Annotated in this window: 51 protein-coding genes (2 of these 51 cut by a window edge); 26 read left to right on the forward strand and 25 right to left on the reverse strand. The window is 65.0% G+C overall.

The features are described 5' to 3' along the window. From prfB to NLM15_RS21010, 5 genes are all read left to right on the forward strand, one after another. Positions 1-158, forward strand: a protein-coding gene (prfB, locus tag NLM15_RS20990) for a peptide chain release factor 2 (protein WP_254119011.1) (it extends 974 nt beyond the left edge of the window). Within the gene, positions 1-158 belong to an annotated coding region that runs on past the window's edge; the region does not span the whole gene. A 2-nt stretch (positions 159-160) separates the two neighbouring features. Then, the gene (locus NLM15_RS20995; RefSeq protein ID WP_254119013.1) at positions 161-1,042 is read left to right on the forward strand and encodes an NAD(P)-dependent oxidoreductase; all 882 of its coding nucleotides are present in this window, start codon (positions 161-163) and stop codon (positions 1,040-1,042) included. Between the two features lie 13 nt (positions 1,043-1,055). Continuing rightward, positions 1,056-1,931, forward strand: a complete 876-nt coding sequence (locus NLM15_RS21000) for a DMT family transporter (protein ID WP_254119015.1) — start codon at positions 1,056-1,058, stop codon at positions 1,929-1,931. A gap of 266 nt (positions 1,932-2,197) precedes the next feature. Next, complete coding sequence (locus NLM15_RS21005) at positions 2,198-3,109, forward strand: DMT family transporter (protein WP_254119017.1); 912 nt, start codon at positions 2,198-2,200, stop codon at positions 3,107-3,109. A gap of 109 nt (positions 3,110-3,218) precedes the next feature. Further along, positions 3,219-4,454, forward strand: a complete 1,236-nt coding sequence (locus NLM15_RS21010) for an ABC transporter substrate-binding protein (protein WP_254119019.1) — start codon at positions 3,219-3,221, stop codon at positions 4,452-4,454. Here NLM15_RS21010 and NLM15_RS21015 read toward each other — a convergent pair whose 3' ends face one another. From NLM15_RS21015 to NLM15_RS21035, 5 genes are read right to left on the reverse strand one after another with little or no spacing between them, the layout of a single operon-like run. Continuing rightward, positions 4,455-5,747: an O-antigen ligase gene (locus NLM15_RS21015; RefSeq protein ID WP_254119021.1), complete on the reverse strand. Its 1,293-nt coding sequence runs from the start codon at positions 5,745-5,747 to the stop codon at positions 4,455-4,457. A gap of 12 nt (positions 5,748-5,759) precedes the next feature. After that, entirely contained in the window at positions 5,760-7,139 is a 1,380-nt protein-coding gene (locus NLM15_RS21020; protein ID WP_254119023.1) for a glycosyltransferase family 1 protein, read from the reverse strand. Then, positions 7,136-7,876: an ABC transporter ATP-binding protein gene (locus tag NLM15_RS21025; RefSeq protein ID WP_254119025.1), complete on the reverse strand. Its 741-nt coding sequence runs from the start codon at positions 7,874-7,876 to the stop codon at positions 7,136-7,138. Before NLM15_RS21025 ends, NLM15_RS21020 begins: the two co-directional genes overlap by 4 nt. 3 nt (positions 7,877-7,879) lie before the next feature. Then, positions 7,880-9,817 carry a glycosyltransferase gene (locus NLM15_RS21030; RefSeq protein ID WP_254119027.1) on the reverse strand — a complete coding sequence of 646 codons (1,938 nt, stop codon included), beginning with the start codon at positions 9,815-9,817 and terminating at the stop codon, positions 7,880-7,882. Between the two features lie 7 nt (positions 9,818-9,824). Next, complete coding sequence (locus tag NLM15_RS21035) at positions 9,825-9,989, reverse strand: hypothetical protein (RefSeq protein WP_254119029.1); 165 nt, start codon at positions 9,987-9,989, stop codon at positions 9,825-9,827. 124 nt (positions 9,990-10,113) lie between these two features. Here NLM15_RS21035 and NLM15_RS21040 point away from each other — a divergent pair, with 124 nt between their 5' ends. Beyond that, positions 10,114-11,013, forward strand: coding sequence for a DUF6502 family protein (locus NLM15_RS21040; RefSeq protein ID WP_254119031.1), 900 nt, complete (start codon positions 10,114-10,116; stop codon positions 11,011-11,013). Then, positions 11,010-12,200, forward strand: a complete 1,191-nt coding sequence (locus NLM15_RS21045; RefSeq protein WP_254119033.1) for a DUF5666 domain-containing protein — start codon at positions 11,010-11,012, stop codon at positions 12,198-12,200. Before NLM15_RS21040 ends, NLM15_RS21045 begins: the two co-directional genes overlap by 4 nt. 34 nt (positions 12,201-12,234) lie before the next feature. Here NLM15_RS21045 and NLM15_RS21050 read toward each other — a convergent pair whose 3' ends face one another. Continuing rightward, entirely contained in the window at positions 12,235-13,605 is a 1,371-nt protein-coding gene (locus NLM15_RS21050) for a M23 family metallopeptidase (protein WP_254119035.1), read from the reverse strand. A gap of 110 nt (positions 13,606-13,715) precedes the next feature. After that, positions 13,716-14,405, reverse strand: coding sequence for a peroxiredoxin (locus NLM15_RS21055; protein WP_254119036.1), 690 nt, complete (start codon positions 14,403-14,405; stop codon positions 13,716-13,718). A 204-nt stretch (positions 14,406-14,609) separates the two neighbouring features. Here NLM15_RS21055 and NLM15_RS21060 point away from each other — a divergent pair, with 204 nt between their 5' ends. Next, positions 14,610-18,422 carry an AsmA-like C-terminal region-containing protein gene (locus tag NLM15_RS21060; RefSeq protein ID WP_254124309.1) on the forward strand — a complete coding sequence of 1,271 codons (3,813 nt, stop codon included), beginning with the start codon at positions 14,610-14,612 and terminating at the stop codon, positions 18,420-18,422. A gap of 29 nt (positions 18,423-18,451) precedes the next feature. On the opposite strand, the gene NLM15_RS21065 is transcribed toward NLM15_RS21060, so the two are convergent. The 6 genes from NLM15_RS21065 to tyrS all read right to left on the reverse strand — a co-directional run bounded on the left by NLM15_RS21065 (position 18,452) and on the right by tyrS (position 26,800). Beyond that, the gene (locus NLM15_RS21065; RefSeq protein ID WP_254119038.1) at positions 18,452-19,516 is read right to left on the reverse strand and encodes an NAD(P)/FAD-dependent oxidoreductase; all 1,065 of its coding nucleotides are present in this window, start codon (positions 19,514-19,516) and stop codon (positions 18,452-18,454) included. 1 nt (position 19,517) lies between these two features. After that, entirely contained in the window at positions 19,518-21,410 is a 1,893-nt protein-coding gene (locus tag NLM15_RS21070; RefSeq protein ID WP_254119040.1) for a LodA/GoxA family CTQ-dependent oxidase, read from the reverse strand. 120 nt (positions 21,411-21,530) lie between these two features. Then, positions 21,531-23,225: a methyl-accepting chemotaxis protein gene (locus NLM15_RS21075; protein ID WP_254119042.1), complete on the reverse strand. Its 1,695-nt coding sequence runs from the start codon at positions 23,223-23,225 to the stop codon at positions 21,531-21,533. Between the two features lie 353 nt (positions 23,226-23,578). Further along, positions 23,579-24,022 carry a DoxX family protein gene (locus NLM15_RS21080; protein ID WP_254119043.1) on the reverse strand — a complete coding sequence of 148 codons (444 nt, stop codon included), beginning with the start codon at positions 24,020-24,022 and terminating at the stop codon, positions 23,579-23,581. Positions 24,023-24,242: 220 nt separating this feature from the next. Next, positions 24,243-25,490, reverse strand: coding sequence for an MFS transporter (locus NLM15_RS21085; RefSeq protein WP_254119045.1), 1,248 nt, complete (start codon positions 25,488-25,490; stop codon positions 24,243-24,245). A gap of 56 nt (positions 25,491-25,546) precedes the next feature. Next, positions 25,547-26,800 (reverse strand): tyrosine--tRNA ligase, encoded by a 1,254-nt coding sequence (gene tyrS / locus NLM15_RS21090; protein WP_254119047.1) that lies wholly within the window; start codon positions 26,798-26,800, stop codon positions 25,547-25,549. A gap of 164 nt (positions 26,801-26,964) precedes the next feature. Here tyrS and NLM15_RS21095 point away from each other — a divergent pair, with 164 nt between their 5' ends. The 3 genes from NLM15_RS21095 (at position 26,965) to NLM15_RS21105 (ending at position 29,176) form a co-directional block, all read left to right on the forward strand. After that, entirely contained in the window at positions 26,965-28,068 is a 1,104-nt protein-coding gene (locus tag NLM15_RS21095; protein ID WP_254119049.1) for an anhydro-N-acetylmuramic acid kinase, read from the forward strand. A 96-nt stretch (positions 28,069-28,164) separates the two neighbouring features. Further along, a complete protein-coding gene (locus NLM15_RS21100; RefSeq protein WP_254119051.1) occupies positions 28,165-28,842 on the forward strand; it encodes a glutathione S-transferase family protein in 678 nt (225 codons plus the stop codon). Between the two features lie 10 nt (positions 28,843-28,852). Next, positions 28,853-29,176 carry a multidrug efflux SMR transporter gene (locus NLM15_RS21105; protein WP_254119052.1) on the forward strand — a complete coding sequence of 108 codons (324 nt, stop codon included), beginning with the start codon at positions 28,853-28,855 and terminating at the stop codon, positions 29,174-29,176. Positions 29,177-29,186: 10 nt separating this feature from the next. Here NLM15_RS21105 and NLM15_RS21110 read toward each other — a convergent pair whose 3' ends face one another. Both NLM15_RS21110 and NLM15_RS21115 read right to left on the reverse strand, forming a co-directional pair. Beyond that, on the reverse strand, positions 29,187-29,834 hold the full coding sequence (locus tag NLM15_RS21110) for an alpha/beta hydrolase (protein WP_024337874.1): 648 nt from the start codon (positions 29,832-29,834) through the stop codon (positions 29,187-29,189). Positions 29,835-30,185: 351 nt separating this feature from the next. Then, entirely contained in the window at positions 30,186-31,139 is a 954-nt protein-coding gene (locus NLM15_RS21115) for a LytTR family DNA-binding domain-containing protein (protein ID WP_254119054.1), read from the reverse strand. Between the two features lie 44 nt (positions 31,140-31,183). Here NLM15_RS21115 and NLM15_RS21120 point away from each other — a divergent pair, with 44 nt between their 5' ends. From NLM15_RS21120 to NLM15_RS21160, 9 genes are all read left to right on the forward strand, one after another. After that, positions 31,184-32,389 carry an acyltransferase family protein gene (locus NLM15_RS21120; protein ID WP_254119055.1) on the forward strand — a complete coding sequence of 402 codons (1,206 nt, stop codon included), beginning with the start codon at positions 31,184-31,186 and terminating at the stop codon, positions 32,387-32,389. Positions 32,390-32,440: 51 nt separating this feature from the next. After that, positions 32,441-33,580, forward strand: coding sequence for a cysteine desulfurase family protein (locus tag NLM15_RS21125; RefSeq protein WP_254119057.1), 1,140 nt, complete (start codon positions 32,441-32,443; stop codon positions 33,578-33,580). 113 nt (positions 33,581-33,693) lie between these two features. Continuing rightward, entirely contained in the window at positions 33,694-35,190 is a 1,497-nt protein-coding gene (sufB, locus tag NLM15_RS21130) for a Fe-S cluster assembly protein SufB (protein ID WP_028144823.1), read from the forward strand. 64 nt (positions 35,191-35,254) lie between these two features. Next, the gene (sufC, locus tag NLM15_RS21135) at positions 35,255-36,007 is read left to right on the forward strand and encodes a Fe-S cluster assembly ATPase SufC (RefSeq protein ID WP_018641709.1); all 753 of its coding nucleotides are present in this window, start codon (positions 35,255-35,257) and stop codon (positions 36,005-36,007) included. An 11-nt stretch (positions 36,008-36,018) separates the two neighbouring features. Continuing rightward, complete coding sequence (gene sufD, locus NLM15_RS21140; RefSeq protein WP_254119059.1) at positions 36,019-37,323, forward strand: Fe-S cluster assembly protein SufD; 1,305 nt, start codon at positions 36,019-36,021, stop codon at positions 37,321-37,323. Further along, positions 37,320-38,567: a cysteine desulfurase gene (locus tag NLM15_RS21145; protein WP_254119060.1), complete on the forward strand. Its 1,248-nt coding sequence runs from the start codon at positions 37,320-37,322 to the stop codon at positions 38,565-38,567. Before sufD ends, NLM15_RS21145 begins: the two co-directional genes overlap by 4 nt. Further along, complete coding sequence (locus NLM15_RS21150; RefSeq protein ID WP_008558582.1) at positions 38,564-38,935, forward strand: SUF system Fe-S cluster assembly protein; 372 nt, start codon at positions 38,564-38,566, stop codon at positions 38,933-38,935. The genes NLM15_RS21145 and NLM15_RS21150 overlap by 4 nt, the downstream gene beginning before the upstream one ends. Positions 38,936-38,984: 49 nt before the next feature. Beyond that, the gene (locus NLM15_RS21155) at positions 38,985-39,383 is read left to right on the forward strand and encodes an iron-sulfur cluster assembly accessory protein (RefSeq protein WP_254119062.1); all 399 of its coding nucleotides are present in this window, start codon (positions 38,985-38,987) and stop codon (positions 39,381-39,383) included. A 203-nt stretch (positions 39,384-39,586) separates the two neighbouring features. Next, the gene (locus NLM15_RS21160) at positions 39,587-40,042 is read left to right on the forward strand and encodes a TfoX/Sxy family protein (RefSeq protein ID WP_254119064.1); all 456 of its coding nucleotides are present in this window, start codon (positions 39,587-39,589) and stop codon (positions 40,040-40,042) included. Between the two features lie 61 nt (positions 40,043-40,103). Here NLM15_RS21160 and fabA read toward each other — a convergent pair whose 3' ends face one another. The 4 genes from fabA to NLM15_RS21180 form a co-directional block, all read right to left on the reverse strand. Next, positions 40,104-40,637 carry a bifunctional 3-hydroxydecanoyl-ACP dehydratase/trans-2-decenoyl-ACP isomerase gene (gene fabA / locus NLM15_RS21165; RefSeq protein WP_254119066.1) on the reverse strand — a complete coding sequence of 178 codons (534 nt, stop codon included), beginning with the start codon at positions 40,635-40,637 and terminating at the stop codon, positions 40,104-40,106. A 194-nt stretch (positions 40,638-40,831) separates the two neighbouring features. Further along, positions 40,832-41,899, reverse strand: coding sequence for a GGDEF domain-containing protein (locus NLM15_RS21170; protein WP_254119068.1), 1,068 nt, complete (start codon positions 41,897-41,899; stop codon positions 40,832-40,834). Between the two features lie 165 nt (positions 41,900-42,064). After that, positions 42,065-43,582: a DEAD/DEAH box helicase gene (locus NLM15_RS21175; protein WP_254119070.1), complete on the reverse strand. Its 1,518-nt coding sequence runs from the start codon at positions 43,580-43,582 to the stop codon at positions 42,065-42,067. Positions 43,583-43,882: 300 nt separating this feature from the next. Continuing rightward, positions 43,883-44,848: a helix-turn-helix transcriptional regulator gene (locus tag NLM15_RS21180; RefSeq protein ID WP_254119072.1), complete on the reverse strand. Its 966-nt coding sequence runs from the start codon at positions 44,846-44,848 to the stop codon at positions 43,883-43,885. 209 nt (positions 44,849-45,057) lie between these two features. Between NLM15_RS21180 and NLM15_RS21185 the strand changes: the two genes are divergently transcribed. Beyond that, on the forward strand, positions 45,058-46,572 hold the full coding sequence (locus NLM15_RS21185) for a caspase family protein (RefSeq protein WP_254119074.1): 1,515 nt from the start codon (positions 45,058-45,060) through the stop codon (positions 46,570-46,572). Positions 46,573-46,627: 55 nt separating this feature from the next. Here NLM15_RS21185 and NLM15_RS21190 read toward each other — a convergent pair whose 3' ends face one another. Further along, positions 46,628-46,915: a hypothetical protein gene (locus NLM15_RS21190; protein ID WP_254124310.1), complete on the reverse strand. Its 288-nt coding sequence runs from the start codon at positions 46,913-46,915 to the stop codon at positions 46,628-46,630. A gap of 121 nt (positions 46,916-47,036) precedes the next feature. On the opposite strand from NLM15_RS21190, the gene NLM15_RS21195 reads away from it, so the two are divergent. Both NLM15_RS21195 and NLM15_RS21200 read left to right on the forward strand, forming a co-directional pair. Continuing rightward, positions 47,037-48,296 (forward strand): FAD-dependent oxidoreductase, encoded by a 1,260-nt coding sequence (locus tag NLM15_RS21195; RefSeq protein WP_254119076.1) that lies wholly within the window; start codon positions 47,037-47,039, stop codon positions 48,294-48,296. 179 nt (positions 48,297-48,475) lie between these two features. Then, the gene (locus tag NLM15_RS21200) at positions 48,476-49,243 is read left to right on the forward strand and encodes an outer membrane protein (RefSeq protein WP_254119077.1); all 768 of its coding nucleotides are present in this window, start codon (positions 48,476-48,478) and stop codon (positions 49,241-49,243) included. Positions 49,244-49,357: 114 nt separating this feature from the next. Here the strand turns inward: NLM15_RS21200 and NLM15_RS21205 are convergent, their stop codons facing one another. Beyond that, the gene (locus NLM15_RS21205) at positions 49,358-50,128 is read right to left on the reverse strand and encodes an SDR family NAD(P)-dependent oxidoreductase (RefSeq protein WP_254119079.1); all 771 of its coding nucleotides are present in this window, start codon (positions 50,126-50,128) and stop codon (positions 49,358-49,360) included. A 21-nt stretch (positions 50,129-50,149) separates the two neighbouring features. Next, positions 50,150-50,335 carry a hypothetical protein gene (locus NLM15_RS21210; protein ID WP_254119080.1) on the reverse strand — a complete coding sequence of 62 codons (186 nt, stop codon included), beginning with the start codon at positions 50,333-50,335 and terminating at the stop codon, positions 50,150-50,152. A gap of 138 nt (positions 50,336-50,473) precedes the next feature. On the opposite strand from NLM15_RS21210, the gene NLM15_RS21215 reads away from it, so the two are divergent. Next, positions 50,474-51,112 (forward strand): hypothetical protein, encoded by a 639-nt coding sequence (locus tag NLM15_RS21215; protein ID WP_254119082.1) that lies wholly within the window; start codon positions 50,474-50,476, stop codon positions 51,110-51,112. A gap of 63 nt (positions 51,113-51,175) precedes the next feature. Here NLM15_RS21215 and NLM15_RS21220 read toward each other — a convergent pair whose 3' ends face one another. Further along, positions 51,176-51,958, reverse strand: coding sequence for an outer membrane protein (locus NLM15_RS21220; protein WP_254119084.1), 783 nt, complete (start codon positions 51,956-51,958; stop codon positions 51,176-51,178). 382 nt (positions 51,959-52,340) lie between these two features. Next, positions 52,341-54,386, reverse strand: a complete 2,046-nt coding sequence (parE, locus tag NLM15_RS21225; protein ID WP_254119086.1) for a DNA topoisomerase IV subunit B — start codon at positions 54,384-54,386, stop codon at positions 52,341-52,343. A 269-nt stretch (positions 54,387-54,655) separates the two neighbouring features. Between parE and NLM15_RS21230 the strand changes: the two genes are divergently transcribed. After that, entirely contained in the window at positions 54,656-55,186 is a 531-nt protein-coding gene (locus tag NLM15_RS21230) for a DedA family protein (protein WP_254119088.1), read from the forward strand. A gap of 39 nt (positions 55,187-55,225) precedes the next feature. Here NLM15_RS21230 and NLM15_RS21235 read toward each other — a convergent pair whose 3' ends face one another. Then, complete coding sequence (locus NLM15_RS21235; protein ID WP_254119089.1) at positions 55,226-56,227, reverse strand: MBL fold metallo-hydrolase; 1,002 nt, start codon at positions 56,225-56,227, stop codon at positions 55,226-55,228. A gap of 391 nt (positions 56,228-56,618) precedes the next feature. Here NLM15_RS21235 and NLM15_RS21240 point away from each other — a divergent pair, with 391 nt between their 5' ends. Further along, positions 56,619-56,898: the 5' portion of an FMN-binding negative transcriptional regulator gene (locus NLM15_RS21240; protein ID WP_254119091.1), read on the forward strand. The gene runs 404 nt beyond the window's last position; only the first 280 of its 684 coding nucleotides appear in the window; its start codon is at positions 56,619-56,621; its stop codon lies beyond the right edge, outside the window.

The raw sequence follows: 56,898 nt of genomic DNA on the forward strand, positions 1-56,898 counted from the left end.
TGCTCCAACCCTACCAGATGGTCAAGGACCTGCGCACGGGCGTGCAGACCTCCGACACGTCAGGCGTGCTCGGCGGCGATCTCGACGACTTCATGGCCGCGACGCTGGCGCAGCGCGCCTTCGGCACCACCGGCGCCGATATCGAGGACGTGGACTGATCATGCCCCGTGTCGCCTTCATCGGATTGGGGCGGATGGGTCACGGCATGGCCGGCCGCTATCTCGATGCCGGCTTCACGGTGACGCTGTGGAATCGAAGCAAGGCGAAGGCCGAAGACCTCATCGCGCGCGGCGCGCATTGGGCGACTTCGCCAGAGGATGCCGCGATCGACGCCGACGCTGTCGTGACCATGGTTGCCGATGACGAGGCTTCGCGCGCGGTCTGGCTCGGTCCCAAGGGCGCGGCCAAGACAGCGAAGGCCGGCACCATCGCGATCGAATGCTCCACCGTCTCCTATGACCATGCGCGCGAGATGGGCCGCGAGCTCAATGCGCGCGGGCTCATCTACATCGATTGCCCCGTGACGGGATTGCCGGATGCGGCTGCAGCCGGAAAGCTGACGCTGCTCGCCGGCGCCGACGCGGCCGATCTCGAACGGGCGCGTCCTTATCTCACGCCGATCGGCTCGACCATCCGTCATTTCGGCGCGGTCGGCTCCGGTACCGTCTACAAGCTCATCAACAATCTGATGGGCGCGATCCAGATCGCCGGGCTCGCCGAGGGCCTCGCCATCGCCGAGCAGGCCGGGCTCGACATGAACCTGGTGCTGGAATCGATCCAGGCGGGCGTCGCCGCAAGCCCGCAGGTGCAGCGTCACTCCAAACGCATGGTCGCCCGCGATTTCAGCGGCGCGACGTTCACGGCAGCGCTGCGGCACAAGGATGCCGCCTACGCCGTGAAGCTGGCCGAGAGCCTGCTCGCCGACAAGCCGCTGGTCTCGCGTGCCGCGGTCGAGTCCTACGCCCAGGCCAAGGCCGCGATGCCTGATGACGATGAAGGCAAGATGATCGAGCTGGTGTCGCGGCCGAAGAAGCCGTCCTAGCCGGGCGCATCACATGGGGCAGCCTCGTTCGGAACGCGGTCTCGGCATTGCCCTCGTCACCGCCGCCGCGGTCGCCTGGAGCACCGCGCCGTTCTTCACCCGGCTCCTTCCATTCGATCCCTGGACCATCCTGTTCTGGCGCGGCCTGTTCGGCGGCAGCCTGATCTCGGTGCTGCTCGTCCTGATGCAGGGGCCGGGCGCGCTGCGGCAACTGGTCGTGCCGGGGCGCGGCGGCTTGCTGGTGGCGTCGTTGTCGGCGGTGGGCATGATCTCGTTCATCCCCGCGCTCCAGATGACCAATGTGATGAACGTCGCGGTGCTGATCGCGACCCAGCCGTTCGTCGCGGCGGCATTGGCGTGGCTGTGGCTCGGCGAGGCCGCAACATGGCGCACGTTGATCGCGAGCCTGGTTGCTTTCGCTGGCGTGGTCATCACCGTCGGCGGCATCAGAGCCGGCGCCGATATCAGCGGTGTGGCCCTGAGCTGCCTCATGGTGATCGCCATCTCTGCCATGACGGTCGTCGTTCGGCGTCATCGCGAGACGTCGATGGTGGCGGCGGCGGCGCTGTCGAACTTCATTGGTAGCCTCGTCAGCTTCCCATTCGCGCATGATATCGCCCATGTCGGCGGCCAGAGTCTTGCGATCCTCGCCATGTTCGGCTGCCTCCAGGTTGCGCTCGGCCTGACCTTCTACATGCTCGGCTCGCGCCTGCTTCCGTCAGGGCAGGCCTCGCTGATCGCGACACTGGAAACGCCGCTGATGGCGTTCTGGATCTGGGTCGCCTTTCGCGAGGTGCCGGCCGTGCATGCGCTCGCTGGCGGCGTGCTGGTGATTGGGGCGGTGGTTGCCGATATCGTCGGCGAGGCACGAAAGCGCGAGGGAAGCTAGCCGTGATCAAGCCCAGGCTCGGAAAGGCGCACTCGATAGAGATGGCACAGCGATACATTGGCCTCGGGTGGACCCTCAAGCATGAGATCTACGAGGAGGGCTATGAAGAGCCGTGCGAATATGTGTTCGAATGGAATGGGCCTGGCGAACCTGTCTATCCAATTGCACCTCTGAAGCCATCGAACTGACTCCCTTTCTCGGAAATCGGGTGGCTGCATTTGCGGCGTCGTACTAGGCGGCAGGTCCGGCTCTCGAGGTAAGAAATCATGCTCCCGAACGACAACCGGATTGATGCGCGAGGCTGGTGGCTGCTCGGCGGGCTCTCTATCCTTTGGGGCGGCTCGTTCTTCTTCAATGGTGCGGCGTTGCGGGAGTTGCCGCCGCTGACGCTTGTGCTGCTTCGGGTCGCGCTCGGTGCCGCGATGCTGCTGCCGTTGCTGCGCCTGCAGGGCATCACCTTTCCCAAGGGCATGGCGGGCTGGACACCGTTCGTCGCGATCGGATTGCTCAACAACGTCATCCCGTTCTCGCTGATCGTGATCGGCCAGACCTTCATTCCGAGCGGACTGGCGTCGATCTTGAACGCGACCACGCCGCTCTTCACGGTGCTCGTGATGGCGGCCGCACGCGAACAGGCCTTGCAGACGCAGCGCGTTGCTGGCGTGGCGCTGGGCCTTGCCGGTGTGATCATCCTGCGGGGATGGGGGATCGAGACGAGGGACGGGCAGGGGTTCGGCATCCTGCTCTGCCTGGGCGGCGCCTTCAGCTATGGTCTCGCGGCGCTGGCGGCGCGTCGGTTGCTGAAGGATTCTCCGCCGCTGGGCACGGCGACTTTTCAGCTGATGGCCTCGACGGTGATGATGGCGGTTGTCGCCGGTACCGTGGAGCAGCCCTGGCATCTTCCAATGCCGGGCCTTACGACATGGCTCGCGGTGCTCGGCCTTGCCGGCCTGTCGACGGCGCTCGCCTATATCGTCTTCTTCCAGATCATCCGCCGCTCGGGCGCGACCAATGTGATGCTGGTGACGCTGCTCAATCCGGTCACCGCCATTCTGCTGGGATGGCTGGTGCTGGGCGAGCCGATCTCCGCGCGCGAGATCGCAGGCGCGGTCGTCATCGGCAGTGCGCTGCTGGTGATCGACGGACGCATTTTGAATCTGTTGCGGCGCAAAGCCTAGGTTCCGCTTTCGCCGTTTCACGCTACGGAAAATCGTCGCGCTTGCCAGCCGCGAGTCTCCTTGCGACACTCTCCACAAAACAAGACTACAAAACACAGGGGAGAGAACGATGCCGGGTCGTCGCGAAAGCCTTGCTGCCCTCGCCATTCTTACTGCCGGCGTGCTCGTCACGACACCGGCTTTGGCGCAGAAGAAATACGATCCCGGCGCCACCGATACCGAAGTCAAGATCGGCAACATCATGCCCTACAGCGGGCCGGCGTCGTCCTATGGCGTGATCGGCAAGACCGAGGCCGCCTATTTCAAGATGATCAACGAGCAGGGCGGGATCAACGGCCGCAAGATCAATTTCATCAGCTATGACGATGCCTATTCGCCGCCGAAGGCGATCGAGCAGGCGCGCAAGCTCGTCGAGAGCGACGAGGTGCTGCTGCTGTTCCAGCCGCTCGGTACGCCCTCGAATTCCGCGATCATGAAATACATGAACGCCAAGAAGGTGCCGCAGCTGTTCGTCGCTTCCGGCGGCACCAAGTTCGGCGACCCCAAGAATTTCCCGTGGACCATGGGCTTCCAGCCGAACTACCAGAGCGAGGGGCGCATCTACGCAAAATACATCCGCGACAAGTTTCCAAACAGCAAGATTGCGGTGCTCTGGCAGAACGACGACGCCGGCAAGGACCAGTTCAAGGGCCTGAAGGACGGGCTCGGCGACAAGGCGAACATGATCATCGCCGACAAATCCTACGAGGTCAGCGATCCCTCGATCGACTCGCAGATCGTGGCGCTGCACGATTCAGGCGCCGACATCTTCTTCTCCTGGGCCGCGCCGAAGGGCTCGGCGCAGGCGATCCGTAAAGTGGGAGAGCTTGGCTGGAAGCCGAAATTCTTCCTTGCAAACACAGCAACGTCGATCGCGTCGGTGTTGAAGCCCGCCGGCCTCGACTATGCCAAGGACATCATCTCGACCGCGTATCTGAAGGACCCGACCGATCCGACCTGGGACAAGGATCCGGCTGTGATCAAATGGCGCGAGTTCATGGACAAATATTACCCCGACGGCGACAAGGCCAACGCCAACAATCTCTATGGCTATGTGCAAGCCGAGGCGATGGCGCAGGTTCTGAAGCAGTGCGGCGACAACCTCACGCGCGAGAATGCGATGAAGCAGGCCACCAGCCTGAAGGATTTCCACACCGACCTCATGCTGCCCGGCATCATGGTCAACACCTCGCCGGACGACTACTTCCCGATCGAGCAGATGCAGCTGATGCGCTTCAACGGCCAGGCCTGGGAGCTGTTCGGCGACGTCATCACCGGTGAGGTCGGCCACGAGCGCAGCCAGTAGTCAGGGCCGGCTGCCGGCCGTGTCTCCTCTTTTGGCCTTCAGCGCCATGCCGCCGGCGACGCCGACGGCCAGCACATACATCCAGCCCTCGTGGAAATCGAACAAATGCGAGTTCAGCAGCGAGCTCGCGATGTTCTGGACGACGGCGGCAAGGCCAATCCACGCCGCGAGACCCTCGCCCAGGAACAGGCGGAGATGGGCGATCCACATCGCGTAGAGCAGGATGACGCCCAACAGGCCCCACTGCATGGCGACATTGAGGGTCTGGTTGTGCGGATTGCTGACGATCTCTGCGTCGAGGCTGCTCCCGCGGGTGGCGGCGCGCTCGAACTGGCGCTTGATCGATCCGGTGCCGTGGCCGATCAGAGGTGCCTCGGTGAAGGCGTGAAGCGCCTTGCGCCAATAGGTCAGCCGCTGCGCCGTCGAGGCGCGACTGATGTTCTCGTGGCCATGACGGTACTCGACGGCGACGTCGGTGATGCGCTGGCGCAGATAGGGCGATGCCGTCCAGGCCAATGCGCTCGCGGCGATCGTGCCCGCGAGCAGGACCAGCGCCGCGCGCCCGCTCAAATGCCTCCAGGCGAAGAGGGCGAGCAGCACCGCGATGCAGAGCAGCGCCGTGCGGGCGGAGGCAACGAACACCATGTTGGTGGCGAAGAGCAGGATCAGTGCCGCGCAGACCGCTGTCGCGGCCACGCGTCCGCCGCGCCAGAAAGTCAGCGCGGGCAGGGCAAGCGCAAAGGCGCAGAGCGTGAATTCCTGGCTCTGGTCGATGTAGTTCTTGACGGGAACGCCGACGGACGCCGTCGCGGTGATCTTCCAGGCGGGATCGAGCAGAACGATCCAGGAGTAGACCGCCAGCAGCGCGCAGGAGGCGAGAAAGGCGAGGAAGACGCGTAAGCCGTGCTCGGATCGGCTGAAATGATAGAGCAGCGCCGGGATCAGCACGAGCTTGGCGACCGGCTTGATCGCATGCAGCCGGTCCGCCCACGCGCCGTCCGACCACAGCACGCCGACCAGCGTGAGTAGCAGGAAGACGAAGGGCAGGGCGAAGGCAGGCCGTGCGAGTTGGCGCGAATAGTCGCGCCAGTCGATGGTCGGGGTCACCACGAGCAGCCAGAGCCCGACCAGGATCGAAGGCGCCGTGGTCGACCAGGGCAGCGACGCCGCGATCAGGGCGGCCAGCACATCGGCGGCCCGGATCAGCGCGGGCGATTTGCCCATGGCTTGCCAACGGGCGCGCAAGGCTTGTGGTCCGGCCGGACCGGGCCATACCGCGGGTTCAGCGCTCATGCGCAGCGATGCCTATTGCGCGGCGGCGAGGCGTTCCCGGGGCCTCTCACGCCCAAGGAAGTCGCGCGCCTGGGTCTCGTAGCCGAAGCGTTCGGCGAGCTCATGCCGTCGCGCGCGGATCCTGCCGCGCCACTCCTCCTGCCGCGTCAGCACGCGGGTAACGGAGGCTGCGATCGCGTCGGTCGAGAACGGGTCGAAATAGTCGGCGAGCTCGCCCGCGACCTCACGAAACACCGTGATGTCAGAGCACAGCACCGGCGTGTTCGCAGCCAGCGCCTCGATGATCGGCACGCCAAAACCTTCCGCAAGGCTCGGCATGATCAGCCCGTGCGCCTCGGCGATCAGGGCCGCCTTCTCGTGCTCGTCGACATAGCCGGCGAAGCGGACGTTTGACGGCAGATTACGCATCCGGCTGATCTCGCCGGCATAGCCGATCACGACGAGATCAGCCTGGGGCACGCCGCGGAAGGCGCGGATGACGGTGGCGACGTTCTTGCGCGGCTCGTTCGAGACGATGACGACAAAGCTCGGCCGCCCCGGACGCCCCGACGGGGCTGGGAGGTGCAGGACATCCGGGGCGTCGAACCGGGTGCGGGGATACACGACCCGCGCCGGCAGGTGCGCAAATTGCGGCAACAGTTCCCTGAACCGCATCATGCTGTAGTTTGAAACGAAGGCGAGCTCGTCGGCCTGCTGCAGGCTGGTGCGAATTCGCGCCAGGAACTGCCGCGTCGCGATGTCGCTGAGCTTGAGGTCGGTGAGCGGCAACAGGTCGTGGACCACGCAGATCACCTTTGCGTCGGGCCTGCGCTTGATCGCCACCCGCGTTGGGGTGTCCACGACGATGACGTCGTAGTCGCGCGCGTCGATCCGCGGCGGCGGCAGCAGGAAGAACGCCGAGGAGTCCTGATAGTTGAAGAATCCGGGCTCGAGCTGAAAGTCGCCGAACAGTTCGAGATGGCTCAGATCCGGCGGAATGTATTCGAGCGCTTCCGTCCGGTTCTCGATCATCCGCGCGTGCAAGCCACGCAGGCCGATGGCGCGCAGGAGGCACAGGATGTTGTCACGCGACAGCAACATGCCGGCTCTGTGGCGGAGCCAGTCGAATTTGCGGCGCGTGCCGCTGAGCGTTACCGGCCCGCTCATGTTGACTTCGTCGAGGAAGCGATAAAGAGCAAGCAGCTCGATATTGCGCGACTGTGCCGCAAACAGCTTTGTGCGTCGCTCGCGCCGGCACAGCTTGCGGTAGCGCTTCGAGGTCTCGACGAGCAGCGTGAGTTCATGGCCCTCCGCGGCGAGCGAACGGACCAATTCCCGGGTAAAGTGGAAGATGCCGCGCTTGTGATTGGGTTGTCCGAGCGACTCGGAGACGAACAGGATGTTCTGTTTCATGCGCGTTTCTCGCGGAGCTCGAAGGCGTGCGTGACCGGCGGCTCGACCGCGATGGTCGAGGCGATGCGGCCGTGATCGAGGTTGATGATGCTGGAGCAGGTGCGCCGCAGCAGCGGCTGGTCGTGCGAGGCGATGATCACGATCGCCGCCTGCGAGACCAGATGTTGCAGCCGCCGCTCGGCCTTCTCCGCAAAATGATCGTCGACGACGCTGAGCCACTCGTCGAGCAGCAGGATGTCGGCCGGGAAGGCGGTGGCGGTCGCGAACAGCACGCGCATCAGCATGCCCGAGGAGAACATCCGCAAGGGCAGCCGCTGCATGCGAGCTTCGAGCTCGGTGAAGGCCCAGATCTCGTCGATCACGCTGCGGGTCGGCTTGCGGCCGCTGATCCGCAGCAGCAGTGCGATGTTGTCCTCGGCGACGAAGTCCAGATTGACCCCGGCGTTCAGGCCGAGCAGGGGCACGACGTTGCCCCTGATCGCGACGTGGCCGCTGCTCGGCGGATAGACGCCGGCGATCAGGCGCAGCAGCGTTGATTTGCCGGAGCCGTTGGGTCCGGCAAGCCCGATACGGGCTCCGGCTTCGGCCTCGATCGAGACATTGTCGACGGCGCGGATGATCCGCATCTCGCCCGGCTCGCGGATGAGATGGCCGAGCAGCCGGCGCTTCAGCGAGAAGTCGTAGGCGCCGTAGAGCGGATAGTCGAGACAGACGTTGCGCAGGCTGATCGAGACCATGGGTCAAATCCAGAATGCGGCTTTGCGCAGGTGGACCAGCGTCAGCACGCTCGCAAAGATCAGCAGCGCCAGCGTGATGAGGACGTAGACGATGCTGGTGGGATCGATATGGCCGCCGGCGAGCGGCTCGCGCCACACCGCGAACAGATGGGTCAGCGGGTTGAGCCGCATCACCGTCGAGCGCTGATTGATCATCTCGGCGGACCAGATCACGGGCGAGGCGAGGAAGGCGAGCATCAGCGTGGATTCGATGATCGGCTTGAGGTCGCGATAGCGCGTTGCCGTCGCGCCGAGGACGAGACTCAAGGCGAAGGTGCAGGCGATGAAGAGCAGGAGGCCGGGCAGCGCCTCGAGCGCGTGAGAGAGGTCGTGCGGCGACAGGATCAGCCACAGCACCAGTGGCACGCAGGCGTTATGCAGCGCGAACAGCGCCTGGCGGAAGGTGCATTGCAGGAGGAAGATCACCGGCGGCAGCGCCCGGTCGCGGATCAGGCTTGCGGAATTCTGGAGCGCCGTGGTCGCATCGAGCACGACGCTGTTGAGGAAAGTCCAGGCCGTCATCGACAGCGCCAGCATCGGCAGGCGCGACAGCATGTCGGCGTTCGAGACGTGGCCGATCACGGAGCCCAGCACCGCGACCACGATCGCCATCTGGAGCGACATCCAGAACGGGCCGAGCAGCGAGCGGACGTAACGGTGCCGCATGTCGGACCATGCCAGGGCCGCCGCGATCCGGACGCTGTCCAGCCAGCCGGTCGCCTGCAGCGGTTCAGCGGCGGTTGCGGGTTCCTTGCTCGACGCGGTGCAGGACGCGGTGACGGCGTCGCGATAGACGGTTTCCATGCCTTCCTTGAAGGCCGTGGCGGAATAGCGCGTGAGGGCGCGCGTCCGGGCCGACAGGCCCATGCGGCGGCGGCGCTCGGGATCGCGGATCAGGGTGTCGATGGCCTCGCCCAGCTTTTCGGCATCGCCGGGCGGCACCGTGATCGCCTCCATGCCGTGACGGGCGATGCGCGGCACCGCCGTATCGAGCGCCGTGTTCACGACGGGGCGGCCGGCGGCCATGGCCTCGAGCTGGACCAGGCCGAAGGTCTCGGCATTGGTCACCGAAGGCATCACGAAGACGTCGGACAGGCACATCAGCTTGATGCGCTCGCTGTCGTTCACCGAACCGAGCAGGCGGACGCGGTCACCGAGGCCGAGCTCGCGGATCAACTGCTCGAGCCGCGGCCGCTCGGTACCTTCGCCGATGATCCAGACCTCGAAATCGTATGCGGCCGCCGCGCGGATCAGCACGTCGAAGCCCTTGTAGGGCACGAGCCGGCCGCAGGCGAGCACGAGCCGGCCGCGATCGTTGACGTGGTGCGGCTCGATCTTCGGCCAGTCGTAGCCCGAAGTATCGATGCCGAACGGTACGACGTGGCACTTGTGTTCGAATTCCCGCAGCAACGGCGTGTTCTCGACCAGCACGTGGTCCGAGACGATGATTGCCGTCGCCCGGCGCAGCGTTCGCCGCATCAAGGGCTCGATGAACCAGCGCAGGCCGGCATGGCTGACGATGTCGGCATGCCAGTGCACCACCAGCGGCCGTTTGGCGCCAAACCCGAAGGCGAAAACGAGGTCGGCGAGCGGGAAGGGGGCGTGGAGCGCGAGCAGATCGTGCTCGGCCATCTTGCGCCACAGCCGCCAGGGATAGGTGGGGGCGGCGGGAAGCGACAAGAGATTGCCGAACGAGCGGACGCGCTCGACCGGCACGTCATCGACGATGATCTCGCGCTCGGCCGATTGCGAGCAGGTCAGCACGGCGGAGGCGAACGTGTCCTTCAGGCTGGCGCAGATGTCGCGGATCACCGTGAGCGTGCCGCCGAACAGGTCGGGATAGTAGATCTTGAAGATGTGCAGCACCGACGGACGGCGCGGGGTTTCGCTGATGTGATGCATGATGGCGTCAGCCTGCGAGAAGAGCTGCGACGAACGGTGCAGCCAGCACCGAGATGAAGATCACGCCGCGCAGCAGCGCCGGCAGCATCGGCTCGATCGTGAGGCCGTGACCCTGCAAGGCAATCGGCACGGCATGCAGTGAGCTGGAATTGCGGACCAAGCGGTCAGCCATGGGTGAGAATCCCTTTACGTCGCCCTCAGTGGCGTCTCGTATATGTGGGAAAATTTACCACGTCAATCGTCAAGTGGGAAAAAGTGGGATTGTGTCCCACGCGCGGCGCCGTTACACTCCGGACATGAATGCCAAGTCCGGGTCCAAAGCAGCGGCTCCGCAGCCGAATGCCGCCGCGAAGCTGCACGCGCCGCTGGCGCGGCTGCTGCGCCCGCTCGTGCGGCTCTGCATCCGCAGCGGCATGACCTTCCCGGCGCTGGCGCAACTGCTTCGCGAGCTCTTCGTCAACGTCGCCGAGCACGATTTCGCGCTGGAGGGGAAAGAGCAGACCGACAGCCGGGTCAGCCTGCTCACCGGCATCCATCGCAAGGAGGTGGCGCGGCTGCGTGGGGCGGGCGCGCCGGTGCACGAGGCGCCCGCCGCGGTGTCGCTGACGAGCGCCGTGATCGCCCGCTGGCTCGCCGCGCCCGAATTCACCGATGCGAAGGGCGAGCCGCTGGCGCTGCCGCGCACGGCCGAAGGCGATGCGCCGTCGTTCGAGCAGCTCGTCGCCTCCGTCACCAAGGACGTGCGGCCGCGCGCGGTGCTTGACGAATGGGTCGACCGCAAGCTCGTCACCATCAATGACGCCGACGAGATCGAGCTGGTCGAGGCGGCCTTCGTCCCGAGCGGCGAGGACGACGGCAAATGGCACTATCTCGGCCGCAATCTGCACGACCACATCGCGGCCGCCGCGCAGAACGTCTCAGGTGCCGCGCCGCGCTTCCTCGAACGCGCGGTGCACTACAACAACATCTCGCCGAAGCTGGCGCGGCGGCTCGAGGCGCGCTCGCGCGAGCTCGCGATGGACGCGCTGAAGACCGCCAACCGCGAGGCCAACCGGGCGCTCGCCAAGGACAAGGGCGGTGAGGCGCGCTGGAATTTCGGCATCTACATCTACAGCGAAGACGCCGATGAGGGTGAGACCAGGGAAAGCGGCAAGGACGTCGGCAAGGATGGCGGCAAGGAGGGTGGTTCTTCATGAGCCGGCCGCCGCTGATCTCCCGCCGTCTGCTGCTGACAGGATTTTGGCTCGCCGGCACGGCGATCGCCCATGCGCAGGTCAAGCGCGGCAGCGATCAGGGCATCGGCGGGACCGGAATCAGACGCGGCGACGACCACGGCATCGGCGGCACCGGCATCGTCGGCGTGATCCAGCGTTTTGGCAGCATCTACGTCAACGGCGAGCGCGTCACTTACGCGAGCGACGTGCCGGTCAGGATCGACGGCGAGGCGGCGAGCCCGAGGGCTCTGCGCATCGGCCAGCTCGCGCGCGTGGTCGCGACCCGTCAGGCCGACGGCACGCTCGTGACGCGCAACATCACGATCGCGAGCGAGGTCTCCGGCCCGATCGAAGCCGTGAAGGGCAACGAGCTGACGGTGCTCGGCCAGAAGATCGTCGCAACCGACAAGGAGAGCAAGCTTCGCGCGGGCACGCAGGTGGCCGTCTACGGCCTGCGCCGGACCGACGGCGTGATCGTCGCCAGCCTGGTCGAGCCGCGGCGCGAGGCGACCGAGCGTGTCACCGGTCTGGTCGAGCGCGGGCCTGACGGCTTGCATATTGGCGGGCTGAAGCTGCGCGGCGTCGATCCGTTGCTGGTCGGTCAGCGCGTCCAGATCGAAGGCAGTTCGAGCCAGGGCGCGATGCAGGCGGCGCGCGCGCGGATCGACGATTTCTCGGATCTGGTCGGCGCGAGCCGCCTGTCGATCGAGGCCTATGTGCAGCGGGTGGGATCGAACCTCCAGTTCGGCTCCGGGCTGATCGCGCATGACAGCTCGCGATTCGGCCCCGCGGCCGGTGAAGCCCGCATGGTGGTCAATGGCGCGTTCGATCGCTCGCGCGGCTTCCAGGTGGATTCGGCTCAGGCCATCGGTCAGGGGCCGGGAGCGCCTCCGTCCGGCGGCGGCAATCCCAATCGCTCGCCCGGCGGTTCGATCCTGCATCCGAATCGCAGCACGCCGAGCCCGGGCGGCAATCAGCCGGGTGCGCCAGGTGCGCCCGCGCCGGGATCGAGCCCCGGTGGCAGTCCCGGCTCGGCGCCGTCAGGACCCGCCGGCCCGTCGGGTCCCGGCGGACTTGGTTCGCCCGGCGGGCCCATGGGGCCCGGCGGTGGAATGGGCGGTGGTGGCTTCGGCGGTCCCGGAGGCGGGATGGGCGGCGGCCGGCGTTAGAGGCCGGACAGGCTCAAAAGAAACGAGCGCGGGCCTAGCCTGCGCTGAGCCGCACGCCGGCGCGCAGGAATTTCTGCGGATCAACCGCTTCGCCGTCGATACGGGTCTCGTAGTGCAGATGCGGGCCGGTGGAGCGGCCGGTCGAACCGACGAGACCGATGACCTGACCTAGCTTTACGATCTCGCCGACCTTGACGTTGATCTCGGAGAGATGGCCGTAGCGGGTCGAGAGCCCGTTGCCGTGATCGACTTCGACCATGCGGCCGTAACCACCGGACCAGCCGGCCGAGACCACCTTGCCGTTGGCGGTAACGCGTGCCGGATCACCAGTAGCGGCGCGAAAGTCGAGCCCGGTATGCATCGCGGGCCGGCCGAGGAAAGGATCGCTGCGCACGCCGAAGCCGGAGGTGAATTCGACCTCGCCGATGACGGGCTTGCGGTAGGGCACCAGCGCCAGCGTGCGGTTGAGACGGTCCATCTCGGCGCGCGTGGTGTTGATGCGGTTGAGCTGCTTCTCGAACGGACCTGCATTGGCCGTCAGCTTGACGGGCACGAAAGGACCGCCCATCGCGGAGCGCGGCACGGCGGCTTCGAGGCTGGCGAGATTGAGGCCGAGATCGCTGACGACGCCGCGCATCCGGCGCATGCGTGAATCCATGCTTTCCTCGACGGCGCTGAGCGCCGCCATCTGGCGACGCTCGACCTGGTCAAGCGAGGTCGTGAGTCGGACCAGGACGTTGTCGAAACCCTGGTTCTTGGCGAATTGGCTGGTCGGCGGCGCCGCGACAGCCGGGGCGCGCGACTCGAGCCGCGCTTCGCGATCGGGCGGTGCCACGAAGATCACGGTGTCGCTGATCGGCGACGGCTTCGGCGTTCCCTGCGTGGTGCCCTGGCTCGAATCGCCGCGCTGCGGGGCCGAGCGGGGAATTGATCCGGTCACGTCAGGCATGGCCCCGAGCGCCGTGGCTCGGGACTCCAGCGCCGTCTGGCGCTTCATGATCTGGTCGAGCTTCTGATCGAACTGCTCCTGGTCGAGCAGCTGCCGGCTGGTGGTGCGGTCGACCTTGGCGCGCAGCTCGGCGATGCGGTCCTCATAGGCGTACTGCATCTCGGCCTGGCGCGCGATCAGCCGGGTCAGGACGTCGTCGCGGAAGGCGAAATAGGTGGCGGTTGCGGCCGACCAGAGCCCGAGCAGCACGACGGTGCCGACCACGATCCAGAACACCACGGGCCCCAGGCGAACCTGCTTGCCGTGATGGACGATGGTGTAGGCGTCATCGGCGTCGGTTGCGGGCAGGGGAATCGCGGCTGCCACCGCGGCGGCGGGCCGGCGCTGGAAGGCCCGTCCGTGGTCGTGCGCGTGATGTTGGGGGTACTGCGAATATTGGGCAGAACTTTTCGACATCGGCACTCCCGCGCCGGTCGGATGAGTCCGTACGGCCTAATTGCCGCAGCAATCTGGGCCGGTCATGGTTAATTTTCCGGAAACGGAACCGCTCGAACTTAAGGGATTGGTTAAAGGCTTCTTGCCGCTTCCAGCACCGCGTCGGCGTGGCCGTCGACGCGGACATTGCGCCAGACCTTGGCCACCTTGCCGTCGGTCCCGATCAGTATCGTGGTGCGAAGAATTCCGAGGAAGCTCTTGCCATACATGGACTTTTCGCCCCAGGCGCCGAACGCCTCCAGCATCTCGTGCTTCTCGTCCGAGATGAGGGGAACGCCGAGACCGTGCTTGTCGCGGAACTTCTCCTGGGCCTTTAACGGATCGGCGGATACACCGAGCACCGCCGTGCCGGCCGAGGCGAAAGCGTCCGCCAGCCGGGTGAAGTCGATGGCTTCCCTGGTGCAGCCGGGCGTGTCGGCACGGGGATAGAAAAACAGGACGAGCTTCCGGCCGGCATAATCCGACAGCGTGACCACGTCGCCGCCATCGCGGGGCAGGCGGAAGGCGGGCGCCTTCTGGCCCTCGATCAGGACCGCCTTCGCGCCTCCGGGCGCGGCGGCTGATTTGGAAGAATTTAACTGTTTCGATGCGGCCTTATGTGATCCTGCTTTTGCTAAGGTCCCGGTTGATTTGCTCGCCGGCGTCCGCTGTGTTTTCGCGGACTTTGTTTGAGTCGTTGCCCGCTTGGTCGGAGCCTTCTTTTTAGCCGTTGCAATGCCGGAGGGCGTTTTGGACGATTTCTTTCGGGATTTCTTGGACATACGCCTTCCTTTCGACGCTTTCGGCGGGTCAACCAAAGCGGTATTGCAGCTCTCGTCCGGTGTGCCGGAATCGCGCCCTCGGCTGGGCAAGTCTGACGACGCCGGAGTATGGTTACAAGGAATTACACGCACCACCCCACTGCTCGTTGAACGCGCTTCCGGGGCGAAATGACCAACAGCAGGAATATTCGAGGTATGGCGGCAATGCCGGCGCGGGGAGCTTCGCTTCCCGTGGGCGGCTGCGGTCCCGGCGGCGCTCAATCCTACGACGGGCGCCTGTATCGAGAGGCAATGGCAAGGAATACGTCGCCCCAGGACTACAATCGGGATTTCGATCGGCGCGGCGGCCAACAAGAGCCGCAGGAATGGGACGACGCCGACTGGGATCCGGATCAGGAAGCGGCGGCGGGCCATCGGGCGCGCCGGTTGTTGTCGCGTTCCAGTTCGGGTTTCCATCGTTTCGGTGACGGGTTCGGGGCGTTGCGCCGCTGGCTGGGCGGCGGCCGCTGGCTGAAGCGGCTGGCCATCGTGGTCGGGGCTCTCGCCGTCATCTTCGTCGGCTGCTTCGGCGCGCTGTGGTGGCGGCTTGGCGCAGGTCCGATCAATCTCGACATCGCGACGCCGTGGCTCGCCGCCGCCATCGAGGACAATATCGGCCACGGCAACACCGTGGAGGTCGGCGGCACCCAGATCGAGCGGGCCGGGCGAGTCCGCATCGCCGTGCGCATCCGAGACATCATCGTGCGCGACCACGACCATGTCATCGTCGCCACCGCGCCGAAGGCCGAGGTGAAGTTGTCGGGTGCAGGTCTCCTGATGGGGCATTTGCGCGCGGAAAGCCTCAACCTCGTCGATGCCGAGCTCGCGATCCGGATCGCGCCTGACGGCACCGTCACCGTGTCGGCCGGCGACACCGCAAAGCCGCTGGCCACCGGCGTCGCATCCAAGAAGGACGCCGGCCTGCCGCCGACATTCCCGCGCAACGGTGTCCCGCCGCCGCCCTTTGCCACGGCGCCTGCGGGCCAGGACTCTTCCCAAGTCGCGTCGCAAGCCGCACCGCCGGCAACCGCGCAGAGCGGCATTCTTCAGGGCCTCGACTGGCTCGACAGCCTGAGCATGACCGGCCTCGACGGCCAGAACCTCAACGAGATCGGTCTGAAGAACGGCAATCTGATCGTCGACGATCAGCAGCGCGGCAGCAAATGGACGTTTGAGAACATCACGCTCAGCCTGCGCCGGCCGAGCCGCGGCGGCGTCGCGCTCAGCCTCGGCGAGGAGGGCGCGCGCCCGTGGTCGCTGCGTGCCACGATCGGCCCTGCCGAGAACGGCGTGCGCTCGGTCGACATCCGCGCAGACAAGGTCTCAACCGCCAACATCCTGCTGGCGCTGCGGGTCAAGGACCTCACCTATACCGCCGACCTGCCGCTGACCGGCGAGCTCAAGGGCGAGCTCGGCCGCGACGGGGTGCCGACCTTCTTCCGCGGCAAGATCGCAATCGGCTCGGGCAACATCATCGACACCGACACGCCTGACTATCCGATGGCGATCGACTCCGCCGAGATCAACATCGAGTGGGACGCCAATCGGCGCGTGCTGGTCGCTCCGTTCAAGATCCTCTCGGGCGCGAACCGCCTGACCCTTCTGGCCCACCTCGAGCCGCCCAACGGCACCGTCAACGACTGGCAGCTCGGTTTCAGTGGCGGCTCGATCCTGCTCGGCGGCATCGACAACGAGCCCCCGCTGGTCTTCAACCGTATCGCAATCGGCTTCCGCTTCGACACCGACCACAAGCGCATGCTGCTGACGCAAGCCGATATCAGCAATGGCGAGATCGGCGTCGCCGGCACCGGTGCCATCGACTATTCGGGCGAGCCGCGGCTGACGCTGGGCTTTGCGGGAACGCCGATGTCGGCCTCCGCGCTCAAGCGGATGTGGCCGACGCTTGTCGTGCCCGAGTTGCGCGAATGGGTGATCGAGCGGATCGAGCGCGGCACGCTCCAGCGCATCGAGATCGGCGTCAATTCGCCGACCAGGAACCTTCCGCGCAAGGGCCCGCCGATTCCCGACGACGGCCTGTCGGTCAACATCGTGGCGAGCGGCGTTGCGGTTCGCCCCGTGGACGGCATGCCGGTGGTGCACGATGCCGATTTGAGGGCGCGGGTGACCGGGCGCACCGCGACCGTGAATATCGGGCAGGGCATTGCCGATACGCCGGCGGGCCGCAAGGTCACGATCTCCGACTTCGTTTTCGAGGTGCCCGACATGGCGCCCAAGCCGTCGCCGTCGCGAACCAGGTTCCGTGTCGACGGTCCGGTGCCGGCTGCGGCCGAAATGCTCTCCAATGATCGCCTGAGCGACCTGTCGTCGACCGTCGTCGATCCCAACACCAGCAAGGGGACGTTCACGGCCAACATCCAGCTCGGCCTGCCGGTCAAGGGCGAGCTGACCAAAGCCGACACCACCTACGCCGTGACTGCCGATCTCAACGGCTTTGCCGCCGACAAACTGGTGATGAACCAGAAGCTCGAGGCCAACAACCTCAAGATCGTCGCCAACAACCAGGGCTATCAGGTCAAAGGCGACGTCAAGATCAACGGGCAGGCGGCCTCGCTCGACTATCGCAAGCCCACCGAGGGCGATGTTGACGTCAGATTGCAGGCGACGCTGGACGATGCGAGCCGTGCGCGCCTCGGCTTCGATCTGAGCCCCGCCGTCAGCGGATCGCTGCCGATCAAGCTGTCGGGCAAGATCGCCAGCGGCCCCGACCAGACCACCAAGCTCGGTGTCGAGGCCGACCTGACCTCGGTCAAGCTCGACAACATCCTGCCCGGCTGGGTCAAGCTGCCGGGCAAATCGGGCAAAGCCAGCTTCAAGGTGGTGCCGACGGCACAATCGACGCGTCTGGAGGACATCGTCATCGAAGGCGGTGGCGCCTCGATCAAGGGCTCGCTGGAAGTCGATCCGAGCGGCGACCTCATGAACGCGAACTTCCCGGTCTATGCGCCGTCCGACGGCGACAAGACCACCTTGAAGGTGGAGCGTGGTCAGGACGGCGTGGTGCGGGGAACGATGCGCGGGGACGTGTTCGACGGCCGCGGTTTCCTGAAGTCGGCGATCTCGGGCAATTCCAAGGACGACGGCAAGAACAAGATGAAGAACGTCGATTTCGACATCGACGTCAAGCTCGGTGCCGTCGCCGGCTTCAACGGCGAGGCGATGCGCAGCGTCGACGCCAAGATGTCGCGGCGGAACGGCACGGTCAAAGCCTTTACGCTGAACGGCAAGATCGGCCGCGACACACCGGTGGCAGCCGATTTGCGCGGTGGCCGCGCCCAGGGCAACCGCGAGGTGATCTACCTCCAGACCAACGATGCCGGCGCGCTGCTGCGCTTCACCGACACCTACACCAAGGCAGTTGGCGGCCAGATGGTGGTGGCGATGGAGCCGCCGACGTCGGAGCCGAACACCTCGCGCGAGGGCCTCATCAACGTCCGCGATTTCACCGTGAAGGGCGAGGCGCAGCTCGAGCGCGTTGCCGCCGGCGCGCCGAACGGCACGGGCAACGGCGTCTCCTTCAGCGCGCTGCGCGCCGAGTTCACGCGCCAGAACGGCGCGCTGACGATCCGCGATGGCGTCGTGAAGGGCCCGATGATCGGCGCCACCATCGAAGGCTCGATCGACTATCCCGGCAACCAGGTGTGCATGAGCGGCACCTTCGTGCCGATGTATGGCGTCAACAACATCTTCGGCCAGATCCCGCTGTTCGGCATCTTCCTCGGCGGCGGCAACAATGAAGGATTGATCGGCGTGACCTACGAGGTCGTCGGCACGCCGGCCGCGCCCGTGATGCGCGTCAATCCGATCTCGGCGATGGCGCCGGGTCTGTTCCGCAAGATTTTCGAGTTCAACACCGGCAAGCAGAACTCGCCGTTCGACGAATTCCCCTCGCAGTCGAACGACGGCTCGACCGGATCGACGCGTCAGCTATCGAGCGGCTGCAACCTCGCGCGGCGATAGCGGCGAAGCTGCCTTTATTCACGGATCGGTCAGACTGTGTGACGGCGTTTCCAGAACGGTGCGTCCGCCCAGCGACGTTCGAGTGCGTACCAGGCGCTCTCGGCTCTCAGATTATGGCTACGCACGGAGACGACGTCACGGGCGTAGTCGTCGAGCGCGCTTGCCTCGCCATCGAGCCAGCGGTTGGCGGCCTCCGCGGCCGAAAGACCGAAATAGAGAGAGTTGAAGAGCCCCTGAGCGGACAGCGGGTCGCAGGCAAGCGCAGCGTCTCCCGTTGCGATCCAGCCCTCGCGGACCGGAGACTCCGGCCAGGCTGAATGAGCGGCGCAATAGCCCGTTTCCGACGCGCTCCATGCAGCTTCGCCGAGCAGAGCACCGAGCATCGGCAGCGCGCGGGCCCTGCGAAGCAGTGCGCGCGGCGTCGCTGCGGTTTTGGCTGCGGGCAGGTCGGAGTCGGTATGAAAGGCAAGCAGTCCCTCTCCAGCCGGCAACGCCGAGCAATACCACCAGCCTTCAGCCTCGGCTTCGATCTGGACGACGCCGGCGGGCAGCGTAACGCCGGACGCACGCAGCCAAGCGCAGCTCAGTTTCCCCCGTCGCGTTCGCGTCGCCGCCCCGAGGCGCGAGCGCCGTCCCGATGCGTCGATGATCAGGCGGGCCCTGACGTCCACCCCCTCGGGCCGATCGAGCGTGACGGCGAAGCCTTCGCTCTCCCGTCGCACCGCGATGGCGCGCGCGGTGACTGCGGACGCGCCGCGCGCGCGGGCGGCTGCGCGAAGACGATCCTCGAACAGTCGCCGGTCGATTTGCCACCCGTGCCCATCGGGATCGGCGATGCTGTCGCGAACCACCGGCGTCGGGTCTCCCCAGGCACTCCGAAGCGCGTGTCGCGGAGTGTGACCGTCCGCCAGGAATTGGTCCAGCAGACCCATGTCGGCAAGGAGGCGACGCGCCGCGCCCGGAATGGATTCTCCGATGCGCTGTTCAGGGGCAGGGGCCGGATCGACCAGCAGGACTTTCCGGAACGGCGCGAGGTTGAGCGCGACGGTCGCACCCGCCGGACCGGCACCGATGATGATCGCCTCAGCGTCCACGCTATTTGAGGTGAACGGGGAGTCCGCCGGGATAGCGGCGGACCTTCTCGATGCCGGAAATGTCGACGTCTGCGCGTGACAGGCCGGCGGCGGCCAGCTGAGCGCGCACCGCTCCGGTCGCGGGGATGACATCCGGAATCGGCTTGTGCTGATCCTCGACCTCGATCACGGACGGAAATTGATCCGTATCCTTGGGCCCCGGTCGCGCCTCGACCACGCCAAGGTGGTCGAAGCCCGCGATCATGTTGTTGATCTGGTCGGTGTAGCTGGTCCTGCCGAGCGGCGCGATCCAGCGGGCCCGGGCCGCGAACGCCGCCTTGCGACTTTCCATCGGCTGTTTGGGGTCCATCACGATGTCATAGTTCTCGACCGTCAGCACTTCATTCGGCACGCGTGCGGGCCAGAAGGTCGGCGCATAGGGATCGTAGGTCTTGTCGTAGCCATTGCGGCAACTGGCGGTATCGGTCTGCCAGGGAACGGCCATCCAACGGGTGATGTCCCCGGCCTGTTGTCCGGCCAGCGGCCCGTGGGGAATTTGCGCGCCATCCAGGTTGAGGATCGGCCCGAGATCCGGCGCGATCCAGCCGGGCGGAGCGTGCGCGATCCGGAACGCAGCCATGTAGAGCGTCGCGCTGCGCATCGGCCACGTCATCTCGCATCCCGGGTGAAATGCATCGGCAAGGCAGAACTCCAGCGCGCCGCGCGTCAGCAAGTCGCCCTGATCTTTCAAGGGCGCGTCTTCTATCCGTTGCGGGGGCTGGTGCGCCGGGTCGAAATCCGCATCGAAATCGCCGCCCGCCCATTGCATCAGCATCGACAATTGGAGATCGGTCAGAGCAGCATATTGCCGTGGCGTCGGCGCCGGCGGGATGTTCATGGCATCGCCATAGAGCCACGGCCACGGCTTGGGCGACCATGAATCGACGTCGAAGCGGCGAAACGTGTTGGCGATGGTCCGCCGCAACTCTTTCTCGCTGTCGTCGGCGCTGGACAATCGGGCGAGGGCCTGCGGCGAGACGAGATCGAAGGCGCCGGCCCATCCGAAGGCGGCGGCGAACGCGGCGTTCACCCACTGAAGGCCATTCATGCGTTGCAGGATCGGCAGGATGTCGTTCGTGAAGGAGGGACGCTGCGGCGCCGTCAGCATGCTCGCCGTCACCGCGACGTCGCGCATGAGATCCCACATCGTACGCACGGATTTGCGGAGTGGCCCGTAATCCGGTGGCGCCACGACGACCCAGGCGGGGGTGACCTCGAGCTTTCGGCCGGACAAGGTCACCTCGGCCGTGACCGGTCCGTCGGACACGTCGTCGAACCAGCCTTCGTTGTTGGCGAACGTGATGGCCCAGCTCCCGTTTGCGGATGCCGAGACGCCGTGTCCGCCCAATACGATCAAGCGTGCGTCCGCATCGGTGGAGATCTCACCGAGATAGACGGTGCGTCCCATGAACTGGCCGGTATCGAATGCCTTGGCCTTCGCATTGCGGCCCGCAACGCTGCGGGGACCAGGCCGGATTGCGAGCTGGGTCCGGTCGGCGACCGTGGCATTGCGAAGCGTGGTCGGCATTGCAGAGGCAGCCTCCGGGACATCCAGGGCCAGCTGGAATCCGTACCAGGCGGCCTTGGTGTTCGCGAGTTCGACGTGCCACGTGACATCGGCGGTCTGGTCCGCGCCCGTCAGCTCGCGGACGATCTCGCCGGAAGCGTTGACACCATAGATGCGGAAACGCGCCGCCTGTCGCTTCAGCGCGCCCGTCGCATCGCGATAGGAGCCGACGGGAAGTGGAGCCGGATCGGGTGTTTCCGGGCCGACGAACCATTCGTTCCGGCTGGTGCCAACTCGTGCAACGCCGATCGCCGGATAGATCACGGCGCGAACAATGTCATCGCTCATTGACGTCCTCCCTTTGGCGCCGGCATTGAAGGCTGCGCCAGAGGAAGCGTCAACAGAAATATCTATCTTTGCGTGTGTCCGGTTCGTGACACGCGCACGATGTGGTTTGCGGCGCGTGGGCTACGCGGCGCGCACGCCCGCCAGGAAGGTGCCGACCTCGCCGGAGAGCTGCTCGGCCTGCTTGGAGAGGTTGCTGGCGGCCGCGAGCACCATGCCCGCCGCGTTGCCGGTCTCGTTCGCCGCCGTGCTGACGCCGCCGATATTGGTGGTGACCTCCTTGGTCGCCTCAGCGGTCTGCGAGACGCTGCGGGCGATCTCGGCGGTAGCGGCGCCTTGCTCCTCGATGGCCGCGCCGATCGAGGTGGCGATGCGGCTGACTTCCTCGATGGTGGCGGTGATGCCGCCGATCGCGTCCACGGCTTCCTTGGTCGCGCCCTGGATCTGGGCGATCTTGTCGCCGATCTCGCGGGTGGCTTCCGCAGTCTGGCTCGCAAGCGACTTCACCTCGGAGGCGACGACGGCAAAGCCGCGGCCGGCTTCACCGGCACGCGCAGCCTCGATGGTGGCGTTGAGGGCGAGCAGATTGGTTTGCGCCGCGATGCTGGAGATCAGCTCGGCGACGTGCTCGATCTGCTGGGCGCCGTCCGAAAGCGCGCGGACGATGGTGTCGGTGCGGCGGGCGCTGTCCACGGCGCGGCCGGTCACCTCGGCGGATTGCGCGACCTGGCGGCTGATCTCGGTGATCGAGGAGGAGAGCTCCTCGGCTGCGGCGGCGACCGTCTGGACGCGCTGGCTGGCCTCGGTGGCGGCGGAGCCGACCACGGCGGCGCGGCGGTTGGTGCCCTCGGCCGTGGATGACATCGACTGGGCGGTGGTCTCCAGCTCGCCGGAGCCCGAGGCCATCAGGCCGACGAGCTGGCCCACGGACGCATCGAAGCGATCGGCGAGCGAGATCAAGGCATCACGTTTCTCCTGCTCGCTGCGGGTCTTGGTGGCGACCTGCTCGGCTTCGAGCGTGCGCGCGGTCAGGGCGGTCTGCCTGAGCACTTCGAGGGTCTCGGCCATGCGGCCGATCTCGTCGCCGCGATCGGTTTCCTCGACCGGCTTGTCGATGGCGCCGTCGGCGATTTCCTGCATCCGGCTCTTCTGGCGGTCGAGTGCGCTCAGCACGTCGCGAGCGATCAGCCAGGACAGCGTGGCCATCAGCAACATCAGGCCGACGCCGATTGCGGCGAGCTCGAGCGTCAGCGCGCGCACATCGGCGTCGATGTCGTCGACATAGAGGCCATAGCTGATCGTCGCATCCCAGGGCGCGAACTTGCGCGCGAACACGGTCTTGCGCACGGCCTCGGTCTGGCCGGGGCGGGGATAGAGGTAGGAGGTCACGCCGCCCTGGGCATTCTGGGCGGCGACGTTGATGATCGCGTCGGCGATCATCACGCCGTTGGAGTCTTTCGCGCCGGTGATCTTGCCTTCGAGCTGCTGATTGGCGCCGTTCACGAGCAGCGAGGTGTCGGGATTGTAGACGACGGGATAGCCCTGGCCGCCGTTGAAGCTCATGCGCCGCCCGCGCATGTGGAACTGGGCCTTGGCCTCGGCCTGCGTCAGCTTGCCGGCGGTGACGTCGTCCTGAACCGACTGGGCGAGGTTGTAGAGCATGTCGACCGCGGTCTTCATCTGCTGGACCCGATCCTCCATCATCCGGCTCTTGCTGAGGAAGGCCGATACCGCGATGATGGCTGTGACTGTGAGAGCCGCGAGGCAGACCATGCTGGCAAGCTTGGTGCGGATCTTCAGATGGCTCAGCAGCTTCATCGCAGCCTCTACGAAATGGTTGTTATTGCTCGCATCGGTAGCATGAAGTTCTTACTAATCATGAATATAGGCATGCGGCGGCCCGCCGCGCGCGCGTGCGTTCGCAGCCCTATGCGCAACCGTGCAGGCAAACCGACACGCCTCGGCGCAGGCCAGTCCACGCGCTGGAGAAGATCGATCCTGAACTTTGGAAATTATCCAGCCTTGCCGGAGCGGCCATGAACCGATTCGTTCACCGCCTCATCATGTCCGTGCTGCTGGTCGCGGCCCTCGTTCTCATCTGGAACGTCCTGGGCTCGCGGTAGATGACACCGGCAAGGCGCCGGTGCCATCCGTTACTTGTGCGCCGTGCGTCAGCGCCGCGCGAACGCGCCGCCGGTCGAACCGCTTTCCTTGCCCATCGCAGCATCGACGCTGATCGGACCGCCGCCGGCGGCCGACAGGTAGAGGCAGGCGAAGCAGAACAGGATCGCCGCGGTGCCGCCATTGAGCAGCGGCAGGAGCACCGGTGTTTCGCCCTTGAGCATGTGTCCCATGAAGTAGGCGAAGGCCATTTCGCCCGAGAGGATGAAAGCGGCGAGGCGAGTGAAAAGGCCGATCATCAGCAGCCCGCCGATCACCAGTTCAAGCGTTCCGGCCGCGCCGTAAAGTGACATCAGTTCGACTTTGGCGAACATCGGTACAGGCGGGAACTTGAACAGCTTGGCGATGCCGTACTGGAACAGCAAGAGGCCGGTGATGAAGCGAAACAGGCTCAAGAGAACCGGCTGAAAGCGAGTGAGATAGGGAAAGTTCATTGGTTTGTGCCCTCCATCCAATGCGCGACTTGGAACGTATTCAGTTCGGCCTCGCAAGCCACCTGCGATTGATTCCGCGCTGACATTTTCGTCATGTAGGACAAAACACCGCAGTTTGTCCCTTCACTCCGGTTGCGCCGGATTTTTTTCGCACGCGGCTCTCGCATGTCGTCCGTAATTTTCCGGTGACGTCGAGGGGTGCAGGTTACGTCGGGGAGACCTACTCCCGCAAGGCGGGGACAATCAGGAATGGAATCATTCCGAGGATCACGCTCGCAAGTGCGAAGACGAGCAGGAGATTGTAACCGTGCGTGACGTCGTGGATGAGGCCGCCGCTCCATGAGCCGAATGCCGAACCCAATCCGCTGCCGATCGAGATGGTGCCGAAGATCGTGCCGACGCGCTTGCCGCGAAAGATCTTCATCGCGGTCGCGGTGATCAGCGGGCCCCGCGAGCCCATCATGCTGCCGAAGCAGACGACGAATCCGGTGAGCAGGATGATGTTTGGATAATACTGAAGCAGCCAGAGCAGGGCGATGCCGATGATCGAGATCGCGTAGCTGAGCAGCACCGACGGCCGGCGCCCGATCAGCCCATCGAGCGCGGAGACGCCGAGCATGCCGAACACCAGGACCACGCCGGAAAAACCCCAGGCGGTCGCGGCCTGGAGCGGCGGAAAGCCGGCGTCGATGAGATAGGCGACGATCTGCGCGGCGATCGCATACATGCCGACCGCCGTGAAGAAGAAGGTCGAGAACAGCGCCCAGAAGGCGTGGTGACGCATCGCGCTCACAAGCGTCCAGCCGTTGTCGACGAAATGCGGATCGGTCTTCTTCGCGACATGCGGCGAGCCCGAAGCGAACGTCCGCCACGGCAGCAGCATGAGCGGCACCAGCAGGCCCAGGGCGGCGAGGCCGAACAGCTGATAGGTCTCGCGCCAGCCGAGATGGTCGATCAGGAGCTGCGAGGCCGGCAGCAGTGCCAGCACGCCGCCGCCCATCGCCGAATAGACCACCGCCATCGCGGTCGGCAGCTTCGGGCCGAACCAGCGGCCGAGCAGGATCGAGTTCGGCACATTGCCGATGAAGGCGACGCCGATGCCGACGCAGAGTCCGATCGAGAGCTGGAATTGCCAGAGCGCCTGCGCGTGCGCTGCAATGAGGAAGGCCGAGCCGAGCAGGAACAGTCCGAGCGCGTAGACGATGCGCGGTCCGGAATGATCGAACAGACGTCCGACCAGCGGCGCCGTCAGTCCGCTGATGAGCCAGGTCAGTGAATAGATCGAGACGACCTGCGCGCGATCCCAGCCGAAGTTTTCGGAGATCGGCTTGAGGAAGACCGTGAAGCTCTCGCTCAGGCCGCGACCGAGCACCGCGAGCGTGAAGCAGAGCGCGAGCACCACGAGCGCGGTTCGCACGGCGCTCCGTTGATCACCCGCGATTTGTTCCCTGGGCGTGTTCTGATCCATTGCTCGTCAGGGAGCGCGCATCTGCGCGCCCTGACAAGCATCAAAAGCTCATACGCCTATGCAGGCCTGATGAGGACGTGCTTCTTCTTGCCGAAGGACAGCTTGATCACGCCCTCCGGCGTCAGATTGGCCGCCAGCAGCGCCATCTTCTCGTCGGTGACGGGCTCGTCGTTGACGCGCAGGCCACCGCCCTTGATCTGGCGACGTGCCTCGCCGTTGGAGGCAACGAGCCCTGCCTTGACGAAGGCGTTGAGCACGCCGAGGCCGGCGTCCAGCTCACCGCGCGGAATTTCCACCGTCGGCAGGCTTTCGGCCAGCGCGCCTTCCTCGAAGGTGCGCCGCGCGGTTTCGGCTGCCTCGTTGGCCGCGTCGCGGCCGTGCAGCAGTGCGGTCGCTTCGGTGGCGAGCACCTTCTTGGCCTCGTTGATCTCGGAGCCGCCGAGCGCCTCGAGCTTTCTGATCTCGCTCATCGGCAGCGTCGTGAACAGTTTCAGGAATTTGCCGACGTCGGCGTCCTCGGTGTTGCGCCAGTATTGCCAGAAGTCATAGGGCGAGAACTGGTCGGCGTTGAGCCAGACCGCGCCCTGCGCAGTCTTGCCCATCTTGGCGCCGGACGCCGTGGTCAGCAGCGGCGTCGTCAGCGCGAACAGTTGGTGCGTGCCCATGCGGCGGCCGAGATCGACGCCCATGATGATGTTGCCCCACTGGTCCGAGCCGCCCATCTGCAATTTGCAGCCGGTGCGCTTGGCGAGCTCGACGAAGTCGTACGCCTGGCAGACCATGTAGTTGAACTCGATGAAGCTCATCTCCTGCTCGCGCTCGAGGCGCAGCCGCACGGAATCCATGGTCAGCATGCGGTTGACCGAAAAGTGCCGGCCGACGTCGCGCAGCATCTCGATCCAGTTGAGCTTGGTCAGCCACTCCGCATTGTCGAGCATGACGGCGTCGCTCTTGCCCTCGCCGTAACGCAGCACCTTTGCGAACACGCCGCGGATCGATTCCTTGTTCGCCTCGATCTCGGCGACGGTGCGCATCGCGCGCGTCTCGTCCTTGCCGGAGGGATCGCCCACCATGGTGGTGCCGCCGCCCATCAGCGTGATCGGCTTGTTGCCGGACTGCTGCAGCCAGTGCAGCATCATCATGGTCAGATAGTTGCCGATGTGCAGCGACCGGGCGGTGCAATCGTAGCCGACATAGCAGGTCGCCTCGCCCTTGGCGGCGAGTGCGTCCAGCCCCTCGAAATCGGAGCATTGGTGGATGAATCCACGTTCCTGCAGGGTGTTGAGGAAATCCGATTTAAATGCAGTCATCTGTCGGCGTGCCTGACAATTCTTGGTTTACTGTTTTGGGAGCAATTTAAGGGTCTTCCGTGGGAACTCGATTGCCACCCGCCACTTTGCCTGTGGCATTATAAGATGTGTCCCTCTGGCACAAGATCGGCATGCCGGAGGGGGTCTCTTGAGGACGCTGATCCATGATGTTGACGGCACTCGGTTTGATGAGCGGCACCTCGCTGGACGGGGTCGATGTCGCGCTGATCGAAACCGACGGAAAGCAGGTGAAGGCGTTCGGACCGTCCGGCTACCGGCCCTATGGCCCGGCGGAGCGCAATGTGCTGCGCCAGGCGCTGAGCGAGGCCGTGCACCTGCCGCGACGCGATGCCCGCCCGGGCGTTCTCGCCGAGGCCGAGCGCGCGGTGACGCTGGCCCATGCCGAGGCTGTGGCTGCCTTCATCGCCCAGAACCGGATGAAGCCGGAGGACATCGACATCGTCGGCTTCCACGGCCAGACCGTGCTGCACCGCCCCGAGCGGCGGCTGACGGTGCAGATCGGCGATGCGCCGGCGCTGGCCAAGGCGATCCATATCCCCGTGATGCATGATTTCCGCGCCGCCGACGTCGAGGCGGGCGGGCAGGGCGCGCCGTTCGTGCCGGTCTACCATCGGGCGCTCGTCCAATCGCTGGAGCGGGAAGGGCCGATTGTCGTCGTCAATATCGGCGGCGTCTCCAACATCACCTATATCGACGGCAACGACACGCTGATCGCCTGCGACACCGGGCCCGGCAACGCGCTGCTCGACGACTTCATGTACCGCACCATGAACCAGGCGTTCGATGCGGAAGGAAAGTTCGCCGCACTCGGAAAGGTCGACGAGGCCTGGATCGCACGGGCGCTGGAGCTGCCGTTCTTCGCAAGCCCGCCGCCGAAATCGCTCGACCGCAACGACTTTGCTGCCTTGAGGCTTGGCGATGTCCAGCCGGCCGATGGCGCGGCGACGCTCACCGCTTTCACCGCGGCCGCAATCGCCCGCATCATTCCGTTACTCCCGCGCCGGCCGCGGAGCTGGATCATCTGCGGCGGCGGCGCACGCAACCTCACCATGCTGCGGATGCTGCGGGAACGGGTGGGATCGGCCACCGTCGAGGCCGCCGAGACGCTCGGATGGGCCTCCGATGCCATCGAGGCGCAGGCTTTCGGCTTCCTCGCCGCCCGCGGCCTGAAAGGCCTGCCGCTGTCCTATCCGGCTACCACGGGCGTGCCGATGCCGATGACGGGCGGGGTGATCGCGCGGCCCTGAGGTCCGGCTGATTGATGCAGTTGCATTGATCTTGACAGGTGCATGCAAGTGCATCTATCTTGAATGCAGTTGCATCAAACTGCCGGGATCTTTGTCATGACCGCTTCGCTCAAATTGATCAGCCACAAGCTTTGCCCCTACGTGCAGCGTGCCGTGATCGCGCTCAAAGAGAAGGGCGTGCCGTTCGAGCGGGTCGACATCGATCTCGCCAACAAGCCCGACTGGTTCCTGAAACTCTCGCCGCTCGGCAAGGTGCCGGTGCTGGTGGTGACGACCGACAAGGGCGAGGTCGCGCTGTTCGAGAGCAACGTGATCTGCGAGTACATCGAGGAGACGCAGGGCGGCGCGAGGCTGCATCCTGCGGATGCGCTAGAGCGTGCCGAGCACCGCGCCTGGATGGAGTTCGGCTCGGCGATCCTCGGCGACCTCTGGGGGCTGGAGACCACGACCGATCCGGCGACATTCGAAAGCAAGCGCCAGGCGCTGGCGGCGAAATTCGCGCGCGTCGAAGCCGCGCTCGGCGCGGGTCCCTATTTCGCGGGGCGTGGGTTCAGCCTGGTCGACGCGGTGTTCGCACCCGTCTTCCGCTATTTCGATCTGTTCGACGAGCTGATCGAGCTTGGCATTTTCAGCGATCTGCCGAAGGTGCGCGCGTGGCGGGCGGAGCTTGCAAGACGTCCGAGCGTCCGCACCGCGGTTGGCGCGGACTATCCGCAATTGCTGCGCGCCTTCCTCGTGCGTCACGACGCGCATCTGCTCAAGCTCGCGGCCTGAGCGCACGCCGATGTCGCCATCCATGGCCTGGCTGATGCTGGTGATCGCAGGCCTGCTCGATGTCGGCTGGGCGATCTCGATGAAATATGCCGAAGGCTACACGCGGGTGGGCTGGAGCATCGTTTCGCTCGTGCTGCTCGCGGCCTTTGTTGTCCTGCTCGGACGTTCCTTGAAGGTGCTCGAGGTCGGCGTCGCCTATTCGGTGTGGACCGGCATTGGTGCTGCCGGCACCTTCGTCATGGGCGTCGTGCTGTTCGGCGAGACCTTGAGCGCGATGAAGCTTGCAGGCATCGCGCTCGTCCTGATGGGAATCGCCGCGCTCAAGCTGGCTTGACCCGTGCGCCTCAGCGCACGTTGGCCAGACGCATGTCGAGATACGCCGTGATGGTTTCCATCAGCGGCTCGAGCTTGGCGTCGAAGAAGTGGTTGGCGCCGGGGATGATCTGCTGGTCGATCACGATGCCCTTCTGCGTCTTCAGCTTCTCGACCAGCGTGTTGACGTCCTTGGGCGGCACCACCGCGTCCTTCTCGCCATGCACGATGAGCCCAGAGGACGGGCAGGGCGCCAGGAACGAGAAGTCATAGAGGTTGGCCGGCGGCGCGATCGAGATGAAACCCTCGACCTCGGGGCGGCGCATCAGAAGCTGCATGCCGATCCAGGCGCCGAAGGAGAAGCCGGCGACCCAGCAAGCGCGCGCTTCGGGATTGATGGTCTGCGCCCAGTCGAGCGCGGCCGCCGCGTCCGACAATTCGCCAGTGCCGTGGTCGAACGAACCCTGGCTGCGGCCGACGCCGCGGAAGTTGAAGCGCAGCACCGAGAAGCCGCGATGCGCAAACGCGTAGTAGCACTGGTACACGATCTGATGATTCATCGTGCCGTGAAACTGCGGATGCGGATGCAGGATCATCGCAATCGGCGCGTTCTTCTGCTTGGCCGGATGATAGCGGCCTTCGAGACGGCCGGCAGGGCCAGTGAAAATAACTTCAGGCATGGATGATCTCTGGATTGATTGGCTGGAGAGCACGTCCTTGGCAATCAACCGATTGTGGCCTCATCGGCAGATGCCGACGAAAGCGCGAATGGAAGGGTGAGAAGGCCGTGCGCCTCGCGGTGATGCGCGATTGGCGCGCGGTGACTTGACGGCCGCGTTCTAACATAGGCTGCGGGGCAAAAAGCAAGCATCTTCGACATCCGTCAATGGACTCAGGAGCTTAGCCGGTCATCCCGGTGTCACGCCAATAACGGTGTGGATCGAGCGGGGGGACGGTTAAGCTCAGCGCTGTTGCGGCAACCAATTGGAATCACGATTGATTATTGGCTGCCGGGCGATCCGGGAGGCGATTCACGCAGGCGCGGTGCGGCCTCCGAGCGAGGCGACCGCGGGCCGGTAGCGGCGGCTGCCCCCAAGCGTCTTGCCGGTGTCGAATGTGAGCTCGAAATCCCCTGACGGCTTGAAGTCCACGCCGCTCACCCGGTCGAGGTTGGCAAGCCTCGTCCGGTGAACGCGCACGATGGCGAAGCGGGCGAGCTCGCTTTCGGTCGCGGCAAGCGTCCCCCGGATCAGGTGCTGGGTGCCGTTGGCAAGGCTGTATTCGATGTAGTTTCCGGCGGAGGCGACCCACAGGATGTCGCGCGGTGCGACGCGAATGCGGCTGGTTCCGTCCCGGAGCCAGATCAGATCGGGGGATGGTTGCTCCAGCGGAGCGGCTGGCATGGACAGGGCCGCGCGGGCCGCCTTTCGCAGCTCACGACGGCTTTCGATCAGCCAGAGCGTTGCCCCGATCAGCAATGCCGTCACCGCGTCCTTGCGGAACTCGTACAGGACCACCGCCAGCGAGAAATGGAAGTCGTAGGCGCTGCCGACCAGCCAGAGCATGAATTTCCGGAGCCCGACCATGCCGGTGATGTGGAGGGCCGAGAAACCGAGCAGCGCGACGGCACCGATTCCGATTTGCGCCGCCAGTCCCGTCGTCCGGCGCATGCGCCGAACGGACAGCATCAGGATCGGCACGAGCAACAGGATGACGATGATGCTCGTCAGCTCCCACAATAGTCGCCGGCCGACATCGCTGCTGTCACCGCGCCAGGCGGCGTCCTGTGCGCCGGAGAGCGCATTGACGATGCCGATGGCGAGCGCGATGGCCGCAATCGCACCTAACGTCGTCCAGTCGCCGCCGTTGATCCCGGCGAGCCAACCGCTTGTCCCGGACGACGACGCCTCGTCCCCTCGCGGTCGGCTCTGATCCCAAACCGTCTCGACGCGCTCCGTTTCGGGAGCATTTTGGCCGTCAGTCATGGCCCGAAAACCGCGTTTGTCGTCCCGTCAAGGAGCAGAGAACCATGTCAGCACCGCAGCAAATTTCGACCCCGGAACGACGCATCGATCTGGACTGGGTGCGGATTTTAGCCTTCGGGCTCCTGATCTTCTACCACGTCGGCATGCTCTACGTGTCCTGGGGATTTCACATCAAGAGCGAGCACCGGCTGACCTGGCTGGAGCCGGTGATGCTGGTGCTCAATCCGTGGCGGCTGTCGCTGCTGTTCCTAGTCTCCGGGGTCGCCAGCCGCTTCATGCTGGGCAAGTTTCTGGGCAAGTACCGGCTCGCCGCCTTCGCGCGCGCCCGGTCCGCGCGGCTGCTGATCCCGCTGATCTTCGGCATGCTCGTGATCGTGCCGCCGCAGTCGTACCTCCAGATCGTCGAGAGCCTCGGCTATCCCGCAGGTTTTGCCGACTTCTACCTGCAGCACTATCTGGCGTTCAGCTCACAGTTCTGTCCGAACCCGTGCATCGTGCAGCCGACCTGGAACCATCTCTGGTTCATCGTCTATCTCTGGGTCTACACCATCGCCTTGGTTGGCGTGCTGTCCCTGTGGCCGGCGGCCGCGGACTGGATCGGCGAGAGGTTGGCGGCCGCGCTCGCCGGGCCATGGCTGCTCGTGCTGCCGTGCCTGTTGTTTGCAGCCTGGCGGCTGTTCCTGTCGCCGATCTTCCCGTCGACGCATGCGCTGTTCGGCGACTGGTACAACCACGCGGACTATGCGACCGCATTCCTGATCGGCTTCCTGCTTGCACGCGAGGACGGCATCTGGCGCGACATCGAACGGCAACGTTGGATGGCGCTGATGATTGCAGCCGCTTGCTTCGCCGTCTTCATCCTCATTTATGCCGGCTTGTTCCCGCGGTCGCCGATGCTGCGATGGTTCGCCGGCTCGGCCTATGGCTGCTACCAATGGGTCGCGATGGCCGCGGTCCTCGGTTTTGCGCGACGCCATTTGACGGCCGATGGCCCGGTGCGCCGCTATCTGACCGATGCGATCTTTCCCTATTACATCGTGCATCAGACCGCGATCATCATGATCGCGCACGCACTGCGGGGCAGCGGGCTGTCTGCCGGAAGCGAGGCCGCCGTCGTGATATCAGCCACCGCGCTGACCTGTGTGGTCAGTTACGAGATCGCGCGGCGCGTCGCCTGGCTGCGTCCGCTGTTCGGGCTGCGGACGGTGCCCCGTTCCGTCGCCGGGATCGCGCAGCAACAGCCGGCCTGATGTGCGGCGGCTGCCGATTGGCGCGATGGCAAAAGGTGCTAAGAGGGCGCCATGCCGAGCCGTGTCTATCTCGACTGGAATGCGACCACGCCGCTGCGCACCGAGGCGCGCGCAGCGATGCTGGCCGCTTACGAACTGATCGGCAATCCGTCCTCGGTTCATGCCGAGGGGCGCGAGGCGCGCCGGCTGGTCGAGGACGCCCGGGCCAGGCTTGCAGCGGCCGTGGGCGCCTTGCCGCGCAACGTCGTCTTCACCTCCGCGGGCACCGAGGCCAACGCGCTGGCACTGTCGCCGGGCCTGCGGGGCCGGTCCGGCGGCCCGGTTGAGCGGCTTCTGGTTTCGTCAGTGGAGCATGCGTCGGTGCTGTCAGGCGGCCGGTTCTCGGCCGACAAAATCAGCCAGATCCGGGTCACACGCGCCGGCGTCATCGACCTCGACCATCTGAAGGCGCTGCTCGGCGACGGCCCGCCGGCCCTGGTTTCCATCATGGCCGCCAACAACGAGACAGGTGCAATTCAGCCGGTCGCGGAGGCTGCAGGGATCATCCACGAGGCGGGAGGCCTCCTGCACGTCGATGCAATCCAGGCGCTGGGGAAAATCCCGTTCGATATTAAGGTTATAGGCGCGGACCTTGCGACCTTTTCTGCACACAAGATCGGCGGTCCCAAGGGCATCGGCGCACTGGTCGTGGCCGAGGGAATTACCGGACTGGAGCCAGTGCTGCGGGGCGGCGGGCAGGAGCTGAACCGCCGCGCCGGAACCGAGAATGTCGCAGGCATTGCCGGATTCGGCGCGGCTGTGAAAGTAGCGCTTCAGGCTCTGCCGGAGGATGCGGAGCGCATGGTAACCCTCAGGGAACGCTTGGAAAATGGCATTTGCGCCATTGCGGGCGGGACGGTCTTCGCGGACGACGTGAAGCGGTTGCCCAACACGGTCCTGTTCACCGCGCCGGGCCTGAAGGCAGAGACCGCCGTGATCGGCTTCGACCTGGAAGGCGTCGCCGTCTCCTCAGGTTCCGCCTGTTCCTCCGGCAAGGTCCAGCCGTCCCACGTGCTGTCGGCTATGGGGTATGATGCCACCATTGCCCAAGGAGCGGTGCGTCTCAGTCTGGGCTGGTCCACGGAACCAGATGATATCAATAGGGCGTTAGAGGCTTGGCGAAAGCTTGGTAATACCCTACTTAGAGGCTAAGCGACGAAACACGGCTTGAACGGTTCTAAGCACGTGCTTTCCGCAGAAAAACATCGTAATAGTCGTTTGAGTTTGATCCACCGCGGTCCTTGAAACCGCGAGCGGAGGATGGAATGCCAGCCGTACAAGAGACGGTCGAGCGCGTGAAGCGCATCGACGTCGACCAGTATCGTTATGGGTTTGAGACCCTGATCGACTCCGAGAAGGCCCCCAAGGGGCTGTCGGAAGAGATCGTAAAATTCATCTCGCAGAAGAAGAACGAGCCCGCCTGGATGCTCCAGTGGCGGCTTGAGGCCTATCGGCGCTGGTTGACCATGACCGAGCCGACCTGGGCGCGCGTCGATTATCCCAAGATCGACTTCCAGGATCTCTATTACTACGCGGCGCCGAAGCCGAAGAAGACGGTCACCTCGCTCGACGAGATCGATCCGGAGATCCTGAAGACCTACGAGAAGCTTGGCATCCCCTTGCGGGAAGTCGCCATGCTCGAAGGCGTCGAGCCCAAGCCCGGCGAGGAAGACCCGGCCCGCCGCAAGATCGCGGTCGACGCGGTGTTTGATTCGGTTTCGGTTGCGACCACGTTCAAGGCGGAGCTGAAGAAGGCCGGCGTGATCTTCATGCCGATTTCGGAGGCGATCCGCGAGCATCCCGAGCTGGTGCAGAAATATCTGGGATCGGTGGTTCCGACCTCGGACAATTTCTACGCGACGCTGAACTCGGCGGTGTTCTCCGACGGCTCGTTCGTCTACGTGCCGCCGGGCGTGCGCTGCCCGATGGAGCTGTCGACCTATTTCCGCATCAACGAGCGCAATACCGGTCAGTTCGAGCGCACGCTGATCATCGCGGACAAGGGCTCCTACGTCTCCTATCTCGAGGGCTGCACCGCGCCGCAGCGCGACGAGAATCAGCTTCATGCCGCCGTGGTCGAGCTCGTCGCGCATGACGACGCCGAGATCAAATATTCGACGGTGCAGAACTGGTACCCGGGCAACTCGGAAGGCAAGGGCGGCATCTACAACTTCGTCACCAAGCGTGGCGACTGCCGCGGCGATCGTTCCAAGATCTCCTGGACCCAGGTCGAGACCGGTTCGGCGATCACCTGGAAATATCCGAGCTGCATCCTGCGCGGCGACAATTCGAGCGGCGAGTTCTACTCGATCGCGATCTCGAACGGCTTCCAGCAGGTCGACTCGGGCACCAAGATGATTCACCTCGGCAAGAACACGTCGAGCCGCATCATCTCCAAGGGCATCGCCGCCGGCAAGTCGCAGAATACCTATCGCGGTCTGGTTACCGCGCATCGGAAAGCGACTGGCGCGCGCAACTTCACGGCCTGTGATTCCCTGTTGATCGGCGACAAATGCGGCGCGCACACGGTGCCGTACATCGAAGCTAAGAACTCCTCGGCGACGTTCGAGCACGAGGCGACGACCTCGAAGATCTCCGAAGACGTGCTGTTCTACTGCATTCAGCGCGGTCTTTCGCAGGAGGAGGCGGTCGGCCTCGTCGTCAACGGCTTCGTCAAGGACGTGCTTCAGCAGCTGCCGATGGAATTCGCGGTGGAAGCGCAGAAGCTGATCTCGATCTCGCTTGAAGGGTCAGTCGGCTGATCGCCGACCCCTAGCGGTGCGCTACGGCGCTCCATGCATCATTTTGAATAGACTGGACACCAAGATGGCTTTGCTTGAAGTGAAAGACCTGAAGGTTCGTGTCGAGGAGCGTGAGATCCTCCACGGGCTGACGCTGACCGTGAACGAGGGCGAGGTGCACGCGATCATGGGGCCGAACGGCTCCGGCAAGTCGACGCTCTCCCACGTCATCGCCGGCAAGCCCGGCTACGAGGTCACCGACGGCCAGATCCTGTTCAAGGGCGAGGATCTTCTGGAGATGGATCCCGACGAGCGCGCCGCCAAGGGCGTGTTCCTGGCGTTCCAGTACCCGGTCGAGATTCCCGGCGTCGCCACCATGACCTTCCTGCGCACCGCGCTGAACGCGCAACGCAAGGCCCGCGGCGAGAGCGAATATTCGACCCCGGACTTCCTGAAGAAGGTCCGTGAGGTCTCGAAGTCGCTGAACATCCCGCAGGACATGCTCAAGCGCGGCGTCAATGTCGGCTTTTCCGGCGGCGAGAAGAAGCGCAACGAGGTGCTGCAGATGGCGCTGTTCGAGCCGAGCCTGTGCATCCTCGACGAGATGGATTCCGGCCTCGACATCGACGCGTTGCGCATCGCGGCCGACGGCGTCAATGCGCTGCGCTCGCCGGGACGCGCGATGGTCGTGATCACCCACTATCAGCGGCTGCTCAACTACATCGTGCCCGATTTCGTGCACGTGATGTCGAAGGGCCGTGTCGTGAAGAGCGGCGGCAAGGATCTGGCGCTGGAACTGGAAGCGTCCGGCTATGCCCAGTTCGAGGATGCCGCGTAAGGAATTTTGCGATGAACGTTGCTGTGGCAAAGACCGGAAATGGCCGCGCGGTGAGCGATCTGTTCGCCAGCGCCGAGGGCCGCCTGCCGGGTTCGCCTTCCGTGATCGCGGCGCGCCGCGAGGCGTTCGAGAGCTATGAGCGTCTCGGCCTGCCGCACCGCCGGATCGAGGAATGGAAATACACCGACCTGCGCGCGCTGGTCGGCGAGGTGTTGCCGCTGGCAGCCGCGCCCGATGCGGCTGCCCTGAAGCGCGCCGCGGACGCCGTGAAGGCGCATGCGATCGCCGGCGCTCGTAAGCTGGTGCTGGTCGACGGCGTATTCGCGTCCGATCTCTCCGACGTCAAGGCGCTGGCCTCTGAAGTTGGCTTCAAGGCGTCGCGGGAGGCGCTGGAAAAGGATGCCGGTCTCCTGAAGACCGCAGCCACCGATGCCGTGATCGCACTCAATGCCGCGATGGCGACCGACGGTGTCGTGCTTGATATCGCCGATGGCGCGCAGCTGTCTGCGCCGATCCAGATCATCCATATCGCGACCGCTGCTTCCGCGTCGGCCTTCACCCGTTCGCAGGTCGCGATCGGGAAGGGTGCTCGCGCCACCATCGTCGAGAGCTTCGTTGCGGCCGGTGCCACGGCCTACCAGGTGAACGACGCCGTGCTCGTGACGGTCGGCGACGATGCCGACGTCGCGCATATCCGCCTGCTGGACGATGCGCCTGATGCGGTGAACGTGACCTCGCAGTTCGTCACCGTCGGCGCCAACGTGAAGCTCAATTTCTTCAACATGACCACGGGCGCGGCCGTGAGCCGTCTACAGGGCTTCATCACGCTGGCAGGCGAGGGCAGCGAGCTCTCCGCCAACGGCGTGAACCTGCTGCAGAAGACCGAGCATGGCGACACCACGCTGGTGGTCGATCATGCCGTGCCGAACTGCGTCAGCCGCGAGGTCTTCCGCGCGGTGATCGACGACCGCGCCCATTCGGTGTTCCAGGGCCGCATCATCGTCCGTCCCGACGCGCAGAAGACCGACGGAAAGATGATGACCCGTGCCTTGCTGCTCTCGGACGAAGCCGAGGCCGACAACAAGCCCGAGCTCGAGATCTTCGCCGACGACGTCTCCTGCGGCCACGGCGCCACCGCCGGTGCGCTCGACGACAGCCTCTTGTTCTACCTGAAGGCGCGCGGTCTGCCGGAGAAGCAGGCCCAGGCGCTGCTGATCCAGGCCTTTGTCGGCGAGGCGATCGAGCAGATCGCCGATGACGGCTTGCGCGAGCATGTGATCGGCATTGCCGAGCGCTGGCTGGAGCGTCGGTCATGAGCACGCATCCGGCGGTCAAGAACGGCGCCTATGACGTGGCCCGCGTGCGCCAGGACTTTCCGGCGCTCGCGATGCAGGTCTACGGCAAGCCGCTGGTGTATCTCGACAACGCCGCGTCCGCGCAGAAGCCGCAAGTCGTGCTCGACCGCATGACGCAGGCCTATACGAGCGAATACGCCAACGTGCATCGCGGTCTGCATTACCTCGCCAATGCCGCGACTGAAGCCTATGAGGGCGGTCGCACCAAGGTGGCGCAGTTCATCAACGCGCCCCGCACTGAGGAAGTGATATTCACCCGCAACGCGACGGAGGCGATCAATCTGGTCGCATCGTCCTGGGGCGAGCCGAACATCAAGGCGGGCGACGAGATCGTCATCTCGATCATGGAGCACCACTCCAACATCGTGCCCTGGCATTTCCTCAGGGAACGTCATGGCGCGGTGATCAAATGGGCGCCGGTCGACGACGAGGGCAACTTCCTCGTCGACGAATTCGAGAAGCTGCTGACGCCGAAGACCAAGCTGGTCGCGATCACGCAAATGTCGAACGCGCTCGGCACCATTGTCCCGATCAAGGACGTCGTGAAGATCGCGCATGCGCGCGGCATTCCCGTGCTGGTCGACGGCAGTCAGGGTGCGGTGCATCTGCCTGTCGACGTCCAGGATCTCGGCTGCGACTTCTACGTCTTCACCGGCCACAAGGTCTACGGGCCGACCGGCATCGGCATCCTCTGGGCCAAGTACGACCACCTCGTCGCGATGCGTCCCTATAACGGCGGCGGCGAGATGATCCGCGAGGTCTCGCGCGACGTGGTCACCTATGGCGATCCCCCGCACAAATTCGAGGCGGGCACGCCCGCGATCGTCGAGGCCGTGGGCCTGGGAGCTGCCATCGACTACGTCAATTCGATCGGCAAGGAGCGCATCGCAGCCCACGAGGCCGATCTCACGGCCTACGCCCAGGAGAAGCTGCGCGAGATCAACTCGCTGCGGCTGATCGGCACGGCCCGCGGCAAGGGCCCGGTGATCTCCTTTGAGCTCAAGGGCGCCCACGCCCATGACGTCGCCACCGTGATCGACCGCCAGGGCATCGCGGTGCGCGCCGGCACCCATTGCGTGATGCCGCTTTTAGAGCGGTTCAACGTGACGGCCACCTGCCGGGCCTCGTTCGGCATGTATAATACGCGGGAAGAAGTCGATCATCTGGCACAGGCGCTCTTGAAGGCGCGGGATTTGTTCGCATGAGTGACACGGCCGAAATCAAAGCCAATCCGATGGAGACCCAGTCGGCGTTGCCGCCTGAGGAGACCGAGCGTCTCACCACCGAGATCATTGCGGGCCTCAAGACCGTGTTCGATCCGGAAATCCCGGCCGACATCTACGAGCTCGGCCTGATCTACAAGGTCGAGATCAAGGACGACCGTTCGGTCGACGTCCAGATGACGCTGACGACGCCGAACTGCCCGGCCGCCGGCGAGCTGCCGACCATGGTCGAGAACGCGGTTGCCAGCGTTCCCGGCGTCGGCGTGGTCGACGTCAAGGTGGTCTGGGAGCCGCCGTGGTCGCCCGAGCGCATGAGCGACGAGGCCCGTCTCGTCCTCAACATGTGGTGACGGTCTCAGCTCGCATTGAATTCGCTCCGCAACGGACCACATAAATAACATGACCCAGGCGACACCAGCTTCGACACCAAAGCCCCGGCGCCCCCGCCCGCAGGTGATGCGGCTGACGGATGCCGCGGCGCAGCGCATCAGCGAGCTGACGCAGCGCGCGGACTCCGAGATCGTGGGCTTGCGCGTCGGCGTGAAAAACGGCGGCTGCGCCGGCCAGTCCTACACGGTCGAATACGCCCACGATGTCCGCCCGACCGACGAGGTCGTCGAGGACAAGGGCGTCAAGATCCTGGTCGATCCCAAGGCCGTGCTGTTCCTGCTCGGCACCGAGATGGACTACAAGGCCGACAAGATGCAGGCCCAGTTCGTCTTCAACAACCCCAACCAGGTCTCCGCCTGCGGCTGCGGCGAGTCGGTCGAGCTGCGCCCCGCCAAGATCGACGGGTAGGCTTGGCTCTTGCCACTCACACCGCTGTCGTCCCTGCCTAGTGCGCAATTGCGCACGGGGCGCAGGGACCCATACCGCGTGATCTCGCGATGATGGGCGGTGTTCGTACCGACGCTGGTACGACGAACAGTCTTCGCTAAACTTCTCCCTGTGGCTATGGGTCCCTGCTTTCGCAGGGACGACATCTGGGAGAGAGTTGGGCCATGGACCGCGAATTCCTGATCGACCTGTTTGCCGATTTCGGCCCCGTCACCATCCGCAAGATGTTCTCCGGCCACGGTATCTCCGTCGACGGCGTCAACTTCGCGCTGGCCCTGCGCGCCGGCCTGTTCTTCCGCGCCGATGAGGCGACCATCCCGGATTTTGAAGCCGAAGGCTCAAAGCCGTTCCAGTATTCGACCCGCGCCAAGACCGTGCTGGTGAACTCCTACTGGGAGCTGCCGGCGCGGCTGTTCGACGATTCCGAGGAGCTTGCGCAATGGGCGAGGGCGGCGCTCGCCGCAGCCCAGCGCGCCAAGGTGAAGAAGCGGCCCAAGGGGAAGAAAGCGGCGGCGAAGAAGGCAGAGCAGAAGAAGCCTGTCGCCAGGAAGCGGCCGGTCAAGAAAGCAGTCAAGAAGACGGTTCGCAGGGTGGGCAAAGCGAAGCGTGCCCACCGTTAAGGTCGTCGTGTGGAGAGATGTTGGGCACGGCGCTACGCGCCTTTGCCCGGCCTACGGCCCTTCAATCCACGGCCTTGGTCAGGCCAACTCTCATATCCTTGGCCACGAAGACGCACACATCATCGGCAAGCACGCGACCGTCGGCAATTCCGAGCACCAGCTTGCCGCGCCGGACCTGGCGCATGGCGACCTCGTAGCGTACGCGCCGCGTGTCCGGTGTGATGGATCCCGTGACCTCGACCTCGCCGACACCGATGGCGCGGCCCTTGCCCGGTGAGCCCGACCAGCCGAGCCAATAGCCGATCACCTGCCACATGGCGTCCAGCCCCAGAGACGCCGGCATCATCGGGTCGCCGCGATAAAGGCAATCGAAGAACCAGTGTCGGGGCGCGATGTCGAGCTCGCCGACGATATGGCCCTTGCCGAACTCGCCGCCGTCCAAGCTGATCTCAGTGATGCGGTCCATCATCAGCATCGGGGGCGCCGGCAATTGCGCGTTGCCCGGGCCGAAATAGCCGCCCTCGCTCGATCTCAGCAGTTCGTCCCTGGTGTAGGACGGTTGCGGTATGTGAAAGTCGTGGGGGTTGTTGGGCACGACAACGAAGTCCTTTGCAGGGTGCAGGCGGCCAATTGTCGTGTCAGATGTTGTCCGCCTCGGCAGAATGTCAAGCTGCGGTGCCGTAGGGTAGGCAAAGCGGAGCGTGGCCACCAACGAACTTTGACTCACCGGAATTATTCGTGGGCACGGCGCTATGCGCCTTTGCCCACCCTACGGCAGTCGGTGAAAAGCTACGCCACCCGGCTGTGCGACTCGATGGCGAATTCCGGATCGGCCTCGCAGATCACGCGGTTGCGGCCATTGCGCTTGGCGGCATAGAGGCAGGCATCCGCGCGTTCGATCAGCGCATCGGTGTCGTCGCCCGGCTTCAACATCGAAACGCCGACGGAGATGGTGACGCGGCCGAGGATCTCGCCAGTCGATTTCTTCTTCAATTCCTTCGCCATGACGGCGCGGCGGATGTGATCGGCCACGGTAAGCGCCTGGCGCAGCGCCGTGTTGGGCAGCAGGACCGCGAACTCCTCGCCGCCATAGCGCGCGGTGATGTCCTGTCCCTTGATGGTCTGCTTCATGGACAGGCCGACCAGGCGCAGGACCTGGTCGCCGGTGAGGTGGCCGTAGGAATCGTTGAACGACTTGAAATGATCGATGTCGAACAGCAGCAGGGACAGCGGCTCGCCCGAGGCGAGCGCGCTCTGCACGGCCATGCCGATCATGCGGTCGAAATATTTGCGATTGCCAAGCCCCGTAAGCGGATCGGTCAGGCTCTCGGCGCGGATCGCCTCCAGGCTCTGCTGGAGATTGCTGATCTCGTTCCTGGACAGCGTCAGCCGGTCTTCCAGCGCCTTGTTGGTCTCGCGCATCTCGCTGGTCGAACGCAGCAGCGTCTCGACGATCGACTTGATCTGGTCGCGGCTCTTGGCCGACGACAGTTTCTCGGTCGCGCCCGACAGGCTGGCATCGTAGGAGCCGGTCATCCCGAGCGCTTCGCTCAGCACCTTCATCACGTCGTCGATCTCGCCGATGACGCGTGCGCCGACCTTGTCGATGCGGTCGGTGGTCTTGATGTGGGAAAGATAGGTCTCGTAGATCTGCTCGAGATCGCCTTCGGTCAGCTTGCCGTGGCGCGCCAGAGTCTCGTTGATGATCTTGTTGAGCGGTGCGTTGTAGCCGGTGGCGTAGACGTACCAGATCTCGTAATTGCGGGGAATTGCAGTCTGTCGAAGCGAACGGATCTGACCGAGAGCCACTTCGGCGAACGCCATCGTGCGTTCGTGTTCGTCGAGCACCTTGACCACGGAACATACCCCACAGCGGTCGATGCGCCGTCGACCGCAGCAATGCTTAAATTATGTTCGTAGGCTAACGGACGATCGTGAACGCCGTGTAAACAGACGTTCGCGAATGCATCAGAAAAAGTGTGAAGCGGCTCTACTCAACCGGACCTGACGTGCGCCGGCGCGTCAGGCGCCGGCGGGAGAACGCACTGGCCGGAGCAGAAACGCCGGAAGGTGCGAATGATCGCCGGGCTCGGTATCGACCTCGCGCTGGCGACGCGGTTCGGGGCGGCCGATCGACGGGACATGCGATGCATTGGCCTGCTGGCGCGAGCCATGACGCGGCTCGGATGCTTGCCTGGCTTCACGCGGGGGCCTCGCCTCGCGTGCGGGCTTCGCCTCGGCTGCGGGGCGTGCTTCAGAAGCGTGTCTCGCCTCGCCACGGGCCTCGCGCGGCTCGTGGCTGCGCTCACGGTCGCGACTGCCGCGCTGCGGCTTGCCGCGTCCGCCGCGCGAACGCTCGCGGCCGCGCTGCTCGCGCGGGCGCTCGGTCGCATCGCCGGCCTCAGTGTGGATCTCGTAATCGCCCTCGGCGCGCGGAATGCTCTGGCCGATCAGCTTCTCGATCGCGACCATCGACTTCTGGTCGAGCGGCGTGACGATCGAGATCGCGGTACCGGTGCGGCCGGCACGACCGGTGCGGCCGACGCGATGGACGTAGTCGTCCGGATGATGGGGGACGTCGAAATTGAAGACGTGGCTGACTTCGGGAATGTCGAGGCCGCGGGCGGCGACGTCGGAGGCGACCAGCAGCGGCAGCTCACCCTTGCGGAATTGTTCGAGCGCCGCCATGCGGGCCGGCTGGTCCATGTCGCCGTGCAGCGCGCCGACGCTGAAGCCGTGCTTCTGGAGCGATTTGTGAACGATCGCGACCTCGCGCTTGCGATTGCAGAAGATGATCGCGTTCTTGAGATCCTTGGCCTCGCGCAGCAGGCGGCGAAGCAATTCGCGCTTCTCATGCGCCTCGCGCCCCGCGGGCACCTGTGACTGTGTGACGGTCACGGCGGTCGTGGCGGGCTTGGAGACCTCGACCTTCTGCGGATTATGCAGGAAGGTCTCGGTGATGCGCCGGATTTCCGGCGGCATGGTCGCGGTGAAGAACAGGGTCTGCCGGGTGAACGGGACGAGCTTGCAGACGCGCTCGATGTCGGGAATGAAGCCCATGTCCAGCATGCGGTCGGCTTCGTCGATGACCAGCAGCTCGACGCCGGTGAGCAGGAGGCCGCCGCGCTCGGTGTGGTCGAGCAGGCGGCCGGGGGTGGCGATCAGCACGTCGACGCCGCGCGTCAGCTTGGCATCCTGGTCGCCGAAGGAAACGCCGCCGATCAGCAGCGCGACGTTGAGCTTCTGGCCGGCGCCGTAGCGGTCGAAGTTTTCCTTCACCTGCGCCGCGAGCTCGCGGGTCGGCTCGAGGATCAGCGTGCGCGGCATGCGCGCCCGGGCTCTGCCCTTCTCGAGAATGGTGAGCATCGGCAGCACGAAGGCCGCGGTCTTGCCGGTGCCGGTCTGGGCGATGCCGAGCACGTCCTTGCGTGCGAGGACGTGGGGGATCGCCTGTTCCTGAATGGGGGTGGGGTTTGTGTAACCGGTGGCCGCCACTGCGGCGAGGACTTTTTCGGACAGTCCGAGATTTGAAAAGGACATTGAGCCTCTGGTCGAAACCGCCGTTCGGAATCGAGGGTAATTAAGGCTGTCGCGTTCCACCCCGAAACGGCGCGCTCTCAAAGAAGCTGGGGGTGCTGACTCACGCGAACAAAGCGCCAGGCTCAGGAATCGGTCTTCGATCTGAGCCGCGTCGACCCGGAACATAGGCAGGAATCGGCCAAAGTCAATGGAGCGGGCGCGGGAAGGCCCTAAAAAACCTGAGGTTTTTGCCCAAATAGCGGGTCCGGCTCGGCTTTTCCGCCTCGTCCGTTGGCCGGCGACATCCCGCCGGAGGGACGGCTAGCGCCGTTCTGGGCCCTGGGCCCGGAAGTCGCCGGGGGCCATCCCGTAGGCGGCGTTGAAGACCCGGTAATAGGTCGCCAGGCTCTCGAAGCCGCAGGAGGCTGCGATGTCGGCGATCAGCCGGTCCGGCGCCTCGCGCATCAGGCGGCGGCTCTGCTTCAGGCGTTCCTCCGTCACGGTCTGCGAAAAACTCTTCGCCGCGGTCTCGAACAGCATGTGCAGGTGACGCACGGACACGCCGAGCAGGTCGGCCACCATTGTCGGCGCCAGACCGGGGTCTTGGAGGTGGCGCGCGATCAGGCGCCGCGCCTGCGAGAGCCGGGCGGTCCGCAGCGCGGCCTGCCCGAGGCGGCTGCCGGGCCGCACGATGCCGCGCTCGATCAGGGCCAGATGGGCGAGGGCCTGGACCAGCGAAGTCGCATCAAGGGCGCCGTCATCGTCAGCGGCGGCCTCGCCGAGATCGGCGAAGCAGGCGCCGAGCAGGGGCGCCAGGCCAGGATCGTCGAACGTCCGGGGCGCAAGCTCGTGCAGGCGCTTGTCCTGCGTTGTCAGGCCGCTCACGGGGATCTTCAGGATGCGCAGGTGGAAGCCCCCTGCGCCGAGCGGGGCGGTGCGGTAGGGCTGGTCGGTGTGGCTGGTGGCAAAGCTGCCATTGGCGATCGCGAAGTCGCTTGCGCGCATGCCGCCGAACCAGCCGCCGCTGCCGAGTTGCTGGTAGACGCAGATGCTGTCACCTGGTGCGTAGGCGATGTCGGACGTGCTGCGCTCGACCGTGTAGTGCGAAGCCTTCAGTTCGACGAGGCCGGCGCCGCCGAGCTGGCGCAGCGAGAATTCGCCGTAGAAATCGCCGCGCCGCTCGCGCTCGAGTTCCGCTGTGACGCCGAACAGACCCTTGGCGCGGACCTCGCGCCAATAGTCGAAGCGGTCATGCGGCTCGACCTCGTCGGTACACCAGCGATACACGGCAGCCCCCGCTTGCGGCGCAATTGCCCAGGGTCCAAGAAAAAGCAGATTCCAGCGGAATCTGCCATAGTCCAGACGACGGAACCGGGACTGCAAGGCCGTTGAACCGTCGATATGGCTGGGCCGACTATCACATCAGCGCCAGGGGGGCCAATGAACGACTGTTCGAGGGAACCGGCGAATGGCCATTCTGCAACGGGAAACTTGCGATGACGCGTCGGCTTTTCAGAATTCTGGCGGCCCTTGGCCTTGCGGTGGGACTCAGCGGCTTCGCGCTTCCCGCGCAAGCCGAGAAGCGCGTTGCCCTCGTCGTCGGCAACAACGACTACAGGAACGTTCCTAAACTGCTCAAGGCGGTCAACGACGCCCGCACCATGGGCGATACGCTGAAGCAGCTCGGCTTCTCGGTGATGGTCGCCGAGAATCAGAGCCGGCAGCAATTCTCCGAGACGCTGCTCGCCTTCGACAGGGCGATCGAGCCCGGCGACACCGCATTCTTCTTCTACGCCGGCCACGGCTTCGAGATCGCGGGCCAGAACTACCTGCTGCCGACCGACGTCCCGGCGGCGACGGAAGGGCAGGAAGAGCTGGTGCGCGACGCGTCGATCCTGGCCGACCGCATCGTCGAGCGCCTTCAGAACAAGAAGGCGCGCACGTCGATCCTGGTGTTCGACGCCTGCCGCAACAATCCGTTCGAGCGCAAAGGCACCCGCGCGGTCGCCGGCGGCGGCGGGCTCGCGCCGATGATGCAGCTGCCCGAAGGCGTGTTCTCGGTGTTTTCCGCAGGTCCGCGTCAGACCGCGCTTGATCGCCTCTCCAACGACGACGCCAATCCCAATTCGGTGTTCACGCGCACCTTCGCCAAGGAGCTGCTCCAGCCCGGCGAGAACCTCGTGCAGGTGGCGCAGCGCACCCGCCGTCTCGTCAGCGAGATGGCCGACACCGTCAAGCACCGGCAGGTGCCGGTCTATTTCGACCAGATGGTCGACGACGTTTTCTTGAGCGGCATTGCCAAGGACACGGCTGCGCGCCCGGCCGAACCGGCGCCGCAGCAGCTCGCGGCGCTGCCGCCGGTGTCGGTGCCGCGTGTGCCCAAGGAAGAAACCACCAACGCGCCGATCGCGAGATTCTCGCGCCACAATGGCGGCTGGAGCGTGGTGTTCTCCTTCGCCGACCCGACGCTTGGTATCTCCTGGCGCATGGCCGGCAAGGGCGATTTCCGCGAGACTGGTTTCATCGACACGCTCGATCCTCGCACCCGCAAGCGGATGCCGAACCCGTCGATCGAGCTGCCGCCTGACGCGCAGGCCGGCACGATCGAGGTTCGTTATGTCGACCAGTCGGGTGACATGCAGGGGCCATTCCCGATCAAGTTCGATCCCGAGGCCGCGCTGATCCGCGACCAGCGCAAGATCCTCGACATGACGGCGACGAGCTGGCTGTCATTCCGCGAGTTCAACGGGCTGCTGGTCTACTACACGCACCTCGTCTCGTATCGCTGCGCGATCCGCGAGGTGCGCATCGGCATCGACTCCGCGGTGCCCAACCAGGTGCTGAAGATGCCGGGCTGCGATATGCGCGACCCCAGCGCGATCTCGGCCGGCATGCCGCTCTACATGAAGCTCGCCCCAGCCACGCAGTTCGTCTCGGTAGAACTGACTTATCGCGACGGCAGCGTGTCGGAGATCAAGAGTTTTCGGACGGTGAACCGCAGCAACAATTGAGCGGTCTGCGTTCCGTTGATGCATGGGGCGGCGAGTTCAGTTCCCGCGAGGAACTTCACTCGCCGCGACGCTTTCCGATGAAGCGCTTGATGGAGTCGATCGCCTCCATCAAGGGGGGCGCCAGCGAGAAGAACGTCCCCATGGCGATCGAGATGATGACGTGGCGAAGCAGGAATTTCTCCTGCTCCTCGAACGGATAGCCGTTCTGGTCGATCCGCACCGGCGCGAGTGTTCCGGAATCGTGCGGATCCGACTTCCGCGGCTTGCGCGGCGGCAGCATGATCACGACAAAAAGTACGTTGATCAGCAGCCAAATGCCAAGCAGGATCAGTATGGTGTGCAACACTAGTTCATCCTGAAATCAATCGAAATCATCAGCAACGCTACCGGCCATTCGGCAATGCGGCAAACCAAATCCGGCTTGTTGCACCGCACAAGGGACTAAAGTTGTAAGCGAGGAGCTGATGTCGGATTCAGATACGCCGCAACACGCCGTGCGTCACTCCGTGAGAGCCCGGTGTTGCATTGTCGGCGGCGGGCCGGCCGGCATGATGCTGGGTTATCTCCTCGGACGTGCCGGCATCGATGTCGTGGTGCTGGAGAAGCATGCGGACTTCTTCCGGGACTTCCGCGGCGACACGGTGCATCCCTCGACGCTCCAGGTGATGGACGAGCTCGGCCTGATCGACGCCTTCTTGAAGCTGCCGCATCAACGCTTGCAGACGATGGACGGCCTGTTTGGCGGCACCCATGTGCGCATCGCCGATCTCAGAAGGCTCCATACCAAGTACCCGTTCATCGCCTTCATGCCGCAATGGGACTTCCTGAATTTCCTGCGCGAGGCCGGCCGGCGTTTTCCCTCGCTCAAGGTGATGATGAACACGGAAGCCGTCGATCTGATCCGCCGCGGCGAGACCATCGCCGGCGTGCGTGCGATGACGCCGGACGGGCCGATCGACATCGAAGCCGATCTCACCGTTGCCTGCGACGGCCGGCATTCGACCGTGCGCGAGCGCGCCGGCCTCAAGGTCGAGGAGATCGGCGCGCCGATGGACGTGTTGTGGTTCCGTGTCGGCCGCAGGGCGGACGAGACCGAGAACCTGTTCGCGCGCGTCGAGCCCGGAAAGATGATGGTCACCTTCGACCGCGGCGATTACTGGCAATGCGCCTATGTCATCGCCAAGGGACAGTACGGGGCGGTGAAGGCGAGGGGATTGCCGGCGCTGCTCGACGACGTCGTACGCATGGCGCCAGTGCTCAAAAACGGCCTTGCGGACGTGAAGAGTCTTGACGATTTCAAGCTGCTGACCGTCGCGATCAACCGCCTGACGCGCTGGACGCGGCCGGGCCTGCTTTGCATCGGCGATGCCGCGCATGCGATGTCGCCGGTCGGCGGCGTCGGCGTCAATCTCGCCGTGCAGGATGCGGTCGCGACCGCCAATCTGCTGGCGGACAAGCTTCGGCACGGCTGCCCCTCCGACGACGAGCTCGATGCCGTGCGCCGCCGGCGCGAGTTTCCGGTGAGGATGACGCAGCGCATGCAGGTGATCGTGCAGAACAACATCATCAGCGGCGCCTTGCAGGCCGGCGAACGGCCGCTGAAGGTGCCGCTGATCGTGCGCCTGATCACCGCGCTGCCATGGCTCCAGGGCATTCCGGCGCGCCTGCTTGCAATCGGCGTGCGGCCCGAGCACGTGCAGTCCAAGGCAGCGCCCGGATCGTAACGGAGCAATTCAATAGGGATAATGCCGCGTTAAATCGCGCGTGGCGCGTTGCGCGCGTGCAACAGCGCAGACGGATTCACAGCGCACCGATTGCCAATCCGGCGTCTTAACTTTCTTGATTCAAATTTGAGTAAGACCTGCGTGTGAGCGTGCACCCATCAAAGGACACGGGGTGTACCATGCGTAACAAATTGATTGCTGCCTTCGCCTGCACGACCGCTCTGGTTTCGACCGGCGCTGCCTCCGCCGCCGATCTCGGTGCGCGCTACACGAAGGCGCCCGCTTATGTCGAGCCGCTGTTCAACTGGACCGGTTTCTATGTCGGCGGTCACATCGGTGGCGCATGGACCAATGAGCAGTTCATCAACAACGGGACCGGCGCCCTGTTCGGCGATCTCGTTCCGGGCCAGGGCTATCGCCAGCGTGGCGCCGGCATCATGGGCGGCGCCCAGATCGGCTACAATTGGCAGGCCAACAACTACGTGTTCGGCATGGAAGGCACGATCTCCGGCCTCGACAACAAGGGCACGGTCGTGAACACCGCCTTCGGCGCCGCTGACGATATCTTCACCTGGCGTGCCAACGTGCTCGCGACCGTCGTCGGTCGCGCCGGCTTCGCCGTGCAGAACAACCTGTTCTACATCAAGGGCGGCTATGCCGGCGTGAACAACCGTCTCAACGTCAGCGACACGGTCGCCCCGTCGACGGGCAGCGGCGGTCAGACCCACTGGGCCAACGGCTGGACCGTCGGCGCCGGCTGGGAATACGGCATCACCCGCAACTGGATCGTCGGTCTCGAATACAATTACGCGGCCTTCGGCAGCCAGACTTATCAGCTCGGCGGCACCTCGGGGAATTACACCTTCGATGCCAAGCCGCGTGACATCCAGTGGGCCGTCGTGCGCGCGAGCTACAAGTTCGACGCGCCGGTCATCGCCCGCTACTGAGACGCCAACGAACGACCAAGCAGCTGTAGAAGACGATCACTACCCAAATTTGAAAGCCCCGGCATCGCCGGGGCTTCTTTTTTGCGTGCAAGCTTTCTGCGTGCAGGACAGCCTTCAGGCCATCACCGAGAACCCGCCGTCGACGGGGATTGCAGTGCCCGTGACGAAGTTCGAGGCGGGCGAGGCGAGGAACACGGCGATGCCGGCGAAGTCGTCGATGTCGCCCCAGCGTCCCGCGGGCGTGCGCGCCAGCACGCGCTCGTGCAGGCCGGACACCTGCTGCCGCGCGCCGCGCGTGAGATCGGTATCGATCCAGCCCGGCAGGATGGCGTTGACCTGGATGTTGTCGGGTGCCCAGGCATTGGCGCAGGCGCGGGTGTACTGCACGATGCCGCCCTTGCTCGCCGCATAGGCCGTCGCGAAGCTCGCGCCGAAGATCGACATCATCGAGCCGATATTGATCACCTTGCCGTTGCCCGACGCTTTCAGCGCCGGATAGGCCAGCTTCGAGCACACGAAGGCGCTGGTGAGGTTGGTGTCGATCACCTTGTTCCATTCGTCGAGCTCGAGCTCGTGCGGCGGCTTGCGGATGCTCATGCCGGCATTATTGATGAGGATGTCGATACGGCCGAGCTCCTTCACCACGCGGTCGATCATGGCCGCGACTGCCGCCTTGTCGGTGACGTCGGTGGTGACGGCAATCGCCTTGACGCCGCGCGCCTTGAGGTCGGCGACGGCGGCGGCCGACTTGGCTTCGTTGCGTCCGACCACGGCGATATCGGCGCCGGCGTCGGCGAGCCCGTGGGCGAGGCCAAGCCCGATGCCGCCATTGCCCCCTGTGACGATCGCGACTTTGCCGCGGAGATCGAACCGGTTGGATGTCATATTCGTATTCCCTAGTTTCTTCTATTGGTTGCTCTGCCAGATCAGGACCAGCCCGAGGCCGGCCATGGCTGCGCCATAGCCGGCCCATTGCAACTGGTCGATCATGAAGCTCGACCGCGGCCAGGGGACGGTGCCCGTGCCCTGTCCGATCCAGAGCAGCCCGACGGCGAGCACAAACAGGCCTGCGATCAGCAGAAATCTGCGCATGCAATCCTCCCATCGGTCAGCTTCTGTCGCGGCCCACGGCATCAACGATCGCCACGGGTCGCGAAAACTTCCCGCCAGACTAGCCGTAGCTTCGGTTTGGATACAATGGCTGCGGATGCAGGACCGCTGGGAGGACCCATGTCCGTGCGCAAGATGTTCGCAGGTACCGCGGCTGCGATCGCACTGATCGCGGTCTATGCCGTCATTCCGCGTCATGCGGATCTGCGGGCGTTCGATCCCGCCGAGATGGCGCGGCTCGAGACCGCGATGTGGCGCGACTATTACGACAAACGCTACGCCGCGCTGTTCTTCCATCTTTACGATTCGACGCGGACGCAGTTCGGCTTTTCTCCGCTCAAGAGCCTGCAGATCGCGCTCAGCGCCGCCGGAGCCGCCAGGACGTTCCAGCCGACGCGGTCTCGCCGGGAGGCCGATACCGCCCTGCCGGCCCTCGTGGCGTACTACCGGGATTTCGCGCCGGCCGCGCCCATGGCATTCGACGCGGAGCAGGCCGCCCGTCTCGAGCTTGACTGGTGGCAGGCGCGACGCGAGGCGGTCAGCCCTCGCGAGTATGGGCTCACCATCGCGCGCGTGGCGGCGCTGACCTATGGCAAGAGCGCGGACGATTCAGCCATCAGGCAGTTCGGCATCGCGCGGGCAGAAGCCATGGCGTTCCGCGATGCTCGGGGCGGGGCCATCGCCGCTGCCGACTGGGCGAAGATCGAGAGCCAGCTTGGAGAGGCGTACCGGGCGCTGAAGGCCAGCGTTAGCCACTGACAGCCCCATAACGAAAAAGCCCCGGACAATGCCGGGGCTTTGACGTCTGAAGATCAGGTCAGATCAGTACTTCGCGACGACCGGACCGGTCCAGTTGAAGCGGTAGACCAGCGAGGTCGAGATCGTCTGGTTCCAGCTGTTGGCGCGGATGCTCTGGCCGACCGGCAGGTTGCCGGCGTCGGTCAGGATGTCCTGGGTCTTGGCGTTGTAGAAGGCCGAACGGTACTCGGTCTTCATGAACCAGCCGGGCGACTGGATGCCGAAGATGTTCAGGTTGTTCTCGACGCCGCCGCCGACGAACCAGCCGTTGCGGTTGTAGCCGTTGAGGTGGACACCGGCGGGAACGCCAGCGAGGGTCATGAAGTTCGTGCTGCCGAAGTGGGCGCCCGAGTAACCGCCGTTGACGTAGGAGAGAACGTTCGGGGCGACCAGCCAGCCGAGGCGAACACCAGCGGCCCAGGAGTCTTCGAGCTTCTGGTTGCCGGTGATGCCCAGCAGCGGATCCTGAACGGTGCCGCGGATGCTGCCGAACTGACCGTCAGCGAACACGCCGGCGACCCAGGTGCTGTTGAACTGCCAGTCGTAGCCGAGACCGACGGTGCCGAACCAGCCCGAGCCACCCTGGCGCTGGCCGATCGTCAGCGGAACCGCGCCGACCGTGCTCTGGACGGACTGGTCGGAGTTCGAGAGGCCACCGCCGCCACCGCCGAAGATGTAGAAGCCGGTCCAGCTGGCGACCGGCGCCGGCATCGGAGCCTTCACGTAGGGACGGGCGCCCAGGTCGGCCGCCGAGGCCGAACCAGTCATCGCGGCAACCGCGGTCAGTGCGAGCAAAATCTTCTTCATTTTAAAATCCCCAACCTTTGGTCTGTCTGGCAGGCGCGAGCGCACTGAAGTCCGTGTGATCTGATGCCCGGACTATAGACGTTTCCCGCCGAAATGCTGTTGCCGGACAGGCACAGTCGCCGGGAAACGCCGCTCGGTAAGGATTTTGGTCACAATCGCCGGAATCTCAAATAAGCGCATAGTTTCAATATGTTGCGTCATTTCACGAAGATTGGCTTCTGGTAACTTCTCGTTAGCAAATTCGGCTTTGTCCGAAATGGAAGCAATCCTGCCTCAGCCTTGGGGGCAGTGAGTCGCTGGCCGAGTCGCTGACCGGATACATCCTGCTGCAAACGAAAAAGCCCCGGAGCTGAGCCGGGGCTTTTGACGGTAGGGCGCCACCTCAGACGTCGAGCAGTTCCTCGCTGGCAAACTCGGCCTTGTCCGAGATGAACGCGAAGCGCGCCTCGGCCTTGGTGCCCATCAGCCGCTCCACCGAATCCGCGGTGGTGTCGCGATCGTCGGCGAGCAGCACCACCTTGAGCAGCGTCCGCTTGCTCGGATCCATGGTGGTTTCCTTGAGCTGCGCCGGCATCATCTCACCAAGGCCTTTGAAGCGGTTGACCTCGACCTTGGCGTTGGCGTTGAACGCGCTCTTGATCAGCTCTTCCTTGTGCTTGTCGTCGCGCGCGTAGACCGACTTCTGGCCGTGGGTCAGCTTGTACAGCGGCGGCACCGCGAGGAAGAGATGTCCTTCGTCGATCAGCCGCGGCATCTGCCGGTAGAAGAACGTGATCAGGAGCGATGCGATGTGCGCGCCGTCGACGTCGGCGTCGGTCATGATGATGATGCGCTGATAGCGCAGATCCTCTTCGCGATAGTGCAGGAGCTGGCCGCAGCCGATCGCCTGCACGAGGTCGGAGAGCTGCGCGTTCGCCGTCAGCTTGTCCTTGCCGGCGGAGGCGACGTTGAGGATCTTGCCGCGCAGCGGCAGCACGGCCTGGGTCTTGCGGTCGCGCGCCTGCTTGGCGCTGCCGCCTGCCGAGTCGCCCTCGACGATGAAGAGCTCGGAGCCTTCGGTGCCGGCATCGGTGCAGTCGGCGAGCTTGCCGGGCAGGCGCAGCTTTTTGCCCGCGGTTTTCCGCGCGGTCTCTTTCTCCTGTCGCCGCCGCAGCCGCTCCTCGGCGCGGTCGATCACGAAGTCGAGCAGCCGGTTGGCCATGTTCGGATTGCCCGACAGCCAGTGGTCGAACGGGTCCTTCATCGCCTGTTCGACGATGCGTTGCGCTTCGGCGGTGGCGAGACGATCCTTGGTCTGGCCCTGGAATTCAGGCTCGCGCACGAACACCGAGAGCATCACGGCCGCGCCCACCATCACGTCTTCCGAGGTGATGGACGAGGCGCGCTTGCCCTGGCCGACGCGCTCGGCGTGATCCTTCAGGCCGCGCAGCAGCGCGCTACGCAGGCCGGATTCGTGGGTGCCGCCATCGGGCGTCGGCACGGTGTTGGTGTAGGAGGACAGGAAGCCGTCGGCATCCGCGGTCCAGGCGACAGCCCATTCGCAGGCGCCATGCGCGCCGTTGCGGCCCGACTTGCCGGAGAAGATGTCCGGATGCACCAGCGTGTCGGCGTGGATCGCAGCCGCGAGGTAATCCTTGAGGCCGCCGGGGAAGTGGAACGTCGCCTCCGCCGGCACGTCCTCGACGCCCTTGAGCAGCTCGGGCGCGCAATTCCAGCGGATCTCGACGCCGCCGAACAGATAGGCCTTCGAGCGGGTCATCTTGAACAGGCGCTGCGGCTTGAACGCGGCCTTGGCGCCGAAGATGTCGGTGTCGGGCTTGAAGCGCACGCGGGTGCCGCGGCGGTTGTTGACCTTGCCGAGATCCTCGAGCTTGCCCTTCGGGTGGCCGCGCTCGAACGTCATGCGGTAGAGTTTCTGGCTGCGCGCGACCTCGACCTCGAGCAGCGAGGAGAGGGCGTTCACCACGGAGATGCCGACGCCGTGCAGACCACCGGAGGTCTCGTAGACCTTGGAGTCGAACTTGCCGCCCGAATGCAGCGTGCACATGATGACTTCGAGCGCGGACTTCTTCGGGAATTTCGGATGCGGATCGATCGGGATGCCGCGGCCGTTGTCGATCACGGTCAAAAAGCCGTCCGCACTCAAATCGACGCCGATGAAGGTCGCGTGCCCGGCCAGTGCCTCGTCCATCGAGTTGTCGATGACTTCGGCGAAGAGGTGATGCAGCGCCTTCTCGTCGGTGCCGCCGATATACATGCCCGGCCGGCGCCGGACCGGCTCCAGGCCCTCGAGGACCTCGATATCGGCCGCGGTGTAGTCGGCTTCGCCGCCGCTCCCGCGCGATGCCGTCTTGGCGGGCGCCTTGGTCTTCGGCTCATCGCTGCCGAAAAAATCGTCTTTTGCTTTGGGCTTCAACTGCTTGGACATATATCTTGATGTGCTTTGAGGGCCGCGCATGCGGCGAATCGGTTCGGGCGACTATGCCACGGCTGGCCTGCAAAGGTCACCGCAGGTCCGCCGGCCGGTGTGGGTGGGAGCCAATCCCGGCGATTTTACGCCGCAGGCCCACCAAATCCCGGCAATTTGACCCCTTGGCCCCGTTTGGGCCGGGCTTTGTGACTTGATGTCACACAAGCCCTTGGCTTACCAGTCTTTTTATCTGACAGGACCGTGACGGGGCGGGAAGGCTATCTGGAATGGAGCAGTTTGCGCACGCACTCGCCGACTTCGTGCGTGCTCACCAGGCTTGGGCGGCCCCCATCGTGTTCCTGCTGGCCTTCGGGGAGTCGCTCGCCTTCATCTCGCTGCTGGTCCCGGCCTGGGGCGCACTGGTGGCGATCGGCGCGCTGATCGGGGCGAGCGGGATCAGTTTTTACCCCGTATGGATTGCCGGCGGCATCGGCGCTGCGCTCGGCGACTGGGTCTCCTACTGGTTCGGCTACCGCTACAAGGAGCAAGTCGCGCAGATGTGGCCGCTCTCGCGCTATCCGGAACTCCTGCCCAGGGGCGAAGCCTTCGTGCGCAGCTGGGGCGTGCCCAGCATCTTCATCGGCCGCTTCTTCGGCCCCTTGCGCGCCTCGGTGCCGCTCGCCGCCGGCATCTTCGAGATGCCCTATTGGAGCTTTCAGGCCGCCAATTTCATCTCGGCGCTGGTCTGGTCCGCGGCGCTGCTTGTGTTCGGCGACGTGATCGCCAAGGTCATGGAATGGATCTGGAGCGTCATCTGACCGGGCAGCGGGCCGCCCAGCCAGCCTATCGGGCGAAGCCTAGAGCGAGGCGTTCCAGATCGACGGGATCCAGCGATAGCCCGAGCCGTCCTTTTCCTTCTCGACGCGGACGAGACCAGGGAAGGCGGCATGGAAGGCCTGGATCGGCATCTTCTCGGCAATCGCCATGTCGTACAGCTTGCGCCGCGTCTGCTGCGCCAGCGGCTTGTCGACGTCGGAGGCGATGTTCCACTCGGGATGCTTCACGAACAGGAACGCAGCACCCGCCGTGATGTCGACCTGCACCAGCACCTTGTCGGAGCCCGAGGCGACGATGAAGGAGTTGTGCCCCGGCGTGTGGCCCGGGCTCGCCACCGAGGTGATGCCGGGCGCGACCTCCTTGCCGGGCTCGTATTGCGTGACCTTGCGGCCGAGCGCGTCGAACACGCGGCGGATGTTCTTGAAGTTGCTCTCGAGGATCGGATTGCCGGTCCCCTTGCTCATCTCGCCGTCGTCCATCCAGAACTTCCATTCCGCCGCAGGCACCATGATTTCGGCGTTGGCGAAGGCCGGCTTGTTCTCGGCCGCGAGCAGGCCGTTGATGTGGTCGCCGTGGAAATGCGAGATGATCACGGTGTCGACCGCGGCACGGTCGATGCCGGCGGCGGCGAGATTGTTGTGGAACTGGCCGACCTTGCCCTTTGTCTGTGTGAACTGGTCGGGCCCGAGGCCGGTGTCGATGACGACGAGCTTCGGCCCGGTGTTGACGACCACGGGGTTGAAAGTGTGGGTGACCTTGTCGGTCGGCAGATGGTTTTCGGCGAAGATCTTGTTGATGTCGTCCTTGCTGGCGCCGGCGGCGTAATTGTCGGGCAGGTTGACGGTGGTGACACCATCGCAGACCACCGTGACCTGGTGGCTGCCGACATTGTAGCGGTAGAAGCTCGCGTTCTGGGCTGCGGCCGGGGGCGCGGCGGCGCTCGCGGGTGGCGTCTTCACGAAGGGCAGGAGCGCCGAGGCGGCGGCGCCGGCCAGCGTTGCGCGACGGGTGATCTCGGTCATGACGGTGTCCTGGGTTGTATTGCGAACGAACGGCACGGACCGGCGTAGTTGCAATGTGCCGGTCATTCTCGAGAACCCCCATTGCTACTGGAAATTCCGCGGCACGCAGATGACATCCGTGCGGCATCTCGCCGTCACCGGTGCGGCATCCAGCCCGCACGCGCTGCGGATTTGGACTTGACCCTGGAACCCGCCAGCTTTATAGCCGCGCGCCATGATCAACGCCGCGACCATCCTGTTCGCCCGTCGCCGCCGCCGCTCTTTAGCGGTTTGGGCGGTCGATCGCGTTTGAGATCATCGTCTTTGCCGCTGGATCCGATCCGCGGCATTCTTTCTCCTGTCAGCGCGATCTGATCCGGCGGCCCCCAAGGAGGCCCAGCAGGAGACCACGATGTACACGCCACCCTTTTTCAAGCAGGACCGCGCCGCGAGCCTGAAATTCGCAGAAGAGCGCGGCTTCGGTACGATGTGCGCCTTCGACGGCCACAAGCCGGTCGCCTCGCTGCTGCCGTTCTACCTGACCTACGCCGCTGACGGCACGCCGCAGGCGGCCTTTCATGTCGCCCGTCACAATCCGCTGCTAAAGCTGGCGGATGGCTCGGCGTCCTGGCTGCTCGCGGTCAACGGCCCCGATGCCTATGTATCGCCGGACTGGTACGTCTCGCCGGATC

The organism is Bradyrhizobium sp. CCGB20 (assembly GCF_024199855.1).
In the GTDB taxonomy this organism is placed as follows: Bacteria; Pseudomonadota; Alphaproteobacteria; order Rhizobiales; family Xanthobacteraceae; genus Bradyrhizobium.

Bases quoted from the DNA above. Each gene is read 5' to 3' on its own strand.
- sufC (WP_018641709.1), top strand. From the start codon at position 35,255: ATGGCTTTGCTTGAAGTGAAAGACCTGAAGGTTCGTGTCGAGGAGCGT.
- NLM15_RS21010 (WP_254119019.1), top strand. From the start codon at position 3,219: ATGCCGGGTCGTCGCGAAAGCCTTGCTGCCCTCGCCATTCTTACTGCC.
- NLM15_RS21045 (WP_254119033.1), top strand. From the start codon at position 11,010: ATGAGCCGGCCGCCGCTGATCTCCCGCCGTCTGCTGCTGACAGGATTT.
- NLM15_RS21150 (WP_008558582.1), top strand. From the start codon at position 38,564: ATGAGTGACACGGCCGAAATCAAAGCCAATCCGATGGAGACCCAGTCG.
- NLM15_RS21030 (WP_254119027.1), bottom strand. From the start codon at position 9,817: ATGCATCACATCAGCGAAACCCCGCGCCGTCCGTCGGTGCTGCACATC.
- NLM15_RS21200 (WP_254119077.1), top strand. From the start codon at position 48,476: ATGCGTAACAAATTGATTGCTGCCTTCGCCTGCACGACCGCTCTGGTT.
- NLM15_RS21040 (WP_254119031.1), top strand. From the start codon at position 10,114: ATGAATGCCAAGTCCGGGTCCAAAGCAGCGGCTCCGCAGCCGAATGCC.
- NLM15_RS21110 (WP_024337874.1), bottom strand. From the start codon at position 29,834: ATGCCTGAAGTTATTTTCACTGGCCCTGCCGGCCGTCTCGAAGGCCGC.
- NLM15_RS21025 (WP_254119025.1), bottom strand. From the start codon at position 7,876: ATGGTCTCGATCAGCCTGCGCAACGTCTGTCTCGACTATCCGCTCTAC.
- NLM15_RS21125 (WP_254119057.1), top strand. From the start codon at position 32,441: ATGCCGAGCCGTGTCTATCTCGACTGGAATGCGACCACGCCGCTGCGC.
- NLM15_RS21205 (WP_254119079.1), bottom strand. From the start codon at position 50,128: ATGACATCCAACCGGTTCGATCTCCGCGGCAAAGTCGCGATCGTCACA.
- NLM15_RS21015 (WP_254119021.1), bottom strand. From the start codon at position 5,747: ATGAGCGCTGAACCCGCGGTATGGCCCGGTCCGGCCGGACCACAAGCC.
- NLM15_RS21215 (WP_254119082.1), top strand. From the start codon at position 50,474: ATGTCCGTGCGCAAGATGTTCGCAGGTACCGCGGCTGCGATCGCACTG.
- NLM15_RS21075 (WP_254119042.1), bottom strand. From the start codon at position 23,225: ATGAAGCTGCTGAGCCATCTGAAGATCCGCACCAAGCTTGCCAGCATG.
- NLM15_RS21085 (WP_254119045.1), bottom strand. From the start codon at position 25,490: ATGGATCAGAACACGCCCAGGGAACAAATCGCGGGTGATCAACGGAGC.
- NLM15_RS21035 (WP_254119029.1), bottom strand. From the start codon at position 9,989: ATGGCTGACCGCTTGGTCCGCAATTCCAGCTCACTGCATGCCGTGCCG.
- NLM15_RS21080 (WP_254119043.1), bottom strand. From the start codon at position 24,022: ATGAACTTTCCCTATCTCACTCGCTTTCAGCCGGTTCTCTTGAGCCTG.
- NLM15_RS21060 (WP_254124309.1), top strand. From the start codon at position 14,610: ATGCCGGCGCGGGGAGCTTCGCTTCCCGTGGGCGGCTGCGGTCCCGGC.
- NLM15_RS21235 (WP_254119089.1), bottom strand. From the start codon at position 56,227: ATGACCGAGATCACCCGTCGCGCAACGCTGGCCGGCGCCGCCGCCTCG.
- NLM15_RS21185 (WP_254119074.1), top strand. From the start codon at position 45,058: ATGACGCGTCGGCTTTTCAGAATTCTGGCGGCCCTTGGCCTTGCGGTG.
- NLM15_RS20995 (WP_254119013.1), top strand. From the start codon at position 161: ATGCCCCGTGTCGCCTTCATCGGATTGGGGCGGATGGGTCACGGCATG.
- NLM15_RS21145 (WP_254119060.1), top strand. From the start codon at position 37,320: ATGAGCACGCATCCGGCGGTCAAGAACGGCGCCTATGACGTGGCCCGC.
- NLM15_RS21055 (WP_254119036.1), bottom strand. From the start codon at position 14,405: ATGTCCAAGAAATCCCGAAAGAAATCGTCCAAAACGCCCTCCGGCATT.
- NLM15_RS21115 (WP_254119054.1), bottom strand. From the start codon at position 31,139: ATGACTGACGGCCAAAATGCTCCCGAAACGGAGCGCGTCGAGACGGTT.
- sufB (WP_028144823.1), top strand. From the start codon at position 33,694: ATGCCAGCCGTACAAGAGACGGTCGAGCGCGTGAAGCGCATCGACGTC.
- NLM15_RS21070 (WP_254119040.1), bottom strand. From the start codon at position 21,410: ATGAGCGATGACATTGTTCGCGCCGTGATCTATCCGGCGATCGGCGTT.
- NLM15_RS21100 (WP_254119051.1), top strand. From the start codon at position 28,165: ATGACCGCTTCGCTCAAATTGATCAGCCACAAGCTTTGCCCCTACGTG.
- NLM15_RS21105 (WP_254119052.1), top strand. From the start codon at position 28,853: ATGTCGCCATCCATGGCCTGGCTGATGCTGGTGATCGCAGGCCTGCTC.
- NLM15_RS21230 (WP_254119088.1), top strand. From the start codon at position 54,656: ATGGAGCAGTTTGCGCACGCACTCGCCGACTTCGTGCGTGCTCACCAG.
- NLM15_RS21195 (WP_254119076.1), top strand. From the start codon at position 47,037: ATGTCGGATTCAGATACGCCGCAACACGCCGTGCGTCACTCCGTGAGA.
- NLM15_RS21160 (WP_254119064.1), top strand. From the start codon at position 39,587: ATGGACCGCGAATTCCTGATCGACCTGTTTGCCGATTTCGGCCCCGTC.
- NLM15_RS21020 (WP_254119023.1), bottom strand. From the start codon at position 7,139: ATGAAACAGAACATCCTGTTCGTCTCCGAGTCGCTCGGACAACCCAAT.
- NLM15_RS21220 (WP_254119084.1), bottom strand. From the start codon at position 51,958: ATGAAGAAGATTTTGCTCGCACTGACCGCGGTTGCCGCGATGACTGGT.
- NLM15_RS21005 (WP_254119017.1), top strand. From the start codon at position 2,198: ATGCTCCCGAACGACAACCGGATTGATGCGCGAGGCTGGTGGCTGCTC.
- NLM15_RS21155 (WP_254119062.1), top strand. From the start codon at position 38,985: ATGACCCAGGCGACACCAGCTTCGACACCAAAGCCCCGGCGCCCCCGC.
- NLM15_RS21000 (WP_254119015.1), top strand. From the start codon at position 1,056: ATGGGGCAGCCTCGTTCGGAACGCGGTCTCGGCATTGCCCTCGTCACC.
- parE (WP_254119086.1), bottom strand. From the start codon at position 54,386: ATGTCCAAGCAGTTGAAGCCCAAAGCAAAAGACGATTTTTTCGGCAGC.
- tyrS (WP_254119047.1), bottom strand. From the start codon at position 26,800: ATGACTGCATTTAAATCGGATTTCCTCAACACCCTGCAGGAACGTGGA.
- NLM15_RS21050 (WP_254119035.1), bottom strand. From the start codon at position 13,605: ATGTCGAAAAGTTCTGCCCAATATTCGCAGTACCCCCAACATCACGCG.
- NLM15_RS21120 (WP_254119055.1), top strand. From the start codon at position 31,184: ATGTCAGCACCGCAGCAAATTTCGACCCCGGAACGACGCATCGATCTG.
- NLM15_RS21175 (WP_254119070.1), bottom strand. From the start codon at position 43,582: ATGTCCTTTTCAAATCTCGGACTGTCCGAAAAAGTCCTCGCCGCAGTG.
- sufD (WP_254119059.1), top strand. From the start codon at position 36,019: ATGAACGTTGCTGTGGCAAAGACCGGAAATGGCCGCGCGGTGAGCGAT.
- NLM15_RS21095 (WP_254119049.1), top strand. From the start codon at position 26,965: ATGATGTTGACGGCACTCGGTTTGATGAGCGGCACCTCGCTGGACGGG.
- NLM15_RS21210 (WP_254119080.1), bottom strand. From the start codon at position 50,335: ATGCGCAGATTTCTGCTGATCGCAGGCCTGTTTGTGCTCGCCGTCGGG.